This window comes from Bradyrhizobium sp. Ken64 (genome assembly GCF_055807555.1).
Window position 1 is genome coordinate 57,672 of sequence record NZ_JBVVPA010000021.1, and the last position, 53,685, is coordinate 111,356.

At 59.4% G+C, this 53,685-nt stretch carries 43 protein-coding genes and 7 pseudogenes; 43 read left to right on the forward strand and 7 right to left on the reverse strand.

Annotated features, from left to right (window positions below; translation table 11 throughout):
• Nucleotides 1-1,509: 1,509 nt before the first annotated feature.
• From AC0L2F_RS28460 to AC0L2F_RS28515, 12 genes and pseudogenes are all read left to right on the forward strand, one after another.
• Nucleotides 1,510-1,722 (forward strand): helix-turn-helix domain-containing protein, encoded by a 213-nt coding sequence (locus AC0L2F_RS28460; protein ID WP_473250684.1) that lies wholly within the window; start codon nucleotides 1,510-1,512, stop codon nucleotides 1,720-1,722.
• Nucleotides 1,723-1,744: 22 nt separating this feature from the next.
• Nucleotides 1,745-1,957 carry a hypothetical protein gene (locus AC0L2F_RS28465; protein ID WP_143275372.1) on the forward strand — a complete coding sequence of 71 codons (213 nt, stop codon included), beginning with the start codon at nucleotides 1,745-1,747 and terminating at the stop codon, nucleotides 1,955-1,957.
• A 1,452-nt stretch (nucleotides 1,958-3,409) separates the two neighbouring features.
• Nucleotides 3,410-4,912: a nitrogenase molybdenum-iron protein alpha chain gene (gene nifD / locus AC0L2F_RS28470; RefSeq protein ID WP_085394601.1), complete on the forward strand. Its 1,503-nt coding sequence runs from the start codon at nucleotides 3,410-3,412 to the stop codon at nucleotides 4,910-4,912.
• 80 nt (nucleotides 4,913-4,992) lie between these two features.
• On the forward strand, nucleotides 4,993-6,552 hold the full coding sequence (gene nifK / locus AC0L2F_RS28475; protein ID WP_473250708.1) for a nitrogenase molybdenum-iron protein subunit beta: 1,560 nt from the start codon (nucleotides 4,993-4,995) through the stop codon (nucleotides 6,550-6,552).
• A 114-nt stretch (nucleotides 6,553-6,666) separates the two neighbouring features.
• Complete coding sequence (gene nifE, locus AC0L2F_RS28480) at nucleotides 6,667-8,310, forward strand: nitrogenase iron-molybdenum cofactor biosynthesis protein NifE (RefSeq protein ID WP_473250685.1); 1,644 nt, start codon at nucleotides 6,667-6,669, stop codon at nucleotides 8,308-8,310.
• Nucleotides 8,311-8,315: 5 nt separating this feature from the next.
• Complete coding sequence (gene nifN / locus AC0L2F_RS28485) at nucleotides 8,316-9,698, forward strand: nitrogenase iron-molybdenum cofactor biosynthesis protein NifN (RefSeq protein ID WP_473250686.1); 1,383 nt, start codon at nucleotides 8,316-8,318, stop codon at nucleotides 9,696-9,698.
• A gap of 22 nt (nucleotides 9,699-9,720) precedes the next feature.
• A complete protein-coding gene (gene nifX / locus AC0L2F_RS28490; RefSeq protein ID WP_085394603.1) occupies nucleotides 9,721-10,116 on the forward strand; it encodes a nitrogen fixation protein NifX in 396 nt (131 codons plus the stop codon).
• A 10-nt stretch (nucleotides 10,117-10,126) separates the two neighbouring features.
• On the forward strand, nucleotides 10,127-10,597 hold the full coding sequence (locus tag AC0L2F_RS28495; RefSeq protein WP_473250687.1) for a NifX-associated nitrogen fixation protein: 471 nt from the start codon (nucleotides 10,127-10,129) through the stop codon (nucleotides 10,595-10,597).
• Nucleotides 10,598-10,604: 7 nt separating this feature from the next.
• Complete coding sequence (locus tag AC0L2F_RS28500) at nucleotides 10,605-10,805, forward strand: CCE_0567 family metalloprotein (RefSeq protein WP_473250688.1); 201 nt, start codon at nucleotides 10,605-10,607, stop codon at nucleotides 10,803-10,805.
• Nucleotides 10,806-10,818: 13 nt separating this feature from the next.
• Complete coding sequence (gene fdxB / locus AC0L2F_RS28505; protein ID WP_085394605.1) at nucleotides 10,819-11,103, forward strand: ferredoxin III, nif-specific; 285 nt, start codon at nucleotides 10,819-10,821, stop codon at nucleotides 11,101-11,103.
• 987 nt (nucleotides 11,104-12,090) lie between these two features.
• Complete coding sequence (locus AC0L2F_RS28510) at nucleotides 12,091-13,251, forward strand: TlpA disulfide reductase family protein (protein ID WP_473250709.1); 1,161 nt, start codon at nucleotides 12,091-12,093, stop codon at nucleotides 13,249-13,251.
• Nucleotides 13,252-14,003: 752 nt separating this feature from the next.
• Nucleotides 14,004-14,893, forward strand: a pseudogene (locus AC0L2F_RS28515) (aspartate-semialdehyde dehydrogenase).
• A gap of 675 nt (nucleotides 14,894-15,568) precedes the next feature.
• Here the strand turns inward: AC0L2F_RS28515 and AC0L2F_RS28520 are convergent.
• Nucleotides 15,569-16,159 carry a hypothetical protein gene (locus AC0L2F_RS28520; RefSeq protein ID WP_085394607.1) on the reverse strand — a complete coding sequence of 197 codons (591 nt, stop codon included), beginning with the start codon at nucleotides 16,157-16,159 and terminating at the stop codon, nucleotides 15,569-15,571.
• Between the two features lie 324 nt (nucleotides 16,160-16,483).
• On the opposite strand from AC0L2F_RS28520, the gene AC0L2F_RS28525 reads away from it, so the two are divergent.
• The 10 genes from AC0L2F_RS28525 to AC0L2F_RS28570 all read left to right on the forward strand — a co-directional run bounded on the left by AC0L2F_RS28525 (nucleotide 16,484) and on the right by AC0L2F_RS28570 (nucleotide 22,553).
• On the forward strand, nucleotides 16,484-16,804 hold the full coding sequence (locus AC0L2F_RS28525) for an iron-sulfur cluster assembly accessory protein (protein WP_007600027.1): 321 nt from the start codon (nucleotides 16,484-16,486) through the stop codon (nucleotides 16,802-16,804).
• A 39-nt stretch (nucleotides 16,805-16,843) separates the two neighbouring features.
• On the forward strand, nucleotides 16,844-17,137 hold the full coding sequence (locus AC0L2F_RS28530; protein ID WP_473250689.1) for a NifU family protein: 294 nt from the start codon (nucleotides 16,844-16,846) through the stop codon (nucleotides 17,135-17,137).
• On the forward strand, nucleotides 17,138-18,349 hold the full coding sequence (nifS, locus tag AC0L2F_RS28535) for a cysteine desulfurase NifS (protein ID WP_007600029.1): 1,212 nt from the start codon (nucleotides 17,138-17,140) through the stop codon (nucleotides 18,347-18,349).
• A complete protein-coding gene (gene nifT, locus AC0L2F_RS28540) occupies nucleotides 18,346-18,570 on the forward strand; it encodes a putative nitrogen fixation protein NifT (RefSeq protein ID WP_007600030.1) in 225 nt (74 codons plus the stop codon). The genes nifS and nifT overlap by 4 nt, the downstream gene beginning before the upstream one ends.
• Before the next feature lie 858 nt (nucleotides 18,571-19,428).
• Nucleotides 19,429-20,982 (forward strand): nitrogenase cofactor biosynthesis protein NifB, encoded by a 1,554-nt coding sequence (gene nifB / locus AC0L2F_RS28545; protein ID WP_085394610.1) that lies wholly within the window; start codon nucleotides 19,429-19,431, stop codon nucleotides 20,980-20,982.
• A gap of 15 nt (nucleotides 20,983-20,997) precedes the next feature.
• A complete protein-coding gene (locus tag AC0L2F_RS28550; protein WP_473250690.1) occupies nucleotides 20,998-21,222 on the forward strand; it encodes a 4Fe-4S binding protein in 225 nt (74 codons plus the stop codon).
• A 126-nt stretch (nucleotides 21,223-21,348) separates the two neighbouring features.
• On the forward strand, nucleotides 21,349-21,669 hold the full coding sequence (locus AC0L2F_RS28555; protein ID WP_473250691.1) for a nitrogen fixation protein NifZ: 321 nt from the start codon (nucleotides 21,349-21,351) through the stop codon (nucleotides 21,667-21,669).
• Nucleotides 21,666-21,905, forward strand: coding sequence for a nitrogen fixation protein NifZ (locus tag AC0L2F_RS28560; protein WP_007600034.1), 240 nt, complete (start codon nucleotides 21,666-21,668; stop codon nucleotides 21,903-21,905). Before AC0L2F_RS28555 ends, AC0L2F_RS28560 begins: the two co-directional genes overlap by 4 nt.
• A gap of 11 nt (nucleotides 21,906-21,916) precedes the next feature.
• The gene (locus AC0L2F_RS28565) at nucleotides 21,917-22,276 is read left to right on the forward strand and encodes a DUF3024 domain-containing protein (RefSeq protein WP_007600036.1); all 360 of its coding nucleotides are present in this window, start codon (nucleotides 21,917-21,919) and stop codon (nucleotides 22,274-22,276) included.
• 10 nt (nucleotides 22,277-22,286) lie between these two features.
• Nucleotides 22,287-22,553, forward strand: a complete 267-nt coding sequence (locus tag AC0L2F_RS28570; protein WP_085394612.1) for a hypothetical protein — start codon at nucleotides 22,287-22,289, stop codon at nucleotides 22,551-22,553.
• Nucleotides 22,554-24,338: 1,785 nt separating this feature from the next.
• Here the strand turns inward: AC0L2F_RS28570 and AC0L2F_RS28575 are convergent.
• Nucleotides 24,339-24,893 (reverse strand): peroxiredoxin, encoded by a 555-nt coding sequence (locus AC0L2F_RS28575; protein ID WP_473250692.1) that lies wholly within the window; start codon nucleotides 24,891-24,893, stop codon nucleotides 24,339-24,341.
• Between the two features lie 529 nt (nucleotides 24,894-25,422).
• Between AC0L2F_RS28575 and nifH the strand changes: the two genes are divergently transcribed.
• Both nifH and AC0L2F_RS28585 read left to right on the forward strand, forming a co-directional pair.
• A complete protein-coding gene (nifH, locus tag AC0L2F_RS28580; protein ID WP_007600043.1) occupies nucleotides 25,423-26,313 on the forward strand; it encodes a nitrogenase iron protein in 891 nt (296 codons plus the stop codon).
• Between the two features lie 66 nt (nucleotides 26,314-26,379).
• Nucleotides 26,380-27,108 (forward strand): nitrogen fixation protein NifQ, encoded by a 729-nt coding sequence (locus AC0L2F_RS28585; RefSeq protein ID WP_085351808.1) that lies wholly within the window; start codon nucleotides 26,380-26,382, stop codon nucleotides 27,106-27,108.
• 438 nt (nucleotides 27,109-27,546) lie between these two features.
• On the opposite strand, the gene AC0L2F_RS28590 is transcribed toward AC0L2F_RS28585, so the two are convergent.
• The gene (locus AC0L2F_RS28590) at nucleotides 27,547-27,699 is read right to left on the reverse strand and encodes a hypothetical protein (protein WP_473250693.1); all 153 of its coding nucleotides are present in this window, start codon (nucleotides 27,697-27,699) and stop codon (nucleotides 27,547-27,549) included.
• Between the two features lie 104 nt (nucleotides 27,700-27,803).
• On the opposite strand from AC0L2F_RS28590, the gene nifW reads away from it, so the two are divergent.
• The 9 genes and pseudogenes from nifW to AC0L2F_RS28635 all read left to right on the forward strand — a co-directional run bounded on the left by nifW (nucleotide 27,804) and on the right by AC0L2F_RS28635 (nucleotide 39,739).
• Nucleotides 27,804-28,136: a nitrogenase stabilizing/protective protein NifW gene (gene nifW, locus AC0L2F_RS28595; RefSeq protein WP_473250710.1), complete on the forward strand. Its 333-nt coding sequence runs from the start codon at nucleotides 27,804-27,806 to the stop codon at nucleotides 28,134-28,136.
• 1,119 nt (nucleotides 28,137-29,255) lie between these two features.
• Complete coding sequence (locus AC0L2F_RS28600; protein WP_473250694.1) at nucleotides 29,256-30,371, forward strand: electron transfer flavoprotein subunit alpha/FixB family protein; 1,116 nt, start codon at nucleotides 29,256-29,258, stop codon at nucleotides 30,369-30,371.
• An 11-nt stretch (nucleotides 30,372-30,382) separates the two neighbouring features.
• Nucleotides 30,383-31,690, forward strand: a complete 1,308-nt coding sequence (locus tag AC0L2F_RS28605) for an FAD-binding protein (RefSeq protein ID WP_473250695.1) — start codon at nucleotides 30,383-30,385, stop codon at nucleotides 31,688-31,690.
• 40 nt (nucleotides 31,691-31,730) lie between these two features.
• A complete protein-coding gene (locus AC0L2F_RS28610) occupies nucleotides 31,731-32,027 on the forward strand; it encodes a ferredoxin family protein (protein ID WP_007600062.1) in 297 nt (98 codons plus the stop codon).
• Between the two features lie 572 nt (nucleotides 32,028-32,599).
• Nucleotides 32,600-33,130 (forward strand): hypothetical protein, encoded by a 531-nt coding sequence (locus AC0L2F_RS28615; protein ID WP_473250696.1) that lies wholly within the window; start codon nucleotides 32,600-32,602, stop codon nucleotides 33,128-33,130.
• A gap of 715 nt (nucleotides 33,131-33,845) precedes the next feature.
• Nucleotides 33,846-35,045 (forward strand): annotated as a pseudogene (locus tag AC0L2F_RS28620) (IS256 family transposase).
• Between the two features lie 458 nt (nucleotides 35,046-35,503).
• Nucleotides 35,504-36,913 (forward strand): group II intron reverse transcriptase/maturase, encoded by a 1,410-nt coding sequence (gene ltrA / locus AC0L2F_RS28625; RefSeq protein ID WP_473250697.1) that lies wholly within the window; start codon nucleotides 35,504-35,506, stop codon nucleotides 36,911-36,913.
• Between the two features lie 1,113 nt (nucleotides 36,914-38,026).
• Complete coding sequence (locus tag AC0L2F_RS28630; RefSeq protein WP_473250698.1) at nucleotides 38,027-38,914, forward strand: energy-coupling factor ABC transporter permease; 888 nt, start codon at nucleotides 38,027-38,029, stop codon at nucleotides 38,912-38,914.
• Nucleotides 38,915-39,217: 303 nt separating this feature from the next.
• Nucleotides 39,218-39,739 carry a thermonuclease family protein gene (locus AC0L2F_RS28635; protein WP_007605661.1) on the forward strand — a complete coding sequence of 174 codons (522 nt, stop codon included), beginning with the start codon at nucleotides 39,218-39,220 and terminating at the stop codon, nucleotides 39,737-39,739.
• 669 nt (nucleotides 39,740-40,408) lie between these two features.
• Here the strand turns inward: AC0L2F_RS28635 and sugE are convergent.
• Together sugE and AC0L2F_RS28645 are read right to left on the reverse strand one after the other, a co-directional pair.
• A complete protein-coding gene (gene sugE / locus AC0L2F_RS28640; RefSeq protein WP_007600067.1) occupies nucleotides 40,409-40,723 on the reverse strand; it encodes a quaternary ammonium compound efflux SMR transporter SugE in 315 nt (104 codons plus the stop codon).
• 91 nt (nucleotides 40,724-40,814) lie between these two features.
• Entirely contained in the window at nucleotides 40,815-41,705 is an 891-nt protein-coding gene (locus AC0L2F_RS28645; protein ID WP_473250699.1) for a radical SAM/SPASM domain-containing protein, read from the reverse strand.
• 1,039 nt (nucleotides 41,706-42,744) lie between these two features.
• Between AC0L2F_RS28645 and AC0L2F_RS28650 the strand changes: the two genes are divergently transcribed.
• The 7 genes and pseudogenes from AC0L2F_RS28650 (at nucleotide 42,745) to AC0L2F_RS28680 (ending at nucleotide 48,221) form a co-directional block, all read left to right on the forward strand.
• Complete coding sequence (locus AC0L2F_RS28650; protein ID WP_473250700.1) at nucleotides 42,745-43,536, forward strand: hypothetical protein; 792 nt, start codon at nucleotides 42,745-42,747, stop codon at nucleotides 43,534-43,536.
• 103 nt (nucleotides 43,537-43,639) lie between these two features.
• Nucleotides 43,640-44,143: a matrixin family metalloprotease gene (locus AC0L2F_RS28655; protein WP_473250701.1), complete on the forward strand. Its 504-nt coding sequence runs from the start codon at nucleotides 43,640-43,642 to the stop codon at nucleotides 44,141-44,143.
• Nucleotides 44,144-44,236: 93 nt separating this feature from the next.
• The gene (locus tag AC0L2F_RS28660; RefSeq protein ID WP_473250702.1) at nucleotides 44,237-45,391 is read left to right on the forward strand and encodes a S1 family peptidase; all 1,155 of its coding nucleotides are present in this window, start codon (nucleotides 44,237-44,239) and stop codon (nucleotides 45,389-45,391) included.
• Between the two features lie 11 nt (nucleotides 45,392-45,402).
• Nucleotides 45,403-46,842 carry an alpha/beta hydrolase gene (locus AC0L2F_RS28665; RefSeq protein WP_473250703.1) on the forward strand — a complete coding sequence of 480 codons (1,440 nt, stop codon included), beginning with the start codon at nucleotides 45,403-45,405 and terminating at the stop codon, nucleotides 46,840-46,842.
• Nucleotides 46,843-47,113: 271 nt separating this feature from the next.
• A pseudogene (locus AC0L2F_RS28670) lies at nucleotides 47,114-47,161 on the forward strand (hypothetical protein); the annotation flags it as partial.
• A gap of 6 nt (nucleotides 47,162-47,167) precedes the next feature.
• Entirely contained in the window at nucleotides 47,168-47,515 is a 348-nt protein-coding gene (locus AC0L2F_RS28675) for a hypothetical protein (protein WP_473250712.1), read from the forward strand.
• A 409-nt stretch (nucleotides 47,516-47,924) separates the two neighbouring features.
• The gene (locus AC0L2F_RS28680) at nucleotides 47,925-48,221 is read left to right on the forward strand and encodes a hypothetical protein (RefSeq protein WP_473250713.1); all 297 of its coding nucleotides are present in this window, start codon (nucleotides 47,925-47,927) and stop codon (nucleotides 48,219-48,221) included.
• A 4-nt stretch (nucleotides 48,222-48,225) separates the two neighbouring features.
• Here the strand turns inward: AC0L2F_RS28680 and AC0L2F_RS28685 are convergent.
• Nucleotides 48,226-48,285 (reverse strand): annotated as a pseudogene (locus AC0L2F_RS28685) (SEC-C metal-binding domain-containing protein); the annotation flags it as partial.
• 295 nt (nucleotides 48,286-48,580) lie between these two features.
• Nucleotides 48,581-48,832: pseudogene (locus AC0L2F_RS28690) on the reverse strand (YkgJ family cysteine cluster protein); the annotation flags it as partial.
• A gap of 452 nt (nucleotides 48,833-49,284) precedes the next feature.
• Here AC0L2F_RS28690 and AC0L2F_RS28695 point away from each other — a divergent pair.
• The 3 genes and pseudogenes from AC0L2F_RS28695 to AC0L2F_RS28705 all read left to right on the forward strand — a co-directional run.
• Nucleotides 49,285-50,484, forward strand: a pseudogene (locus AC0L2F_RS28695) (IS256 family transposase).
• Nucleotides 50,485-50,942: 458 nt separating this feature from the next.
• Entirely contained in the window at nucleotides 50,943-52,352 is a 1,410-nt protein-coding gene (gene ltrA / locus AC0L2F_RS28700; RefSeq protein ID WP_473250697.1) for a group II intron reverse transcriptase/maturase, read from the forward strand.
• Nucleotides 52,353-52,875: 523 nt separating this feature from the next.
• Nucleotides 52,876-53,685: pseudogene (locus AC0L2F_RS28705) on the forward strand (IS3 family transposase); the annotation flags it as partial.

Sequence of the window (53,685 nt, forward strand, 5' to 3'; positions counted from 1 at the left end):
AGTCCTGAGATCTATCGGCGTGTTAGCGAGGAAGGACGTGATTGAGCACTCGTCCATGGCTGGTTCAAGTTGGATACGGTATCCGTGATGGCTTCGATTGACGAGCGCTTGAATGAGATCAGATCTGTACGGAATGACATTTGGCGTTGTCGCGCAAGGCTTCAAAGCGAGCTAGATGATCTCCAGCGTAAGATGCTCGAAGAGCGTCTGCTTGAGCGGCAGTCTGCCTTTGAACGGCTCGTCTCGGCCACATTTCCTTTTACATTGAGATTGTGAAGCAAAATTTCGGGACCTGTGCCGCGGGAGCATTCCGCGTTAAATGGCGTCCGCTCACAGAGCGCCTGCGCCTGGGTCAGGAATGTAGCGCTCCGGCGCCGCGGGCCGTCGCGCCCCTCATGGCCGCCGCCGACCTGAAAAGCTCGGCCCCTAGCCTTGGTTCACCGACGTGCTGCCCGCTGCGCACCGACAATGAAATCGTTCCGGCCCCATCCAAGGGCACTGCCGGGGGATCCCGCTCGCCTCGCTTCTGCGACACCGCAGTCACCGGAGTAACGTTGATCCGGCAGAGCGATCGAAGGAGCTTGAATCGCCCGTAGCGTCAGATTGTACAGAGCAGGGAACGATATTTCAGATCAGGTGCAGTCGAATGATAAGACCCGCTCTCGCTTTTGTACTATGTTCCGCTCTCGAGTGGATCGGGCTAGGCATGGGGGCGGTTGCGGAAACAAGGCGGTACGCGTGCACGATCACTGCCGCCGATCGAGAGCCGGCCGGAGTTCGGAATGAGCGGATTATTCTCACCGTTCAATATGGCTGCCGGATCGCTGGTGGTCTCTTGACCGACGCGGGGATCACAGCAGTGTCGGTCAGCGAGTGGGCTGCTGACAAAGGGACATACTTGGCCTCCATGGAATTTCACCACGCGCTGGAGGGAGTTGCACTTGGGCAACTCTCCGAGGCGACCGACTTCTCTAGCATGGAAGGCGAGCAAGGCATTGGGGTCGCAACTTCCGGCACGACAGTTTTCACATTCGCATCTGGTTCATTGGCCGACCTTTCAGGGAAGACTCTTAAATTCACGACAAAACCCACCGGCCTACGTAGCTTCGAGTTGGAGTTCACAGACTGGCCAGAATCTCTTCTATGGAAGTGACGCGTGTCTTATGCTGAATTCCGCAGGCGCGCGCACACGAATACTGTCCATACTCTTAAGCACACACATATGTGGTCCCCGGCCGATATATGCCGTCCCCCAAGACGAGCACACCCGCAACAGGTTAAGCCAAAACTCCGAAGGCGCTCGAGCGCGGTAGAGCGTTCAAATTGACCTTCACGCGGTCCGATCAGCAGCTCTTTGGCCGCCGATCCGCATATGGGACGATCTGGCCTCGCATGGCAGCGCCTGCGCGACGCGGAAGCTATCAACACGGAATAAATGCAGCCCAACCGCCTCCCGAACGCGGACGAGTACCAACTCAAGGCAGCCCTCATTGTACACTGAAGCGGTTGATGGCGGAGCGGGAGATCACTCAGACCGAAGCCGCGAAGCTCGTCGGCGTGAAGCAGCCCAACATCTCCAAGCTGCTTCAAGGGCAGTTCAAGTTGGTTTCCGTGGAAGAGCTGCTGCGCATGCTGGCGGCGTTCGATCAGGACGTCGAAACAAAGATAAAGCCACATCGGAAGCGTGGCGAAGGGGGCCGGATCACGTTTATTCGGGCCTAAGAACTGCCGAAACGGAGGGTTCATGACATCTAACCCGACGGCGGCAAAAGGGCCCATGAACTCACCCTGCAGTGCCCGATCTGCAATCGAGATTCGGCTGACTGAATCCTTCGCCCCCGCTGTTCTCGCCGAGGCCCGCCAGCGTTTCCAGGAACAACTGGGCGAAGGACGCGAGGTCGCCCGAGAGACCGAAGCGCTTCAGCAGGAGCGCGAGAAGCTCAAAAGGGAAGATTAACGGGTCTAACGCTAGGTCGTGAACCGACGCGGCGGCTTAGTGCAGCAGCCAACTCGTCCCTACAGAAGCGAAACGCGCGCGAGTACCGCCGGAACAGTGGTGATGCACCAATTTACGAACGTTGCAATGCGTGAAATCCGCACCTGAGCACTTCGGTCCGAGGTCTTGGCCCTTTTTACCATAATTACCTGGGCAAGAAAAATACCGTTCAAGTGGACCATCGGCGCGCTGTTCTGCAAAAAGGCTGGCGGAGCGCGTTAGCAAAACTGGTTTCAATGGCGATTGATACACCACACAACGGAGGTAAGCGTAAGGAATTTCGATCCTGTCCTGGAACGAGAAAGGATAAATCGACCAGTGGTCCGCATCCCACCTGCCTTATCTCGACTGCCGACACTTGCGAAGCTGCCGGCCTTTCCGTGAATTCGCTCAAACTGTCTGACGCGTCAGAATCCGATGTTCCCCTTTGTCGAACTACGCCGAACGCAAAAGCTGCAGATTGTTTGATGCGGAAGCGCCCTGTGTCGTAGCCGGCAAATTCAAATCCGGGCAAGCCCAGGGTGACCGTTTGCGGAGTTTAAGTTACCGCGCTGCTTGGGAATTGATCAGCTTACGTGCTCTCCACGGCGTCAGCTGTTCGCCCCTCCGAGCGCGCCTCTCCGCAGTATCAAATAAAAGAACGCCGGAGCGAGAGACCATGCGGAAATGGAAGAGGACTGCTGCTGGGCAACTGAGTTCTTGTGGAGACATCTGCAGCAGGTGGTGGAGCGCTCGATGCGATTCTTGCTGGGGGTGGGATCGCGAGCACGATGGGCACATCTAACCGCGCTGAAATCCGCTTCGAACGGATGGTGTTTGCGATCGCTGGATCGGCGCGTACGAAGCAAGGCTGCGCATTGGAGTGACGTCGGCGCGGCCAGACTCCAGCCACGCCGCTGGTGGAGAGCGGAACCGATTGTTTTGTTTCAGACAGGGCGTTGCGGCTACGCTTGTTGGTGGCAGACAGGGTCAGGTTTATAACAATCCGCATCCGGCAGCTATCTAGCTCTATAAACGTTGCTTTTTTATTCAACCGGCGCTGGCACACTCGTTGCAGACCCCTGCGCAGGAGGCGGCTGTTAGTCCTTTGCATCCCATGCACAGGGACATGCCCCGTGATCGCACGCGAGTGAATAAAGAAGCCGATATGACCAACCGCTGGAGAGCAGGCATGACTTCACCGAGAAGCGTCTTGGTCATCGATAGGCAGCGTCACACATGGCGCTCCTAACCGCTCAGCCGAGATGAGCTACATGATCGTGAACGACCGCTGCGGCATGAACGTCGCGAAGTTGCGATCGGTAGGACCGCCCACGCAGATTGCACGCTTATCTGAACGCCGGATCGGAAATCCGTCGGTCTACCGCAAAAGCGTCGCTTCTTGTTGAGACCACAATCGAAAAGGAAACCTGTATGAGCCGAACACCTACCCAAGGCGTTGCAGAGATCAAGGCGCGCAACAAGCAGCTAATCGATGAGGTGTTGACGGTCTACCCCGAGAAGACTGCCAAAAGGCGCGCCAAGCATCTCAGTGTTCACGAGGCGGGGAAGTCGGATTGTGGCGTCAAGTCGAATATCAAGTCCATTCCGGGCGTGATGACCATCCGCGGCTGCGCCTATGCGGGCTCCAAGGGCGTGGTCTGGGGACCCATCAAGGACATGATCCACATCAGCCACGGTCCGGTCGGCTGCGGTCAGTACTCCTGGGGCTCGCGGCGCAACTACTACGTCGGGACGACCGGCATCGACACGTTCGTGACACTGCAGTTCACCTCCGATTTTCAGGAGAAGGACATCGTGTTCGGCGGCGATAAAAAGGTCACGAAACTCATCGATGAGCTCCAGGAGCTATTTCCTCTCAGCAGGGGCATCACCATTCAGTCCGAATGTCCGATTGGCTTGATCGGTGACGATATCGAGGCGGTCTCCCGAGAAAAGTCGAAGGAATATGGCGGCAAAACCATCGTGCCCGTGCGGTGCGAGGGCTTCCGTGGCGTGTCGCAATCGCTCGGCCATCACATCGCGAACGACGCCGTTCGGGATTGGATCTTTGACAAGAGCGCCCCAGAGACCAGCCCTAAATTTGAACCGACGCCATATGATGTTGCGATCATCGGCGACTACAACATCGGTGGCGACGCATGGTCGTCACGAATCCTGCTGGAAGAAATGGGCCTACGCGTCATCGCCCAGTGGTCGGGGGATGGATCTCTCGCTGAATTGGAGGCGACGCCGAAGGCGAAGCTCAACATACTGCATTGCTATCGCTCGATGAACTACATCTCACGGCACATGGAGGAAAAATTCGGGATTCCCTGGTGCGAGTACAACTTCTTCGGTCCTTCCAAAATCGCGGAGTCGCTGCGAAAAATTGCAAGCTTCTTCGATGACAAGATCAAGCAAGGCGCCGAACGCGTCATCGCGAAGTATCAACCGCTTGTCGATGCTGTGACCGCGAAATACCGGCCGCGGCTTGAGGGCAAGACGGTAATGCTGTTCGTCGGCGGCTTACGTCCTCGCCACGTCATCGGCGCCTATGAGGACCTCGGCATGGATGTTGTCGGCACGGGCTATGAGTTCGGGCATAACGATGACTACCAACGCACCGCCCAGCACTACGTCAAAGATGGCACGCTGATCTACGACGATGTCACCGGCTACGAATTCGAGCGCTTCGTCGAAAAGATCCGGCCAGACCTGGTCGGCTCCGGTATCAAGGAAAAATACGTCTTCCAAAAAATGGGTGTGCCGTTCCGCCAAATGCATTCCTGGGACTACTCGGGTCCTTACCACGGCTATGACGGCTTCGCGATCTTCGCCCGCGACATGGACATGGCGATTAACTCCCCGATCTGGGGGAAGACCACGGCACCTTGGAAGGACGCTCCGCAGCCGAGCCTCATGGCAGCGGAATAGGAAGCCGACCCCGGGCCGTTTCTTTCCGCAGAGGAGGGGAAGGGCAGGAGAACGAACGCAAGAACCCAAAGAGTGCTATGATGACACAGAACGCCGAACACATACTCGACCACTCCGAGCTTTTCCGGGGAGACGAATACCAGCAGATGCTGGCCAAGAAGAAGGCGCTATTTGAGAATCCGCATGATCCCGCCGAAGTCGATCGCATCAAAGAATGGTCGAAGACATCCGAGTACCGCGAGAAGAACTTCGCCCGCGAGGCGCTAACCGTTAATCCGGCGAAGGCTTGCCAGCCGCTCGGTGCGGTGTTCGCCGCCCTCGGGTTCGAGCGCACACTGCCGTTCGTCCACGGCTCACAGGGCTGCGTCGCGTATTATCGCAGCCATCTGTCACGGCACTTCAAGGAGCCGACCTCGTGCGTCTCCTCGTCCATGACGGAAGACGCGGCCGTGTTCGGGGGGCTTAACAATCTTACGGACGGGCTTGCCAACAGCTATAGCATGTACAAGCCGAAGATGATCGCGGTCGCCACGACCTGCATGGCGGAAGTTATCGGCGACGACCTCAATGCCTTCATCAAAACATCAAAGGAAAAAGGTTCAGTCCCAGCGGACTACGACGTACCATTCGCTCACACTCCTGCGTTCGTCGGCAGCCACGTTACTGGCTACGACAATACGCTCAAGGGCATCCTCGAGCATTTCTGGGATGGCAAAGCCGGCACGGCCCCAAAACTCGAGCGTAAAGCGAACAACACGATCAACTTCATCGGTGGCTTCGACGGCTACACTGTCGGAAACATCCGTGAGATAAGGCGTATCTTCGAGCTGATGGGGATCGGCTACACCATCCTCGCGGATAACAGTGACGTGTTCGATACCCCCACGGACGGCGAGTTCCGCATGTATGATGGGGGCACTACACTAAAGGATGCCGCGAACGCTGTCCACGCCAAGGCAACCATTTCCATGCAGCAATATTGCACGGAGAAGACGTTGTCCTTCATCAAAGGGCACGATCAGGAGGTCGTCGCTTTCAATCACCCGCTGGGCATCAGCGCCACGGACGATTTCCTGATGACACTGTCGCGTATCACCAACAAGGCAATTCCAAATGCGCTGGAGCAGGAGCGCGGGCGCCTGGTAGACGCAATGGCTGATTCTAGCGCGCATGTTCACGGCAAGAAGTTCGCGATCTACGGCGATCCAGACCTCTGCTATGGTTTCGCCGCATTCCTGCTGGAGCTCGGTGCTGAGCCGACCCACGTGCTGTCGACGAACGCGAGTAAGGCCTGGGAGCAGAGGATGCAGGCGCTGTTCGCGAGCTCGCCCTTCGGTAAAAACTGCCGCGCCTTCCCGGGCAAGGATCTCTGGCACATGCGCTCGCTCCTGTTCACAGAGCCGGTCGATTTCCTGATCGGTAACACCTACGGAAAGTATCTCGAGCGTGACACCGGAACGCCGCTAATCCGCATCGGCTTTCCCATCTTCGATCGCCATCATCACCATCGTTATCCAGTGTGGGGCTATCAGGGGAGCATGAATGTGCTGGTCAAGATTCTCGACAAGATCTTTGATGAGATCGATCGAAAGACCAGCTCGGTTGGCAAGACAGACTACAGCTTCGACATCATACGCTAAGGCGAGCTCCCCGCCTCATCGTCCGCAGAAACAGCGGCGCTGCGGCGGGGATCACAGGTTCTCCGCCGGTCATCCTTGTGGTCTGCGGTGTGTTAACATCCCGAGAGAGACACCATGACTTCGCTTCCCACGACCATACAGGACGTCTTTAACGAACCGGGCTGCGCCAGGAACGCGAGCAAGTCGAAGGTCGAGCGTAAGAATGGTTGCACCAAGCAGCTCAAGCCGGGCGGCGCCGCCGGCGGATGTGCCTTCGATGGCGCCAAAGTCGCGCTGCAGCCCTTCACCGATGTCGCCCATCTTGTGCATGGTCCAATCGCCTGTGAGGGCAATTCCTGGGACAATCGTGGTTCGGTCTCGTCCGGCTCCGATCTGTGGCGCAGAAGCTTCACCACAGATATGAGCGAGACCGATATCGTCTTCGGCGGCGAGAAGCGGCTGTACAGGGCAGTCAAGGAGATCACAGAGAAATACGACCCGCAGGCCATCTTCGTCTACCAGACATGCGTGCCCGCAATGATCGGTGACGACATCGATATGGTCTGCAAGGCGGCCTCCGCCAAATTCGGCAAGCCGGTCATTCCCATCAATTCACCGGGATTTGTCGGGTCGAAGAACCTTGGTAACAAGCTTGCTGGCGAAGCACTGCTGGAGCACGTCATCGGTACCGGAGAGCCGGATTACACGACATCGTATGATATCAACATCATCGGTGAATACAATCTGTCCGGCGAGCTTTGGCAGATCAAGCCCCTGCTCGATGAGCTCGGAATCCGGATCCTGTCCTGCATCTCGGGGGACGGCAAGTATCGCGAGGTCGCTTATTCGCACCGGGCCAAAGCCGCGATGATGGTTTGCTCAAGGGCAATGATCAACGTCGCACGCAAGATGAGGCAGCGCTACGGCATCCCGTTTTTTGAAGGCTCCTTCTACGGTATCGAGGATACCAGCGATTCACTCCGCCAGATCGCGCGCATGCTGATCGAAAGTGGCGCGCCGGCTGAGCTGATGGAACGCACGCAAGCCCTGATCGCACGCGAAGAGACCAAGGCCTGGGCTGCGATTGAACGTTTCAAGCCGCGCTTTGCCGGCAAGAGGGTTGTTCTCATCACCGGCGGTGTGAAATCCTGGTCGATGGTGGCCGCCTTGCAGGAGGCCGGGCTCGAGATCGTCGGCACGTCCGTGAAGAAATCGACCAAGAAGGACAAGGAACGTATCAAGGAATTAATGGGCCAGGACGCCCATATGATCGAGGACATGTCGCCTCGCGAGATCTACAAGATGCTCAAGGACGCAAAAGCCGATATCATGCTCTCGGGCGGCAAGTCGCAATTCGTCGCACTAAAGGCGGCGATGCCGTGGCTCGATATCAACCAGGAGCGCTGCCACGCCTATATGGGCTATGTCGGGATTCTCAAGCTCATGGAGGAGATCGAGAAGGCGCTCTACAATCCGATATGGGATCAGCTCCGCCAAGCCGCGCCATGGGATGAGTTCGACCGGAATCTTCAGGCAAGGACGGCTGCCCAGATGCATGCGCAAGCCGCGGATCCAGTTCGGGACCCGAGCAGGAACGGCGTCAGGACGATAAGTTTTTCCAATCAAGCTGAGGCCAGCGAGGGTGAGAGCGCGATTGCGGCGCATGGCCCGAAGCTCGCCGAGCTCAACAAGCCGTGCACCAGTTCCAGCGGGCGGTGCATTGCTTGTAAGGACATTCCGTCCGATCTCCAGCCGCCGGCATTGCAGGCGGCGGAGTAGGGGACATGGCGATCGTCACTACCTCGAAGAAAGCCTGTTCGGTCAATCCGCTCAAGATGAGTCAGCCGATCGGCGGCGCGTTTGCCTTCATGGGGTTGCGCGGCGCGATGCCGCTTTTGCACGGCCCGCAAGGTTGCGCCTCCTTTGGGCTGACGCTGTTCGTGCGCCATTTCAATGAAGCCGTGCCGATGCAGACAACTGCTATGAGCGAGGTTGCGACCGTGCTCGGCGGCCACGAGAATCTCGAACAGGCAATCCTCAACATCCACAATCGCATCGAGCCCGAGATCATTGGCATCAATTCAACTGGGGTCACCGAAACCAACGGCGATGACGTCGAAGCCTTCATCCGGTTGATCCGACAGAAGCACCCGCAGCTCGAAAAGCTCCCCCTTGTCTACGTCTCGACTCCGGATTTCAAGGATGCCTTGCAGGATGGCTGGGGCAAGACGGTGGCGCGGATGATCGAGGTGCTTGTGACTCCGTTCGACCCAGCGAGACCGCGCGATGCGTCCCGCGTTAACGTGCTACCTGGGTGCCACCTCACGCCCGGCGACCTCGACGAGCTTCGCACGATCTTTGAGGATTTCGGTCTCAAGCCCTCCTTCCTGCCGGACCTTGCAGGTTCGCTGGACGGCCACATCCCCGACGAATTCACGCCGACTACGATCGGGGGGATTGGAGTGGACGAAATTGCGACCATGGGGCAGGTGGCCTGGACGATCGCGATCGGCGCGCAAATGCGCCGTGCGGCCGAGACCATGCAGGTGCGGACAGGCGCGCCGTTCCGTCTATTCGAGCGGCTCTGTGGCCTTATCCCAAACGACGAATTTATGGCGTTCTTGAGCCAGATCACCGGCCGGTCAGTACCCTCGAAGTATCGCCGGCAGCGTGGACAGCTGGCAGACGCCATGCTGGATGCTCATTTCCATATCGGCGGCCGCAAGCTCGCGATCGGCGCCGAGCCGGACTTGCTATTTGATCTCTCCAGCTCGCTCCATGAGATGGGGGCGCAGGTCACTGCTGCGGTGACGACGACGAACTCACCAGTGCTGCAGCGAGTCAGGACCGAGGACGTCCTGATCGGCGATCTGGAGGATCTTGAAGAGCTTGCCAGGACGCGTGACTGCGACCTCTTGATGTCCCATTCACATGGTCGCCAGGCGGCTTCGCGACTCAATGTTCCATTCTTCCGGGTGGGCTTTCCCATGTTCGATCGCCTTGGCGCTGCGCACCTCACAATGGTTGGTTATCGCGGCACGCGCGACCTGATCTTTGACATCGCCAATCTCATTATCACCGACCGAGAGATCAACCATCGGCCGACGCCTGACAGCTGGCGATTCACCAACTCTGGCCTGCAGGTCGTTTCGCCTCGGTTGCATTGAGCAGGGAGAGAAAACAACACGGATGAAAGTTGCATTTGCCACTCAGGACTTGAAGCATGTCGATGCGCACTTCGGCTGGGCCAAGAACATCGCGATCTACGAGGTCGGCCCGGAGGGGCATCGGTTTATTGAGGCGATCCAGTTCGGTGGTGACCTCACGGAAGACGGCAATGAGGATAAGCTAGCGCCCAAGATCGAGGCGATCAGGGACTGCGCAATCCTCTATGTTGCGGCGATCGGCGGCTCGGGTGCTGCACGAGTCGTCGCGAGCAAGATCCATCCGATGAAGGTGCTGCAACCAGAGCCCATCGATGAACTTTGCGTCAAACTCGAAACCGTGCTGAAGGGCTCGCCGCCGCCCTGGCTCCGGAAGCTGCTCGCCAAAGACCCGGAACGTACAGTGGATTTCGAAACCTGAAGGAACGAGGATGGGAGATACGTCCGAAGTCACTCCAGCCCCCGCGGCGGCGGAGCCGCAATTTCTGAAAGAGCTCGTCAAGATCTGGCGCGCCCAGGACTCCCACGGTGCCTGGGAGGGCAAGGAGGATCTCGATTTGCTCGAACCCTACGTTCTCGACAAGCACAAGCGCCGTGCGCTGCCTATTGTCGGCAATCCCGATCCCGAGACGACATGGCGACTGGAGCTGTTCTTTCACGCGGTTGCGCTCTCGATCGAGAAGGCGACCGGAGTGATGATCTCCCCAATGCTGAAGATGCACAACGAAGGGTTCGGTCGGATCGTCTTGATCGGCGGCCGGCTCGTTGTCGTGAGCAAGCAGCTGCGCGACGTACATCGCTTTGGTTTCGACCATTTCTCTGATCTCGCTGATCAAGGCGACAAATTCGTCAATAGTGGCGTTGAGATGATCCGTAAGTTCCCGGAAGTGGCGAATTATTGAGGCAAGCATGAGCGATGTTGAAGCGCTGAAAGCGGAAATAAAGAAGCTGTCGGCGAAGGCGACCCAAGCCAAGATGCACCTCCACGACCTCTCCGAGGAGCTGCCGGTCAACTGGTGCTCGATCCTGAGTGTGGCGCAGAAGGCCCACGCTGCCTTCAGCGAGCTCGAAAGCAAGCGCCAAAATCTCCAAGCGCTAGACAAAGCATAGCGGATCTCAAGCCATGTCATTTAGGACCCGAGACGGCCGCAGTTGGGAGCCGGATTACCTGGTTTCTATCGATCTCAAGAAGTGCATCGGCTGCGGCCGCTGCTATAAGGTTTGCGGCCGCGAGGTCATGACGCTGAAGGGGCTAAGCGAGGCTGGCCAAATCATCGATCTCGATGAGGAGGACGATGAGCTCGAAAAAAAAATCATGGTGCTGAATGACGAAGGCGCTTGCATCGGCTGCAGCGCCTGCGCGCGGGTGTGTCCAACAAACTGTCAGACGCACGCGCCACGGGGTTGAAGCGACTTTCTTCGCTATCAATAGGGCTGCTTTGCCAGAGATGAAGGCAAGTCGGGAGATCCGGTATCGAGCGGACGACATCTACGGTGCGATGTTAAATATCGAAGCCCAGTCGGAGATTCATTTGCTATTCGCCAACGTGCGACATCCAACCTGCTCTGTTGGCGCCAACCCAGCTTTCCTGAGCTGACCGTGCCCGAACATGGACGTATTGGCTGTCCTTCGGGGGGATCGGTCAAATGATCAAATGACACGACCGCGCCGTCTCGTGCTCGCGGACCACAGTAACCACGGCGCAAGGAGTTGATGGGCTAGGTGACTTTGGTTGCGAATTCTGCATGGTTTCACGTCGTTCTCACTGTATTGAGTACGCGCGGCTAACTCTGCTCCACCATGCCCCCAGCCAGGTTGGAGCAGCCAGTACGCGGCCACCCTATTTGAGATTGTCCGGAACCGCACGTCCAAGGCAACCCGCATAACACGGGAGCGCTGGGTCGAACTGATCAATGCACGTGCCAATCAATGGACAGGTCACCGCCCATCAGTGCGGCAGAAATGCTCGTGAGTAGCCTGTCGGCTGGCTAGCATCGCCTTGTTCAGGGCTGCGCGCGCAGTCTCCGCCTTTGCGCCAGATCAACAGACACTCGGCAGGCGATGTGAGCGGCCTTGGGCACCCCGGCTAGATCGCGCGGCAGTTAAGGGGTGATCCTTCTCGCTCAGCGCCCTGAGCCCGCCGCCGAGCGTTACGGCGAAGCCTACGTCGCGGCTCGGGGATGCGCATTCGCGTTTTGGTGACCGGAAGGGCGCGATGCGTGCCCGAAATCTAACGCTCACGCAAAGCATGTCAGTCTACAGTGGACCTATTGGGCGTGTGGATGTTTCTCAAAGCTTTTTCATGTGCTTAGTGCGCGCGGAGCGCCTGGCACGGTGATTGCTAACTCAGTGTAAAGACAAGCTCTCGCAACAACTGACTTTGGAGAAGAAATGATGGTGCTGTGCATGGCGACCCCGGCTCCTTCGCTCAAAGTCGAGAACTGGCTGCGTGGCGCCCCCCTTACGAAGTTCCAGCCAGGGGGACTGTACATCGTCGAATTTTGGGCAAGTTGGTGCGGTCCATGTGAGGAGGCGATGCCCCATCTCATTGAGCTGCAAGCAAAATACAAAGACGAGGGGCTTGAGGTCGTCGGAGTCGCAGCTAGCGAACAAGCACCAACGGCGGATGAGGCTCGTACCAAGCTGGACGTATGGTTGACTGAGAAGTTCTCAAATTTGAACTATCGAATCGGGTTCGACAGTACGGGCGAAATGAACAAGCTTTGGATGGATGCCAGCTCATCTGTTGGGATTCCGACATCGTTCGTCGTCGATCGCGACGGCCACATTGCCTATATCGGTCATCCGATCACACTCGACGACGTCTTGCCGAAAATAATAAACGGCACTTGGCGCAGCAGCTATCAAGCTAAATTCGCTGATGCGAAACGGATTGCGGAAGGCCAGCGCCTAGCGCGCGAACGCTCAATGCACCGGAGAATTGGAGCGGCGATGGAAGCAAAGGACTGGCCGACAGCGCTATTAGCCGTCGAAGAGGGCATTGCCGCGACGCCGGACAATCTCCACTTCCGGGAGATTCATGCGCATCTGTTGCTTCACAAAATGCGCGACACGGCGACTGGTTTCCAGGTCTTACGCCAACTGGTTCGAAATGCGATTGAGACACAGTCAGAGGCTTTGAGTGCGCTGGTTGGCGCGATGAGGCAACTCTTTGATGCGGAGAACGACAACACGCACCTCCCGCGTGCGGAACGCTTTGCGATCGGCAGGGATGTTTCGGAACATATCCTCAATCCTGGGCAGGCCTTCGGCGGCCTCAACTGCTCTTCCTATATGGTGGTCGCTCAGTACTACCACGAGAGTGGTGACAAGCAACATGCGATCGAGCTGATCGAGCGGGCGATGACGTGGCTAGACGATCCGAAAGCTATGCCGGAATTGCCAGCGGAGCGTGCGAAGAAGTATTATATGCCACGGCTGCTCCAAGCCTTGGCCAACTACAGGGACGAGAGGGTTTCTTGCGGCGGATCTTGTTCGGTTCCGCGAGAGAAGTCTCCTGGGGCTCCCCACGTCCAGCCGCAGGAGGAGACATGAAGAGAAATGTTAATCAGAAGACGCACCATCGGGCCCAATTAGCGCCTTCGAATCGCTCGCCACCAGCAGAATCATTCAGGGCGATTGCGACACGCAGGCCACAAGGAAAACCTAGCCGACAACGAGCGATGCCACGCCCTGCGGCTCTTCGTTGCTGGGTGTCTCGTTAGTGCTTGTATTCAAGGGATGCCGGCTCCGCCGTTTTTACATACTCAGGTTTGTAGCTCGACACTATCGATCTGCTACTCACATCGAGCATTACTCACGCAGTTATGTTTGCCGTTTCCGGCACAAACCGCCCCTTCGAAGAACTTAAATGCAGCATCGAGGTTCGATCTGGCAGTCTCCTACCGGTTGCGCCGCCCCAGACGTCGATCCCATGTTCTATTGGGCTAGCATAATGAACAGAACGTGTTGTTCTTAAAAAAAGGAGGTGGTCGGTTCAGAAAATGCTGAAGGCGACTTGAGAGTGTCGGATCTCGAATGCTTCAAACCATCGATCAGTAACTCTTCAACATCAATTCTTGCGAAGCATACCGCACAAGTAGCGGTCATGCTCACGATCACCAAACGCGCGACCAAGACCACCACGGCCTTCGGGGCCCGGAGAGGCATGCGCGCCTACTCGTCCACTGAACGCACCAGCTCTACCGAAGCCCCGCCGCCATTGGTCCCGCACTTTTTTGTTGTCTGCACAGGCTGATCCGGAAGAGTGGAATCCGAGTTTCCGACCAGATCATGCTCAAACGGAAATGGAGGAAAATGTGAGTAACGATCCCGTGCTCGCGATTGTCGGCGGTCACCGGCGGCGGGGGGGGGCGCCGAATTCTCGCCTCCACGGACAGCCGCGGCTTTCGCTTTGGCAGGCTGAAGCGCTGGCCAGCTCCCGCTCGCCCGGCAAGACGATGTCGTTCTGGAGCAAGGGCGTCGTGATCGAGGAGCTGACGACATCGCCCTGTTCTCGGACGGCAACGGCATCTCCAAAACGGACGCGCCGATCGCGGTCAGGGCAGGCGCTGTCGTGGTCGACAACTCCTCCGCTTTCCGAATGGATCCGAACCTGCCGCTGGTGATCCTCGAGATCAATGCGGGCCGCGTCCGCGACCGCAAGGGCATCATCGCACCAGAAGAATCGCATCAAGCGCGTGATAAGCGCAACTTAGCGGGTCACCAGCGGGGCTGGCGCCGCTGCGAAGGAAAAGGTTCCTGAAATTCACGCGTGTCAATCTGAATTGCCAACTTTCAAGATCTTCTCGGACGGGATAATCGTGACTGGTGTGACCTGCATCCGCGTACCCGTGCTGCGCGCCCATCAACTTCGAATGCGAGAAGCCGATCAGCGAGGAGCATGTGCGCCCAATCATGGCGCAAGCGCCCGGCGTGAAGGTCGTCCGACCGCACCAAAAACGAGGTCCGATACCAATCGCCGCCGCTGGCCAGGGTGATGTTCTGGTCGGCCGCATCCACAAGGACCTCAGCGATCCCTCAGGGCATCCGACCTCGATGTTCGTTGCGGCGGATCAACTGCTCAAAGGCCGCGGCGTTGCACGCCATGCAGATCGCAAGGGCTGTTGCTGGGCCTGTAATCAGGCGCACGCCCGAGACGATAGGTCTAAGCCTGCGTGGCCGAAGCCGAGGCTGACGGGAAGTCCACCCGCCTGCTCGACCTGCGGGTGCTGCTGATTACCGCGACGGGTACTCGGGCACTCCTACACAGTTGCCAGCACCTCCACCCCTTTGGCGACCACTCCGTCCTCCACACTCCCTGCGGCGGATTCTGTCAGGCGATTTCGCACGTACGCTACCGCGCATCCGGGTCGGCGCGAGTTCTGCATCCACCCGTGGTCGCTGCAGTGCGCGGATGCCCCCGGCTTCCGCAGCACGGACATCGCGCACCCCCGGAATGTCCGGATCACCGCCGGCGCTTCCGTGAACCATCAGCATAGTGATCGCTCCTCGCGCGACATCTCAGCGCCGCTCAGGCTGGCAAAGGCCTGGAGCACAACGCCAAAGCCAATCCACACACCGTCGATCGGCCTTTGAAGTGTGACCGCGACCATGAACCGGTCAGACTTAGAATGTCCTGATCACGATAGACCCGCTCAGTCGGACCGTCGCGGTGAGCCGGCCACAGCGTGATGACGACAGTGCTCTTGGCCAACACACGACCAGCAGAGTGGGCATGTCATCTGCCCGAAAAGCTGGGCCGGAAGTGCATCGCCAAGGTTTGAAAGAGCCCGCCGCAGGCGAAGCGTTTGCAGTGAATCTCTTTGCGGCGGACTGTCGAGCTGGCGAGAAAGGGATCTGAGGCGATGCCTCAGACTGGGCGGTTTTCGCTTCTGTTCTTCACCGGCTCCATTTTGGCTAGGCCGTCCTCGTATGAGATCTCCGTGTATGATCCATCGAGTTCCTTGGCTGCATCGAGCAAGTAGTCGAGCCTTGCGGCGGTACCGAGCTTCTTGAGGTCGTTCTTGTCGATGCCGGCGAGGTCCATCATCTCCTTCCATACGGTTGATTCGTTGCAAGGCAGAATGCGGAAGGTGATGTCGCCTATTTTTGTGCGGTACTTCGCGAGCAGATCAATGTTGTTGCAGAAGATGAAATAGCTGCCGTTGGGGCTCAGCCTGCCATCCAGCACCTTCGCGGCCTCGGGTAGATAAGCGAAGGAATGCAGATATCCGGCAAGGACTGGGATGGCTGGTTCGCCTTCTTGTGCAATTGCAAGAACTTGTTCGATGGAATAATCCGGCGGTCGTTTTTCGTCGGCGAGCTGGGCTTGGAACTTCAGCGCGATGTCGCCTCGAAACCCAAATCGCCCGGACTTCGTTGTTTCACTCTTAAGCACCGCATTCAGCAATCGCCCCTCCTTGTCCAGCGGGCCAAGAGCGGTGTTGTCGATTGAGGTCATGGAAGTCTCCTCATCAATTTGTGGTGTGCACGGGTCGCCCAATGCGACGTGCCCCTACCTTCCTGCAAGTTGTTTGCCGTCCGCGATGTCTGCAGCGACGTAGAGCGTAAACGGCGGCTTGGCGCGATTTGCGGGGATACCTGCTGTCACCATCACGAGGCCTCGCACGCATGACATCCTGCTGCCGGAAAACCGCCTGTCGCGAACCCGACAGGTCGCAAATCGAATGGTGGGCCTCTGCAATAGAAGCTGGTTTCATCTGCATCTCGACTGGCATGGGATTTGCCATTTGTGCTTTGCGAGAGAACTGAGAACGAGCCAGAGATGATCAACCTAACGAATAGCGCCATCAACGCACTGAAGGCCGCAATCTCCTCGACAGCGCAGCCGGCAACCGGTTTGCGGATCATGATCGAAGGCGGCGGCTGCCAGGGATTCACATATAAAATGGGTCTTGCTCATGAGCCAAGCTCCGATGAGACCGTGTTCGAGCAAGGCGGGATTAAAGTCTTTGTCGACAACGCGAGCCGGGCGCATCTCAACGGCACCACGATCGATTTCGTGGTGTCGCTCGAAGGATCAGGATTCCGCTTCGATAACCCAAATGCCAAATCGAGCTGTTCATGCGGCAAATCGTTCAGCTGAGTCGCCTTGGTACGCTTGGCAATGGAATGAGCATCGAACATGGGCCTGAAGGCTGAACCTACGAAGCAGTCTCGGACTATCGAGCCTTCCGATCGCGAGCGGATTGTCCGCGCCGTGCTCGATGAGAGTCGGCCAAGCCTCAGGCGCGATCGGGGACATTGTGAGCTCGTCGCAATAGACGGCGACAAGATCATGGTCGGGCTAACCGGCGCTTGCAGGGTATGCAAGCTTGCGGGCACGACGCTCGCGGCTATTCAGGCGCGCCTGATCGAGCGGCTCGGAAAGTTTGCCCGCCTGATCCCGTTCCCCGGAGCTGCCAAAGTGAGGGTTTAAATGCAGAGCGAACTCTCCGTGCGTCCGATTTACCTGGACAATAACGCCACGACCCCTGCACATCCTTTGGTGGTCGCCGCGATGCTGCCGTTCTTCTCTGGGCAATTCGGCAATGCGTCGTCCGGGCATGCATTCGGCATTGAGGTTGCACCCGCATTGACGCAGGCGCGCCGAAATGTGCAGGCTCTCATTGGCGCGGCATTCGATCACGAAATCGTTTTCACCTCCGGCGCGACGGAATCTGACAACACTGCGATCCTTTCCGCGCTCGCCGTGCAGGAAGGACGCGACGAGATCGTCACAACCGCCGTTGAGCATTCGGCCGTGCTGTCTCTTGCCGAGGAGCTGGGCCGACGAGGAATCAAGATCCATGTCATTCCGGTCGATGCAAGCGGTCGATTGGACATCGAGAGTTATGGCAATGCCTTGTCGGAGCGTACGTCAGTCGCCTCGATCATGTGGGCGAATAATGAGACCGGTACGATCTTTCCGGTGAAGTCCCTCGCCAAGATGGCGCGCTCAGTCGGCGCGCTCTTTCACACGGATGCAGTCCAGGCCGTCGGGCGGATTCCCATTGACCTGAAGACGACGGACATCGATATGCTGTCGCTCTCCGGCCACAAGCTCCATGGTCCGAAGGGCATCGGCGCGCTGTATGTCCGCAAGGACATTAAGTTCCGGCCGCTGATCTTCGGCGGCGTGCAAGAGCGGCGTCGCCGCGCTGGCACCGAAAACGTCCCAGGCATTGTTGGGCTCGGCAAGGCGGCGGAACTCGCGGCGGCACACCTCATACAAGATCAGATCCAGATTTGCGCCCTTCGCGACCGGCTGGAGCGCGGCATTCTCGCGCTCGGCGGTTGCATCGTGCTTGGTGATATCAAAAACCGCCTGCCAAATACCTCTAACATTGCCTTCGAGCGTCTCGAAGCGGAGGCCATCGTCCACCACCTGAATCGTGACGGAATTGCCACCTCACTCGGTTCAGCCTGCGCGTGCGGCTCGATGGAGCCGTCCCATGTCCTGCGCGCGATGAGAGTAGCGCCGGCGTTTTTGCGCGGTGCGGTTCGCTTCTCGCTCTCGCGAGAGACGGCGCTGGATGAGATCGATCGTGTGCTGCAAGTCCTGGCGCACATTACTTCCGAACAGAGAGCCCTGTTGCGTGCGTGTCAGGAGCGTGCGGGCGAGAGTTCGCAACCTGCAGAGCCCCTATGAAGGTCATGATTCGTCGTTCGCCTGAGACAGGCCTTTCGATTTATGTACCCAAGAAAGATCTTGAGGAGCCGATCGTCGGCTGGGAGCACGAGACGCTGTGGGGTGGTTGGATTAAAATCGCAAACGGCTGGGTGCTCGACCTACCGGCGATGGCGAGCGACACCACCCTACCAATCACCATAAACGCCAAGAAGCGCGGCGGCGAAGCAACCGAAAAATGAAACTCCGTGTCTATGGACGTCGTCAAACTGGGATGTCCAGGGAAGTCTTGGCGGGCGCGGTGAGCGCGTACCGGTCAACGCGACAGCCCATGCAGCCTTGTTCGGAACCAAGATCGTGCTGCCGCGCGCTGCCAAAGGCAGTATCTTGGCCGGGGCGCAGCATCGAGGCATCCGGCCAGCGGGATGGCGTTGGTGGGGAGGCCTTCGCGACCTCCCCTTTTCGGCGGCCGCCAGGCCGCTCGTTGCATTCCGCGCGTCTTAACAGCGTCAGGCCAATGGCTGGACTCCATAAGGTTCAGCTTTGAGTGGTTGAGTCGCGCGCCGGCCCAGATCGCAGGCTCAGAAGTATCAACCTTCGTGATGATCCCTGACCCTGGCGAGCGGGCGTTTTTCTTCACCTGGTTGACAATGCCCTTCCGGAGCATCACGCAGGGGTCCGCGTGATCTTCCATGGCATAGGTCAGTCACAGGACTGCTTTCTCTGCTTCTAGGCTCGCCTTATCAACCTGTCCTTCAAAGCGCCCCGGACGTCTTTTGCGGATTGTGCTTTGCCTAGGCGTCACGTTCTGACGGAAGATCAACTTTCAAACCACGCCACCCGCCTGCCGTTTGCCGAAGCCATAGCTGACGCTGCCTCCGGGCCTCAAAACAATGGTGTCAGCGCTGTTGTGATCGCAACCCTTGTCAGCTTTCCAACATGAATTGATAAAGCTAACAATCGACCAGGGCTTAGCTAAGTACTTGAAAGCGAAATGTTAAATTCATCCTGCAGGAATGGCACGCCAGTTGCTCTTGGCTTTCCAGAAAGACTCTGGGGATGCTTGCCGAAGGGTTCGGCTTGCGAAGAGAATTGGAACAATGAGTACTTCAGCGCAACACCAGGTATCCTGCGGCGGCGAGATCAGCGAGACCATGCAAGTCATGGCGACGCACAAGGGCTGCGGTACGATCGGTGGCAGCGGTAAGGCAAGCTGCGGATCTCAGGCTGGCATCGCCAATCTGCCAATTGAGATCTGGGAAAAGGTGAAGAACCATCCGTGTTACAGCGAGGAGGCGCACCACCATTATGCCCGCATGCATGTCGCCGTCGCACCCGCCTGCAATATCCAATGCAATTACTGCAATCGTAAGTACGATTGCGCTAACGAATCGCGTCCTGGCATTGTCAGTGAAAAGTTGACGCCGGTGCAGGCCGCCAAGAAGGTGCTGGCGGTCGCTTCCGCGATCCCTCAGATGAGCGTGGTCGGCGTTGCCGGTCCTGGCGATCCGCTCGCGAACCCGGACAAGACATTCAGGACATTCGAGCTCGTCAATAGGCTCGCGCCAGATCTCAAGCTGTGCCTCTCGACGAACGGCCTTGCGCTACCCGATCATGTCGACACAATCGCGAGACTCAAGGTCGACCACGTGACGATCACGATCAACATGATCGACCCCGAAATTGGTGCAAAGATCCATCCGTGGATCTTTTACGGCCACAAGCGCTGCACCGGCATTGAAGCCGCAAGAATACTCAGCAACCGACAGCTCCAAGGGCTGGAGATGCTCACCGCGCGCGGCGTCCTGTGCAAGGTCAACTCGGTGATGATCCCGGGGATTAACGATCAGCATCTGGTCGAGGTTAACAAGGCCGTGAAGTCGCGCGGCGCCTTCCTGCATAACGTGATGCCGCTGATATCGTCGCCGGAGCATGGGACCGTCTTCGGCCTCAGGGGGCAACGCGGCCCGACTGCACAGGAAGTGGTAGCATTGCAGGATAGCTGCGAAAGCGAGATGAACATGATGCGTCACTGTCGCCAGTGCCGGGCCGACGCCGTCGGACTGCTCGGGGAGGACCGCGGCGCGGAGTTCACCATGGAAAAAATCATGGCGATGGACATCAAATACGACGAGCAGGCCCGGAAGGAGTATCAGGCTAAGGTTGAGAAGGCGCGCACCGCGAACCTTGTGGCCAAGCAGGAGGCGCTTGCGCGGCTCGCCAGCGCGTCCAGCGAAATCAAGGTGCTGGTGGCGGTTGCAACCAAGGGCTCGGGATTGATCAACCAGCACTTCGGTCATGCCAAGGAGTTCCAGGTCTACGAGCTCTCGACTTCAGGCGCAAAATACGTTGGTCATCGAGCAATCCATTCCTATTGCCAAGGTGGTCATGGCGAGGACAGCAAGCTCGAAATGGCCATCGGCGCCATCAAGGATTGCCACGCCATATTCGTGTCAAAGATCGGCGGCTGCCCGAAGGCCGAATTGATCAAGGCCGGCATAGAGCCGGTCGATCGGTACGCCTGCGAGTTCATCGATGGCTCGGTCACCGCCTGGTTCAAACTCTATCTCGATAAAGTCAATGAGGGGAAGATCCATCACGTTGAAAGGGTCGATGCAGCGGCCCGCTCCAACGCGCTGACTTCCGCCGCCTGAGGATGGGTTCAAGTAATGCCGTTCAAGATCATCGCGTCGCAATGCACGGGCTGTTCGGCGTGCGAAACGCAATGCCCGAACGTCGCTATTTCCGAGCGAGCCGGCGTTTTCCTGATTGATCCTGAGAAATGCACCGAGTGCGCCGGCTACTTTGACGAGCCACAATGCGTGGCGGTTTGCCCCGTTGACAATACATGCGTGCTCGACGCGGCGCTGCCGCGTCACCAGGAGCCTGCTTGAGGGCCACGATGGATGTCATGACAACACTAGCGGTTCAGAAACTCGGGCGGTTGATGCTCCGCATTGACGGGCGGCGGCCGCGGCTGTGCGAGACGTTGTATCGAACTGTGGAACGGGGACGACAGCATGAGCAACATCGCCCGCGATAGTGAGATCGTCGAGCTGACGGACGCCCCCTTGTTTGACTATGGCGACAAGGTGCGGGCCAACCGCACCATCCGCAACGACGGCACTTATGTGGGCAAGGAGATTGGTGAGGTTCTGGTCAAGAAAGGTGAGCTTGGCTATGTCGTCTCGATCGGCACGTTCCTACAACAATTTTATATCTATGGGGTCGAATTCCTCGGCTCCGGCTATCGCGTCGGCATGAAAGGCAAGGAGCTCGATCTAGTCAGGCGAAGCCGCGAAGGCGAGGAGCCTTCCTCGCCAGGAGCGGCATCCCGATGATCGAACCAAGACTGCCAAGATACCAGTCAGGCCAACGTGTCAAGGCGGCGATAGATCTGCTCAACGACGGTTCCTTTCCCGACGCGTCGCCGGAAGAGTGTCTGGTCAGCGTCGGGCACGTTGGTGAGATCGTCCAGATCGGTCGCCATACGGAAGCGAACCTATTCATTTATATGGTCGATTTCGGCAAGCAGTTGGTGGTTGGCTGCATCGAGGCAGAAATCTCTGCACTCTAGGAGATTGCGCAATGAACGCGGCAATCATCAGAAGACATCATGCCGGCTTGCCTGCCCATCCCAACGAGCTCGACCGGTGGCGAATCGTGCGCGCACTCACGAAGCGCGAGCGCTACCGATATGTCTCGCCAGAGGTGACTGCGGTTCCTGGCGGCTATCTAGTCGAGAGCCCGTGTTGCTCAGGCAATATCAATGCGGAGGGCGGCCTCGTCGAGATCGCGCTGCTGCGCCACGACAGGACGGGGGCGGCATGGCAGCTGTTCCGCAAAGATCACGGTAAGGACGTCTGGGAGTGGCATTCGACCCATCAACGGCTTGGCTTGGCGACAACGGTTCTGAATGCCGATCCTGAACGTTTATTCTGGCGATGAGGATTTGTGGATGGTGCGCCAAGGCGAATTGACCATGATCGAGCAGACGCTCGCCGCTATTGACACAGGCTCTGAGCCCTGCCTGACGCTCCGGCAGAAATTTCCACATCTTGCCTGGATTTGTTGCGACGCCTCCGACATGACGCACACTCCGTTCCGCCGGTTTGGCCAGTTCGACCTGCATTTACTCGACTGCGGAGATCAATGTGCACAGATCACGAATGATCCGCGGCGCGCCAGCGGCATTGTGCTGGCCAAGCGCTCTGCCATGTCATGATCAAGCAATCGCCTGCCGCTGCCAGGCTCACAGGGCGCTAGGGCCGCGGGTTGTTTGCCATGCCGTCGTGCCCGGCCTGGCGAAACATCACGATCAGGTCGCTCGCTCGTTCATCGGGTCCATGACATGGGGCAGGCGATGGTTTCGCATCTTGTTCGCTGGGGATGGAATTTCCTGGCTATCTCTACGTGGCCCCTTCGATCAAGAATACTGCGGCGGTCAAATGAGGAAGAGCAAGCCGTGCTCGATCTGCTGACGAAGAAAACCTCAGCCGTCGCAGGATTCGCATTTGTGACTACTCGACCTAGTTCCGCAGAACCTCAGCAGGCATGAGAGGACGTTCGTTCTTCGCGCGGTAACGCCATACACTCGTGAAGGCCGGTTTATCATGCGCGGGAGCACAACGATCGTCCTGGCCGATTCAGCGCTACTCCACGCCTGAATATTGCTCTGCGAAACGTCTTCTTGAGTGAAGTTGATGTATTTAAGCAAGAAGCGCTTTCGAGTTGTTTTTTGAAGGACCGAAACGATCATCCCTGTCTCGATAGCGTGCTTCCATGTTGAACCGCCTGGCGTGCGTCGGGAATCGGGTTTGTCACGCGGACAAAGATACAGAAGGACAGAGAACAAATTCGCGTGTAGTTCATGTTCTTATCTGGAAGATAAAAGCCAGCTTGAATAGTTGCCGATGGTCATTGATATGGTAATGGGAAGCAGTTGCGGCGTTTTTGCGCTGCAGATAGATGTGCAAAGCGAAATCGGAGAACATGACGTGGCGAAAAGCACCAAGCGCAAAGAATATAGTAAGGAGGAGGTCAAGCTGCTCAAGGCGCACTCAAGGGCCCGCACCCCTGTAGCTAGGGTTTCAAAGCTTATGAAGCGATCCGAAGGCTCCCTAAGGCAGAAAGCGTCTACCTTGGGGATTGGCTTGGGCCACCAGCGCTGAGATGGGATTCAGCTTCGGAAATCGACCGGCGTGATGATCGAGATCGTCAGGCGGCGTGCGATTGCCGGCCAGTTGGTCGTCTCAGGCTCGGCGCCGACGGTTAGGTCGTGCGGCGAACGAGCTGACCGGTTTCTCCGTCGATCCGGTTACTTGACCTAAACCCGACCGATTGTCGTGTTCAATCAGCGACTCAAGCGAATCGCTCGTCGCAACGTGCTGCTTAGGCGCTGAATATAGATTTGCCGGGCCCGGAAAATACGGTGTGCGAGCGCGTCGATCGACGGCAGGCACACCTCGTTCGCCGCTAAGCCATCTGCCGCTGCGTCCACCCTGCTCAAGGCGCGGCGACTGAAACCTAGAATGCCCCAAGAGGAGAGATTGGTACCCTCTTTCCGACCCGTGGGCGCTGGATCGACCCCTTGAAGTTGCATGCCGGTAAGCCGCAGATAAAAGAGAACCGCGGTCCGGCCTACGACGAAGTATAAGGAACTCCGGCGGGAGATGTGCGTCCGGCAGGCGCAGAAGCGTACAAGCGTTTGTATGTTCATGGGCAGCCGCGCTGGCATCCGCTTGTGTTCGAGATGATGTGAGGTGAACGAAGCGGCCGTGAACGCTGTTCATCGTCGTGATCGAGACCGTGGATATCGCCGCCGCGACTGCCGCGCGAATATCGCGGCGGCGGCGTCAGAGTTCATGACCGGTAAAGAGACCTGAATTGCGGGTCGCACGCGCTAGCAGTGTTTGCGGCAGCATCGTCTCACCTGACATCATCGAAGAACGATTGCGTCTGACGTCCCGCGGCCGGAACGCTCGTCCAACTGCACGATCGATATGTTGCCTCAGGCAATTTTAAGCGTGTCGCCGCCGATTTCGCGGTTGCAAGGGCAGAGCTCATCAGTCTGTATCGCATCCAGAACGCGTAACGTGTCGGTGGGGCTGCGGCCGACATTGAGGCTAGTCGCATAGACATGCTGGATCGTGTTCTCAGGATCGACGATGAAGGTATAGCGATGTGCGATGCCATCACGCGAGCGCACTCCAAGGCCATCGACCAGTGCGCCCTTGGTGTCGGCAAACTGCCAAATGGATAGACGGTGCAGGTCCTTATGGTCACGCCGCCAGGCGAGCTTGCAAAACTCGTTATCGGTCGACCCACCAAGCACGATTGCGTCGCGATCGGCGAAATTCTTCGTCAGGCGGGCAAACTCGGCGATTTCGGTCGGGCAGACGAATGTGAAATCCTTCGGGTAAAAGAAGATGACTTTCCATTTGCCGGGGAAACTTTTCTCAGTCAGCGTCTCGAAAGCGCTTTGCCCGTCCTCCTCCTGCAGGTGAAAGCCGGGCTTCACGCCTATGATGTCGAACGGCGGCAACTTACTTCCAATTCCAAGCATATTGTCCTCACAACATCGGGTCTCACGGAACAGCCTTCAGCGACTGAGCAAGCAATATGCCACCCGATCTGGCGGCAAGTGCCCGCCATGCCCTCGTGGAACATTCGCCTTTGATGTTGGCGACGTCCTCGAGCCCGATCTGCAACATGTCGTCTCCTCAATTGTCTCGGGCGTAAGGCGCGGGATTTCCCGTTTGTGCTCCTTGGCCGGCGCTCGCAGTGGAATCCGAGCGCCGAGGCTTTGTCGGGTTTCTGTCAGAGCCCTTGCAGCTGTCCGGTCCGCCACAGCACGCTGGCGTCCGAGGCCACGCTGTTAGTCGAGGGTGATCAGAGGCTTAATGCAGGTGCGAAGGAAATGGCACGCCAGTTGCTAACTGGATGGAGCAACAACGAGCGAGGGCTGAGGGCACGCCGACGCTGATGGCGAGCGATGGCCTCCTTCCCGAAACTCGTGTGCCCATGGTTTCTACGAGAGAAACAGGCTCGCGCATTCGGCGCGAAAAATTAGCAATCGGTTGATGGAGAGCAACATGTCTTCGCTGAGACAAATCGCGTTTTATGGCAAGGGTGGCATCGGCAAATCGACGACGTCGCAAAATACGCTGGCGGCCCTTGCTGAGCTGGGCCAAAGGATTCTGATCGTCGGCTGCGATCCCAAAGCGGACTCGACTCGCCTCATCCTGCACGCCAAAGCGCAAGACACCATTCTGAGCCTGGCGGCGAATGCCGGCAGCGTCGAGGACCTCGAAATCGAGGACGTCATCAAGCTCGGCTACAGGGACATTCGATGCGTCGAGTCCGGTGGTCCGGAGCCGGGGGTCGGCTGCGCCGGACGGGGCGTGATCACGTCCATCAACTTTCTGGAAGAGAATGGCGCTTATGAGGACATTGACTACGTCTCTTACGACGTGCTCGGCGACGTCGTCTGCGGCGGCTTCGCGATGCCTATCCGTGAGAATAAGGCACAGGAAATCTACATCGTGATGTCCGGCGAGATGATGGCGATGTATGCCGCCAACAACATCTCGAAGGGTATTCTGAAGTATGCGAATTCCGGCGGCGTGCGTCTCGGCGGCCTGATCTGCAACGAGCGGCAGACCGACAAGGAGCTGGAGCTTGCCGATGCTCTTGCCAAGAAGCTCGGCAGCCGGCTGATCTACTTCGTGCCGCGCGACAATGTCGTGCAGCACGCGGAGCTGCGCCGAATGACCGTGCTAGAATACGCGCCGGACTCCAAGCAGGCGGATCACTATCGCAATCTCGCGACCAAGATCCACAATAATGCCGGACAAGGCGCTATCCCGACGCCAATCAGCATGGACGAGCTCGAAGATATGCTCATGGAGCACGGCATCATCAAGCCCGTCGACGAGAGCCAGGTCGGCAAGACCGCTGCCGAGCTTGCCGCTATTTCGGCATAGTTCATGTTGTCGGCCTTCTCGATCCGGGAAGGCCGACATCGTCCACTCAGAAGCTGTGCGAAAGTTATGATCGGCACACAAGGAAAAACGGCCGACACGATCTCATCTCGCGTATCGGTAGCTCACGCCGCCGAGCAGCGCGACGCGAGTGAGCTCTACCAGCTTCTGACCGGGCGCCATCCGGCAGAAGTCGACATCAGCGACAATGATGACTTCGATCACCATGTGCTCGCTTGCATTCTGGCCACATCAGCCATGGATGGCGGCCAACTTCCCGAGCGGGCTGGCTTGACCAACCAGGAGCTCAATGCGCTGTTGGTGCAATACTTCCCATCCACCCCGGTCAGGAGCTATACCTGGCGCGATCAGTCCGCCTTACCGGCGCCTGACGAGACAGTTATGGTACGCGACCTCCTGCTTGCGCAACGTTCCACTCGTGGCGAGGTTGGCGGCTGGCTCGCGACGATGATCGCGCGGCGCGCCATGGAGCCTAATCACTTGTGGGAAGATCTCGGCCTGCGGAAGCGGGATGAATTGTCCCGTGTCCTCATGCGCCATTTCGGGCCGCTGGCGGCTCGCAATACGAAGAACATGCGCTGGAAGCGCTTCTTCTATCGCATGCTATGCGAAGATGACGGCCTGGTGATGTGTACCACGCCGGTCTGCACGGAATGCAATGATTTTGATCTTTGCTTCGGCGAAGAGAGCGGGGAGAGCCGGATGGCCGGACGTCGGCGGGATCATCTGCGCCGCCTTGATGACGCCGTCCAAGCCGTCCCAAGCTTGAAAGGCTGAGTTCATTATTGATACCCCTCTTTGGCGCCATTGCGGGTATATCCTACGAGCTTTCGGCCACCTGTCGCATGGGAGGTGAAAACAGGTCGGGGCAAACGATTGCGCGCACCCGACCTAGGGTCGAGGCGGCGTCTGATGATCGTGGGTTGATAGCTCGAGGAGCCGACAATGCGCCGCTGAAGGAAGTTGCCGTCGCACTCAGACAGCTCCGTTGCGGTGATACCGGCGTGCTGCTATCCGAACTGGAAAAAACCGCGGTCGTCGGTACAGCCCCTGCGTCCCGTACCGTGCCGCTTAACAAGGCGATTGTCGACGCGCATGTCTTTACCAATGAATCCGGCATCCACGTCCACGGGCTGTTAAAGGACCCGGCGCAGCTACGAAGGGCTCGACTCGGGGCCGCCCGAGCGCTCCCTCCGGATTGTAATCGGCAAGCATTCACGGTTCGGCGATCACCTTGCTGCTGTCGTGCAACTTTCTTTCGGCGTCGAGCAAAGCGAAACCATCTCCGCGCCCGTCCGCAAGCATGCCATCGTGCACCAAGGCCTGGTTGCGCAGGAAACGGTGGTGGCGATCTGGCGCGACATTCACGAGAGCTCGCTCGTCACCAGCGAATCAGCCACGCGCGTCGCGCGATCGGGTTGAAACATTCCAGCCTGGTCGTTTCTGGGCGCGGATCGAGATGGAGGTTGAGAATGACGACGGATGGGATCCTTGCGCGATTGAACAAGGCCTCTGCGGCAGAGGATTTTTTTGCACTGCTCAGCGTCGAGTACGATGCAAAAATCGTCGATGTGGCGCGGCTTCATATCCTGCGCCGCATGGGCCAATATCTCGCAGGCGAGGAGTTGACCGGTGCATCTGATCCTGAGATCGCCGCGCGTTGCAGGGCCACGCTTGAGCGCGCCTATGCCGACTTCGTCACGTCCTCGCCGATCGAACAGCGCGTATTCAAGGTGCTAAAGGATGCGACCGCACCACAAGCGAACAAGCATCCCGCATTGGTCCAGCTCGATTTGTTGGAGTGAATTGAGCTTATATGTCGTGCTCTGGACCGTGAAGGTCCCAAGAGCCTCACAGCAAGCCATGGCTTCGAATTCAAGCGGAAAGTTGCAGTTGCGCCTCGCGGATCCGCAGTTCATCACCACGGCTCCTTAGGGGCCAATCACGACTCACCGCCGATATTTCCATCCTTTCGAGCTGGTACGCAGGTGTACCTATCTCCTGCAATCATGTGCCGGCAGCGGGACCGCACATGTTGCGCGGAAAACTCAGCAATGTTTAGATGAGTGTCTTCTGTCGCATTCCGGACAGGGGTCAGTACGATCTCGAATGTTTCGACCTCGTGAGAGGCCGCCAATCCGACTTCGTTCTTCAGTAAGATTGTGAAATAGCGGTCAATTTTCATCGCCTGCGCAATTGGTACGACAATTGCTGACATATGCTCAGCTAGTCTGGAGCAGCGCATGCACGTCTTGGTCCGCATCGATTGTATTTTTGACGCCGCGCAGGTTCGCGCGCGCTGCCTGCCGGCACCATAATGCGTCGCGACGCCAAAGCGATGGTCGCATACTTGGCTGAGCTGAAAGGTGCGTTTGATTCGTGCGCCCCCGTTGGCCGATCCTTGGCCGAGGTTTCGCGGGGGGAGGCGCTGTTGGCTGGGCGCCTTGAGCGCCGCCCCTCCTGTCCTCGCCAGGAGTTGCGGGCCTGTCGCTATGATCGGGAAGAAACAAGCGCACTCGGAGCAATGGGATCGCGCTTCCACCGGCAACGACGCGGCCGACAATCGTACCAGCCGAGCCTCTCGCAAGTCCTCAATCTGTTGCACCTCGGTTGCATCTCTAAGATGAGGAGGACCAATCGACCGGCACGCCTGACCGGCCCGGTCGGTGCCTTAGCATTGCCCGGAACCAAACCGTCCTCCCAGAATGCCGCATCCGGAACGAACCCGAAGCGCATGCTTCCGGGCTCGTCGTCAAGATCCAGCAACGGCTGTGTCGGCCCCGCGCTGCTGCCAGGCGGTGCTGTCGCGATGCCGGCCGGCATCCGGCCCGACGCTTAACTGAAAAAACTTCAACGCGAATTCCAACCTGGAGGCGGAGCATGCTGCGCTGGCGAGCCGCAACTGAAGGCAAATGGGAGTACAGATGATGAGCACCACACCGAAAAGTGCAGCTCCGGCCGCGGGTGGTGGTCGCGCGGCGACCAAGAGGGAGCTGCCCGAGCGATTTAAGCCGTATAAGCACGTCTGGGTTTTCATCGAGCAGGAACGCGGGGTCGTGCACCCCGTCTCATGGGAGCTGATGGGTGCCGGCCGCCGGCTCGCCGACAAGCTCAATGTTGACCTCGCCGCGGTTGTCATCGGCCCGGTCGGGGAGACAACGCAGCAGGCGGTCGCCGAATCGTTCTGCTACGGCGCCGACCTGGCCTATATCGTCGCGGACAATCTCTTGGCCGATTATCGCAACCAGTCCTATACCAAGGCCCTGTCAGAGCTGGTCAACACTTACAAGCCGGAAATCCTACTCCTAGGGGCAACAACACTCGGCCGTGATCTCGCCGGCTCAGTGGCGACCACACTGCTCACCGGCCTAACTGCCGACTGCACCGAGCTCGATGTCGATGCCGACGGCTCGCTTGCAGCGACCCGGCCGACGTTTGGCGGCTCACTATTGTGCACGATCTACACACTCAACTATCGTCCACAGATGGCAACCGTCCGTCCGCGCGTGATGCCGATGCCCGGGCGCGTGACAGGCGCCGTCTCGCGCGTCATCTCGCATCCGCTCGGACTTGTAGAAGAAGATATCGTCACAAAGGTCCTGTCATTCCTGCCAGACCGCGATTCTACAAAGTCCAACCTTGCCTATGCCGACGTGGTCGTCGCTGGAGGGCTCGGTCTGGGATCGCCTGAAAATTTCCAACTGGTACACCAGCTCGCGGACGTGCTTGGCGCCGAATATGGCTGCTCGCGGCCGCTGGTCCAGAAGGGCTGGGCCACCTCGGACCGACAAATCGGCCAGACCGGGAAAACCATCCGGCCAAAGCTCTATATCGCGGCCGGCATTTCCGGCGCTATCCAGCATCGCGTCGGCGTGGAGGGCGGCGACCTCATCGTTGCCATCAACACTGACAAGAATGCTCCGATCTTCGACTTCGCCCATATCGGCATCGTCACCGACGCCATTCGACTGTTGCCGGCGTTGACCTCTGCATTCCGCGCGCAGCTATCGCCGCACTCGCACGACCGCATCGCTGGCTAGGGGAGCTTGTTATGATTCAGGAAAGATTCGACGCCATCGTCGTCGGTGCTGGCATGGGCGGGAACGCGGCGGCGCTTACAATGGCCGAGCGGGGCCTGAAAGTGCTGCAGCTGGAACGCGGCGAGTATTCCGGGTCCAAGAACGTGCAAGGGGCCATCCTTTATGCCGACATGCTGGAGAAGCTGATCCCGAATTTCCGAGAAGATGCGCCGCTTGAGCGGCATCTAGTCGAGCAACGCTTCTGGATCCTGGACGAGCGTTCGCACACCGGGATTCACTATCGATCCGATGATTTCAACGAGGAGAAGCCGAACCGCTACACCATCATCCGCGCCCAGTTCGATAAATGGTTGTCGCAGAAGGTCCGCGACGCCGGCGCTACAGTGCTGTGCGAGACCACGGTGACCGAGCTCCTCCAGGATTCCTATGGCAGGGTCGTCGGGGTGCGCACAGACCGCGATGGGGGTGAAATCCATGCAGATGTTGTCGTGCTGGCCGAGGGGGTGAACGGAGTGCTCGGGACGGGCGCGGGCTTAAGAGGGCGGCCGAAACCGGACAAGGTCGCACTCGCGGTTAAGGAGATGCATTTTTTGTCACGCGAGACAATCGACGCTCGCTTCAATCTCAAAGGCGACGAGGGGCTCGTCATCGAAGCGGTCGGAACCATCTCCCGCGGCATGACCGGTATGGGCTTCATCTATTCCAATAAGGAATGCATCTCGCTCGGTATTGGCTGTCTTGTTGCCGACTTCCAGCGTACCGGCGAGACGCCTTACGGCCTGCTCGAGGGTTTCAAGCGTCATCCATCCGTCGCGCCGCTCATCGAAGGTTCGGAGGTCAAGGAATATTCCGCGCACTTGATCCCCGAAGGTGGGTACAGGGCAATCCCGCAGCTTTGCGGGGAGGGCTGGGTGGTCGTCGGAGACGCCGCCCAACTTAACAACGCCATCCATCGCGAGGGGTCCAATTTGGCGATGACGTCGGGCCGTATCGCGGCGGAAGCGATCTGCCTTATCAGATCGCGAAAAGATCCGATGACGGCCAAAAATCTTTCACTTTACAAGAAAATGCTAACTGATTCTTTCGTGATCAAGGACCTGAAGAAGTACAAGGATATGCCGGCACTCATGCATACCCACTCGCAGAACTTCTTTCTCACATATCCGCAGCTCTTCTCCAGGGCGATGCAGGATTACGTGCGCGTCGACGGCACACCAAAGCTCGAGAAAGAGAAGCTGATGCTGAGCTCGTTCATCAAGGCGCGGTCTTGGAGTGGGCTGTTTAGCGATGCCCTGCGCATTGCCCGGGCCTGGCGGTGATCCAAACCTAAGACAACGACGAACGACGGAGCCAGAAACAATGCCGAGCGAGCCATCCCAACGTGTCGAGGATAAACTATTCTACAACCGTTATCTTGTCGATTCCGGCCGTGCCCATATCAAGGTGCGTCCGCACACCACGCCATCCTCGCGGCTCTTGTCGATGTTGAAGGCCTGCCCTGCACGGTGCTACGAGCTCAGCGATAAAGGTCATGTTGAGGTGACAGTCGACGGGTGTATCGAATGCGGCACCTGCAGGGTGATCTGCGAAGAAAGTGGTGATATCGAGTGGAGTTACCCACGCGGCGGTTACGGTGTCCTATTTAAGTTCGGTTAAAACTTCGGGTGAGGGCCCTGCCACGGCGGCTGCGTCGTTCTCGCGATCCAACGAGATCACGCGTGAAATCGGCGTTAACCCGGTCACGTTCAACCGGTGTCCCAATCTTTCCATCTACCCGGCGGGCCCTTGCATGTGGACAAACGCAGTTTTCGGTTTCCGCTATAATATTTCCGAAGATAGCCAAAGCGAGCGGATCCGAAGCAAGGGTGCAAACGCAACGTCGTCCGTCTCGGATCTGGTCCACGGTCTGGTTGTCTTCCGGAATATCTGGCCGGTTTCGTCCTCCCTGGAAGGTTGGCGGTGATCCGCCCGCCGCCACCGGCTCGCTGCCTATCACCTACTGACAGAATGTTGGAAGCAGGCCTTCGCTCGCCGTAGCCACGACCCGACAACATGCCATCCCGCGCCTTGTAGACTAGAAAAGCACGAGCCCATCACGAAAATAGCGCATTCTGAGTCCTTCGCGCGACCGCCGGTTCCGCGTTCGTCAGGCGGACTGCGCGCATGCACCACACAACTTTGGACTTCCATTCCGCTGTATCGCCGGGATATATCGTCCGCCGGAGAGCATGACGATGGTTCGGGTACAAAAGAGCAGGGCAGGAGCTAACGCGTGGCGAGCAGATGCAGGGCGTGAGAGTTCGATTGGCGACATCCAGGCTCGCATAGTCGAACTGAGAAGCTTGCCGCGCGAGAAGCTCGCGGATGCGGCGTTCATGCTCTCGATGAATGCACGAAGCCAGCGCGAGTTGATACGAGAGGCAATCGAGAAGCGCGCCGCGGTCGAGTTGGACTTTGATCCGCCGGCGAAAGGGGATTTCGCGACCTATCTCGCCAATGATGTGGTCTCGACCTTACGCGACCACGTTGCTGAACTTCCGACCTTGATGGACCTCTTGGTTCAGCGAGCGCCTGACGTCGGCTTCACCGTCCATCGGGAGGAGGCCGTTTCGCTGCTCGCCGCAATCGTTCGCGAACAGCGGCTCGAAGGAGTCCTTGAAGGCCTCAGGCTCGCCGGCCTTCTGAACGAGCCAGCTAAGCATCGCCATGGCGGGTTCTGTTCAGAAGTGGATTTGGGGGAAGTTGCCGCCCGCACGTGAGTGGCGAGGGCGCTTTGAGGACAATCCCTGCAGATGGAATGTCTACAGGCAACAGCGACGTCGGATATCTCGGCGCCTGCTTGCGAGGTCAAAACCGCTTGAAATTCGCGGCGCAGTTCCTTGTCGTCCGTTTATCGCTGACGCGGAGCTGCCATGCACGCTCCATGGCAGTCCCGAGCGCGTATAGCTCGGCGACCGTCGCGTTAGTCAACCCGAGGACCGCGGTTCGGAGCTTTCATGTTCAGTTGTAGCACGCGCGGTGCGCTGCGCTCCTCGATCCTGGAGCCTTTCGCTAACAGCCAAGCAAGGGAAATCACCGAAGGAGACGTCGACCGAGCCGCGGCGATGTGTCAAAGCGGCGAAAGGCGATCGCTCATAGCGAGGCGCTCTGGTGAAATCGGCCGTCCTTGTTCCGGTCGTCACTGGCCGCGCGCTGGCGGACGACGGGGAAGGCCAGGCAAGTATTCCGCGAGCTACTCGGCAACACTGGATAAGCTCAGTTGCGGTCCGCCGCAACCTGACAAAGGGTCTTCTCGGGTCACGCTGGATCGCGGGGTGGGTCGTGTCCTCGGTGGTGGTGTAGCTCGGTAGAGCAAAGCCGCCCGGACGCGCGCCTTCAAATTGCGCCGTAGCGGGCGGGCGGCTTTGCGGTGGTCACCGGCAGTTCTCCGGTAGGATCGGGTTGCGACACGCCAACGCAACCGAGGAACCACCGATGACCGACGACATGATGAACCTGCGCACGCTCGTGGAGAAGACCCCTGATGCCGATCTGCTGCGCGAGATGATCGGCTTTGCCGCCCAGCGCCTGATGGAGCTGGAAGTGGAGGGCCAGACCGGGGCGGCCTAGGGCGAGAAGAGCCCCGAACGCCCGGCCCAGCGCAACGGCTACCGCGACCGGATCTGGGAGACCCGTGCCGGCGCGGTCGAGCTGCGCATTCCCAAGCTGCGCAAGGGCTCCTACTTCCCGGGCTTTTTGGAGCCGCGCCGGATGGCCGAGAAGGCGCTCACCGCCGTGGTTCAGGAAGCCTATGTGCAGGGCGTCTCGACCCGTTCGGTGGACGATCTGGTGCAGGCGATGGGCATGACCGGCATTTCCAAGAGCCATGTGAGCCGGCTGTGTGGCGAGATCGACGACAAGGTGAAGGCCTTCCTCGCCCGTCCGATCGAGGGCGACTGGCCGTATCTGTGGATCGATGCCACCTACGTGAAGGTGCGCCAGAATGGCCGCATCGTCTCTGTCGCGGTGATCGTCGCAGTCGGCGTCAACAGCGACGGCCGCCGCGAAGTGCTCGGCATGGACATCGGTCCTTCCGAGGCCGAGACGTTCTGGACGGCGTTCCTGCGCAAGCTCGCCCGCCGCGGCCTGCGCGGCGTCAAGCTGGTCATGTCCGACGCCCACGAAGGCATCAAGGCCACCGTGGCCAAGGTGCTCAATGCCAGCTGGCAGCGGTGCCGCGTCCACTTCATGCGCAACGCCCTGGCGCATGCCGGCAAGAGCGGCCGGCGTGTCGTCTCCGCCTTCATCGCCACCGCGTTTGCCCAGGACGATGCCGAGGCCGCGCGAGCGCAGTGGCGCAAGGTCGCCGATCAGCTCCGGCCCAAGCTGCCCAAACTTGCCGGCTTTCTCGACGAGGCCGAAACCGACGTGCTCGCTTACATGACGTTCCCGCCGCAGCATCGCACCAAGCTGCACTCGACCAACCCGATCGAGCGTCTCAACGGCGAGATCAAACGGCGGACCGAGGTGGTCGGCATCTTCCCCAACGAGGACGCCATCACTCGCCTCATCGGCGCGATCCTGCTCGAACAGAATGATGAATGGGCCGTCCAGCGTGCCCGCTACATGACACTGGAAACCATCGCGCCGTTGAGCGATGATCCGAGCGTCAGCATCATGGCTATCGCCAGCTGACCAGCCCGGCTCCAGCCGGCGAACGCGGTGACCCGCCGCCAGCTACACCACGCCACGGGAGTACGTCATGCCAAGCTGATGAATGCTTGTGGGTGCAAGTCCCATCCGGCCAAAGCCGAAGCAGGCAGGCCGGGACCGAGTCTTGCGGGCGTCGCGGCAACGCGGGGTTCGAAGTGTAGACAGGAGCCATGCGGGGTGCGGGAATGAGCCTCGAAAGGTGGATGTTCGCGGAGGCCGAGTGTGTTCCCTAAACACGAAGGCAGCATGAGCATCGTCGTTATGCGAGACGATGCCGCTCCGTCGGGGTCGATGGCCGGATCACGCATGGAAGGTAATCATCGGAACATGAGAGGCCCGACCGGGTCCGTTGGATTGGTCTCCAACGGGGGGCAGCGGCAAGGCAGTGCCAGAGCCGCGGTCCGAGCTGAGGTCGGGAGTCGGACTGGTCCATAGTACCTGTGAAGTCGTCGAAGGAAACGAGACGCATGGAGGGAAGGGGCCAGCCCGAGGGGAGCCCGCGCGAGAAGGCCAGGGTCCGGACACAGAGCCGGGTTGCCTTGCCGCCGAACCTCGAACGGGTGAACACGGCAGCCAAGCAGGCTGCCCAAACCCGGTTCACGGCCTTGCTGCACCACGTCGACGAGGACGCTCTGCGTCGGGCGTTTCGACGACAAAAGCGGCAGGCCAGCGCGGGGGTCGACGGGATAACGGTGGCGAAGTACGAAGAGAGGCTCACGGATAACCTCCGGGAGCTCTGCGGACGCGTCCACACGGGTCGCTACCGGCCACAGCCGGTGCGACGAGTCTACATCCCCAAAGCCGACGGTGGTAAGCGGCCTCTCGGTGTGCCGGCGCTAGAGGACAAGATTGTCCAAAGCGCGGTAGCCGAGGTGCTGAGCTCCGTCTACGAGGTCGACTTCCTCGGGTTCTCCTACGGCTTCCGGCCGGGGCGGAATCCTCATATGGCGCTTGACGCCTTGCACACGGCGATCATGAGCCAGCGCGTCAACTGGGTGCTCGATGCCGACATACGCAACTTCTTCGACTCGGTCGACCACGAGTGGCTGCTGCGGATGGTGGCGCACAGGATCGCCGATCCTCGCATATTGCGGCTCATAGAGCTGTGGCTGCGGGCCGGCGTTCTTGAGAGCGGCGAGAAGCAAGAAACGGACAGGGGTACCCCGCAGGGGGCGGGCATCAGTCCGCTCCTCGCCAACATCTTTCTGCACTACATCCTCGATCTCTGGACCCATCAATGGCGCCGTCGCCGCGCACGCGGTCGCGTTGTGGCCGTTCGCTATGCGGACGACTTCGTCATGGGCTTCGAGAGCAAGGTGGATGCGCAGGAGATGCTCTTGGCCCTCAAGGCGCGGCTGGCCAGCTTTGGCCTGATGCTTCATGAGGGCAAGACGCGGTTGATCGAGTTCGGTCGATTTGCGGCCCTCTCGCGTCAGCGGCGCGGCGAGCGGCGACCCGAGACCTTCGCCTTCCTCGGCTTCACCCACTACTGCCGGCGGACCCGGGACGGCCGGTTTATCGTGACGCACAAGACGGAAGGGAAACGCCTGACGCGCAAGCTGACGGCGTTGCGCCAGGACGCCTGGCGGCTCATGCACGAGTCACTGGCCACCCAGCACAAGTGGTTCGCCGCAGTGCTGCGTGGACACTACGGCTACTACGGCAGGCCGCACAATTATCCAGCGCTTAACGGCTTCTACCGCGAAGTGCGTCGGATCTGGCTGCACTGTCTGAGACGGCGCAGTCAGAAAAGCCGGCGCATGGGCTGGTCGGAGTTCGAGGCCCTGACGGCACGCTTCCGTCTGCCCGTTCCACGCATCACTCGCACTTGGGCGCAGGCGCGGATATGACGCGGGTTACCCTCGGGAAGAGCCGGGTGCGGGAAAGCCGCCTGCCCGGATCTGTGAGGGCGAAAGCCAAATGGCTGAGCTACTCGACCACGATCTCGGGGTGAACGCTCTGCCGCGCGTCTGCCATACACGCATGATCGTTGATCGATCTCCGGAGAACTGCGCCGGAAGTCGCCTCGCCTATTTGCTCGGTCGCGAGCCGCACACGGATTTCGTCGAACCTCGCGTGCACGAGCACGGCGAAGGCTTGGCCAAAACACGCCGCCGCGCGCGCCGAACAGCGGGTTTCCGCGCAACTACCGGGCCTGATACGTTAGTAAGCCCGCTCAGAGGCCAGAAAGCGCCTCGCGTGCTGTGACTCAGCCGCACTTCACTGAGCTGCTGCAATAATCTGACCGCATCCAATCGCAACTTCTATCGCGATCAGCACGACTATAACCCTCCAGACGCAGCGAGCGCCGTGTCTCGATGATGTCCGTCGGCGCGTTGGCCGTTCCGGAGATGGCCCGCAGTTTGCGCTGGAGCATCTCAAGACCCTCCTTCAATTCGTATTCGTCTTTCAGACACGAATAGAGCCGCTCCAGCTCCGGCTTACCCCAGAGTGCGCGGGCTTCTCGGCAATGGCTGCGCTCCCCCCGACACGCTGCTGGACCAGGAGCGCATCGCCGATCAGCTGGAGAATGCCCTTGGGCCCCCCGCGCGGTCGGCCGCGCTCGGCTAGTTCGCGTGCAAAGGGTCTCTTCGCTCTGACGGCCGCAGGATTTCCGATCCAAGAGGGGAGATAGAACGATTGTTCGAAACGGCACAGGTTGAGCAAAGACGGGGCCCCCAATGTGTGTTCGATTTCACCCAGAGTATGTCAGCTAGCTCACACGGCGAGCCTTGCGGGGGCGGAACGTTTCAACGCGCAATCAGAGGCTTAAGCGCGGTGACGGGGCTGGCATAGCTGTTGCTATCGAAATCTCGCAGACCGAGCGGAGGCTGAGTGCACACCCCGTCCGAGATGGGGAAAGCAGGACGTTTAGCGGTGGACCGAGGTGCGGAAACTGAAATGCGGTTTCGAGCGGTCTACCACACAAGGCCCGAGTACAAAGGCAAGAGGGACCTGAGACCATGCATATCGAACCGGGAATAGTAACAGGCGCCAAGCTTGTGTTAAGATACGCGATAGGCCTTGCGACGTGCTGCGTCGCCGCCAAGCTTCTGGTCGAGACTATGCGCGAGCGGGGCGCTCCGTCATTTGCTCTGCAAGCCATCGCTGCGACGCTTGTGTTCATGTTCTTCGAGATCCTGCCGCACTTTGCGGTTGGGGTCTCCGAGGTGCGCTTCGTCCCCGGCTCGATGCTGTTTCTGTTGTTCGGCGCGGCGGCGGCTGCGTTTGGTCTCGCGCTCGGCCTGTTGCTGCAAAACATACTCTTTGTTCCGGCCGACCTGCCGCGATTTGGTATGAATGCCACGACGCTTCTAGTGCCGCTGTTTGCGATCCAGGCGCTCGCCAATCGGCTCATCCCGTCCAACACCGCGCATCGCGATCTGCAGTACAGCAAGGCGCTTGCCCTCTCGACTGCGTATCAGTGTGGCATCGTTGTCTGCGTCACGTTTTGGGCCCTCTACGGCGCGGGCTTCGGCGCCGCCAATCTCTATAACATCGCATGGTTCGCGGTTTCCTACGCACTTGTGGCCCTGGTCCAACTAGAGGTTGACCTGGCTGTGTTGGCGCTCGCGAAACAAGTTGGGCAGCGTGACTGCGGGAGGAGTTGTCGCCAACCGCCTGTAGAAGGCATGTTGCCGTTGGTAACAACGATGGCCGTCGGAGCGCCCGTTTTGCTAAGCGATGCATACGCTTTCCCTTATAGTTGCCGTGAGCAGCGACCGCGGACGGCGCGTGCTAGCTATCGGTGCCAGCAAGTCGGCCGAGCTTATGCTCATTCCCGACAAGGCCACCAGGAATTCATATCACGCCAACTTGCGGCCGGCCGTCTGCGCCTGCTGGATGGCTAATCAGCGGACGCGCACGACGGATTTCGTCCTGCCGGCGCGCGATGCAGTCGAGGCGGACTGCCGCAACGACGTGGAACAATGGCCTCATTCGGTCAGCGCAGCAGGCGGGTCACACAGCATCGTGGGCGAGGTTGGACGCGAGGGAGGTGTTGCGCTGCTCATTCAGGGACATTCATCTGTCGAGCGAGCTTACCTATTCAACATTAGCACCCTTCTGGGCACTGCGATCGAGCGCCTTTGGCCACTTGGCAGCGCTCTGCTGCGCTCGTTGGGAATGGTTGCGGTCCGACAAAGAAAATCGCCATGCCAGGCTTGATCGTGGTGTTGACCATGCTCGCACTGTTCAGCATCGTCCTGGCCGGCGGGCTGACGGGGCCGGCAAAGGTCATCAGTACCGACACCCTTGAAATCAACAGAACGCGCGTTCGACTCTGGGGCATTGACGCGCCGGATGAGACCCAAATGTGCCGAGATATCAAGGGCAATCCATATCAATGTGGCCTCAGGGCCGCGCGCGATCTTGAAAGCTTCGTTGAAGATCGCGAAGTCAGTTGCGTGCCAGTCCTGGAGGATGAGTGTGGACGGACGATAGCGACCTGTTCAGCTGGTGGCACCGATATTGGAGAATGGTTGGTGCGCAACGGTCTCGTGCTCGATTGGAAGCAATACTCCAGGGGACGATACTATGCTGCGCAACGCGCGGCCGATCGTGCCGGGCTGGGCTTATGGGCGGGCAGCTTTGCCGTACCTTGGTTATATCGAGCGTGCATTCGGTTGGGTGGTCGACCAGCCAGCTGTTCTGACGACGCGAACGCACATCCTTGATGGCTACCCCTACACCAGAATACGCGGTTGCTCCGCGTGAGGTGACAGTCACGGGCGAGCTGGCTCGGTCGGGAGTGAGTCAAGCTCACCACTGCCGCCCAACCATGCTCAACGAGTAGGATGGTCTCGTACTCTTGGGCGGGATGGTCGGAAGCAGTTCGGAGCAAACGAAGACGCTCTGCCGATCATATCGTTCTGTGATGCATCTTCTCCCCTGCAGCTCCGTAGGGCAGACATCGTATGACTCGGGCAAGCGAACTTTCTTAGCCGGCGCCCCGGAGCACCAGCGGCATACCTGGGATCCAACTGTTCTATTCGTATTCGCGAGTTCGGTGGCGAATTGTTCGTGCCGCTCCGCGTGGTACATCGTGCCAGACGCCATGGCCGTGGGCACGCCGGTTGCCGGCCGGCGTATCGTCCTCACCATGGGCGTTCGCGTTGCGACACTGAGGCTAGCGGTCAACGGGTCTCGGCCCAGAGGGCCTGCATCGGCATCTGGTTCACGGCGACTTTCTTCGGCCACAGTATCACGGGGCCGTTGTCGGCGCAGCGCCCTCGGCGGTGCGCTGGAACGCGCCCAGCTCAATTGTCCATGCCGGACAATCACGGCGGCAAGTCTCCGATCCTTGCGGCGTTGACCTGGTGGGGTCAATGCTTTCGACGTTTTCGTCAGGACACGAGCTTCAGCCCGACAATGCCGGCCACGATCAGTCCGATGCTGGCAAAGCGAAACGCGGCGGCCGGCTCCCCGAACAGGATGATGCCGAGCGCCGCGGTGCCGACCGCACCGATGCCGGTCCAGACCGCATAGGCAGTTCCAATGGGCAGCGTCTTCAGAGCTAGGCCGAGCAGGATCACGCTGCCAGCCATGGCCACGAGCGTGAGCACGGACGGAACGAGCTTGGTAAAGCCCTCGGTGTATTTGAGGCCAATTGCCCAGGCGACTTCCAGGAGGCCGGCGACCAACAAAATGCTCCAGGCCATGGCGACCTCCGTTCATGGCGGGGTCGTCCCCGCGGCTGATGTGATGATGAGCGGCAAGGCCGTCCTCGCCTGGGCTCCCGATTCGTTTCGATCAGTCAGGGTCAACTGCTCTCAAGGATGAGCATTCCGACCTCAGTGGCTCGGCGAATTCACATGTTCGACAAAGCAGAAAACCGTCCGCGCCGTTCATGCGACTGGCAATCTTGCCAAATGTCGCCCCTTCGAAGAGATCCTTGTGTCTGTCGCGGAGAAGGTTGCCCAGAACGTGCCGTCGCTCAAAATCCATGCAGCAGAAAGTAACGTCGCCGTTTGGGAGAAGAACATTCCGATATTGCCGTTCGTCAGGACATTTCAGCGCTCCAACGATTGGCTGTCGTGCTTGAACCACCCTAAGATTGCCGCTCCCAGGCCTGCTGCGCGGGGGACGCGCGCGAACGAGCGCTTCGTCAGGTATTATGTCGACTAGTTCGGGATGCACCTCGCCCATGACTATGAAGAGCAGTGACGGAATGCCGGCATCAACAAGTTGGCGCATCAAATCGACATAGTTGCGCCTGACGAGAGCACTGTCCATATGCGTGCCGTTATCAAAAACATGCACCAGGAAAACGCGGAACTGCAACGCACGCAAGCGTCTTAGATCCCGCCCATTCATTCCTACCAGGGTTGTAAAAATCCGGATTCCATGGCCACACGCGTAGGCATGCTCAACCATTTCGGTGCAAGCCGGATTAAGCCAAGGCTCCGAATACCCGGAAAAGCTGATGTCCACAGTTGCTGGTACGCGCGCCAGGCACCGCTTGAAATCTTGCAAAGAAAGATGCTTCACGTCGGATATAGCTCTTTGCCGTTCGGCGAACTTGTCCTGCTGGCAATAAGAACATCCGACGACACAGCCGGTTGTCGTGGTTACCTCCAAGACCCTGCCGCCACTAATTGCAGAGCGCAGCTCCTGTGCAGTCATCGATTGTATATTATCCACGTCCGCGCTCCGCCATTGGGAACAAAGAGATCTTGAGGGGGCACCCTCGCGTTGCATCCCTCATGTCGGTTCGCTCATGCAATCCTCGGTTCGTCGCCCATCACCGCGACACTTCACGGTCGCAAGCCGCGGCCGCGATAGATGAAGACAGCGCCGACGGCTCACTCACCCTAGCGCCCCCAGTCCAGCAGGATCCGGTGGCTGCCGAGTGCACATGCATCGACGGCGTCGATCTAACCTCTCGCTTGTTCCAACAAGCATCACTCATGCCATTGGCGGTATTGTCCATAAGCCGACATATCCGCGATAACTGTCTTCGCAATGGCACAACGGAGGCGCAACTGCGATCGAAAGCGTACAATATGACGCTATGTACGATTCAAGCTCTCTCGAAATGAGTTGAATGGCAGCCATCCTATGAAATGTGAGGCCGTTGCCGCCGCCCCGAGGGCCATGTCATCATCATCGACGTGCATCGGGACCGGCCGCGCGAAGTGCCGACTGGGAGTGCACTTTGCCGCAGTCAAGAGTGCGAATTCTTTAACACGACTTCATGCAGCAAGTCGTGAATTGCAATAGTTGGAAACGCTATACAAGGGAGCGGCGTCGTCATGCTCTCCCATGCTCGGGAGGCGGCTGGATAAATATCCGGGCGCCAGCGCTACGGCCGGACTTGCGAGGCGTCTTCTCGATGATGGTCCAGAACAGGAGTGGGGCCGCGCTGGCCTTGCGTACGAATGCTCCGCCCTACTGGCTTCCGACTTTTTCTAAACCGCTGGAGCAAGTCGGCGGCGCTAGTAGGGCACGGCCGACTTCACCTATATCTACGATATCGCGATGGGCAGTTTCACGGTTGGCTCGGGCGCGGTTCGCTCATCGTCTTTCACGGGGATCAGTTCACCGACAACCCCATTGCTCGAACGCGAGAGGCGAAAGGAATACCTGAAGATCTACAAGAGGCGGCCTGAAGAGGCGTTCGATAGGTACGCTCATTTCGACATCGACCCCTTCCTGTACGGCACATTCTTTGGAGTTGAAGGTGACCGATACCGGCGGGCTCGGATCCGGTACAGCATTCGACTACAAAAGGATTCTGAGCGTGAGCAGTAATGACGTGACCCATCTGGGCCCCACTGCTTCAGCCCAGGATACTTATGACCTGATCTGGTCATTTCTGATGAAGCAGAACGCCCAGCTAGCGTCCGATACGGCGCCGGCGCCGGCGGATCCAGCAAGGTATGAGCGTGGCTGCTATCGAGGAGCGCCTGCGGACCTGATCGAGCTCGAGGCCCTCGCCGAGCATAAGTATCCGGACCGCGCCGCCTACAAGCGCATCTTTGTCGATGCATCCAAGCCGCTCGCAGCTTGGTTACGGGACAACGCGATCCTCATAGCCGCCAACAATCTCACGCCGGCCATGCCTTCGGAGAGCGCGGAGCCGGCGCAAATGACTTACACGTTTTCAGTCCAGGTTACTGGCGGCGTCGAGGCAAAATACTCTCTCACTTCGTCGCGCTGGACGCCTGCTGCAGTCCAGGCGTCGGCCTCCGCTCAGCAGTTCAGTAATCTCGGAATCTACATCAACGGTCCGAATGCCGTCCCTGCTAACGGAGCCAAATCCGGGTCCGCCGGCTATGCGGACAAAACGCCGCCGCTTGGATCAAAGGACAATCCAATTTACACGGCACCCTCGCCGGGAGGAGAAAAGTCGCAGGAATTCCCGGGAGGAGCCGGGTCCACCGGGCGCCGTACGGGCGCTGGGCCTCGGACAAATGGTTTCATTGTGGCGCCAGTGCCTGTGTTCCCGCCGACCCCTACACCGACGCAGTAGGAAAATGTTTCGTCTGTGGCTGCCCAGACTCGTCCTGTTGCTCGTCCTCTTGTTCTGCTGGGGGGCGAACGCTCAGCCTGCGCTTCCTTCGGGAGTCTCCGAAATGGAGCTGTACGGCACGGTCATTCGCGGGTCCAAATGGGACATCAAAGAGATACCGGTCTGCTGGGAAAACCTGCAGGCGAAGGATCAAAAGTATGCCGGTCTTGTTCGAAAAGCGGTTGCGGAAACGTGGGAGACTGCGGCGCAAGGTGGCGTGTGGTTTGCGAAGACTTGGCCGTCCTGTACGGGCGGCGCGCCAGGTGTGCACGTGCGGGTCGCTGATGAAGGCGCCCACACCGACGTCATCGGCAAGTATCTCGACGGGAAGCCATCGGGCATGACTCTCAATTTCAGTTTCGATCATTGGAGCAAAGGCTGTCGGCATAGACGCGAGTTCTGCATCCGTGCGGTTGCAGTCCACGAGTTCGGACATGCTCTTGGTTTTACGCATGAACAGAACCGCGACGATGCGCCGGAGCAGTGCCGCAACGAGAAAGCTTCTGGCTCGGTCGGCGATTATAAAGTCAACCAAGTACGACCCGAATTCCATAATGAACTATTGTAATCCAGCATGGAATGGAAACGGACAGCTCAGCCCTCTCGATATCGCCGCTGTCAGGACATTCTATCCGTCCTGACACTCGGTCTTTTGGTATCCATGAGCGCTCCCGCGCAGGCTGATCGTGCGCCAGTGCAAATTGCTGCGCGTTACAACGTCAGGACGGTTCACGTCCAGTTCGTTGGCGTGATGTACAACGACAAGCAGGAAGTCGGCGGCGGCTCCGGGCTGCTCATCGGCGACAGCCTCGTGCTGACCAACAGCCATGTGATCGGACGCGAGGAGAACTATAAGAGCTTCGAAGTCAATGCCCGTCTCGGGTCGCGCAATGCGAACCCGATCAAAGTCACTGCGGTTCATCGCGACGATGCCAGAGACTTGGCTCTTCTCGAGCTGTCGCTGTCCGCCGGAAACAGCGGAGGCGCCTCTCGTTGTCCGATGCCCGTGATCGATGACAACCAGCAAGCCCCGATGGGGACTCAGCTTTATCTGCTCGGTTATCCGCTCGATCTGGATCTGAGCATATCGAGCGGTCTGATAAGCAACCAGACTAGCCCGAACGGTCGCTGGCAAACGAACACGGTCATGAACGTCGGCAACAGCGGCGGCCCCGCATTCAACGAGTTCGGCGCCCTGCTGGGGATCGCAGTTGGCGGCATCGTCAAGTGGAACGAGGCTGATGTTTTTGGCGTCAACTTCATCATTCCCGCCACCGTGATTACTGCAAGCCCCCTGTACAGCATGATCGCGGCCATTCCGCAGCCGTCTGTTTGCTGGACCAAGTGGGTCGAGACAACGATCTCGTTTGAGAACTGGACGAAACTGAATTCCACGCATGTGCAGACGCAAGCCAATGCCGGCGTGAAGATCCCCGAAATCCTCTCCGGAGCGATCCATACGCTTCTGCCCGAAGACCGCCGCCTCATCGTGAACGTCCCGGTGTCGCAGCTGGTCGACCCGAAGCTGATCGAGCGGGCGTATACGGTGGACAAAACCAAGGACGATCACCCGGTCGTATTTGCGGAGCATTCGGCGGACTATGCCGAGACTTTCACTGCTGAGCCCGGCTACCGCATCACAGGGTGCACGTGGCACGTTGAGACCGCCAATGGTGCCAGCAATATCGGTTGCGCGATCAACGGCGGCGGGGCGGAGGTTCGCTTCACCTTCAAGCTTACCAGCGGACCTGCTGTCGACAGGTATCGCGGATGGCTGGGCACTACGGTCAACGTTTCCCAAACCCTTGCAAAGTAGGTAGCTGATCGATGGTCATGCTCGTCTTGCCAATTCGAGGTTCGAACCGGTTGCATCGGCTCGGCCACGCCTTCCAGCAGCTTCGAACAGTGCTCATTGTCTTGTTTTGCGCGCTCGCGACCGGTTGCGCCCACCAGGGTCCGGCCTCGCAGCAGGCCAACCGGCATATACAGAAGGCGCCCCAGAAACATGAGAGCGCGTTCAAGAAATACGGCTATCGCTATGGCCCCGGGTACTACCACCATGTCCGGCACTATCATGCCTATCGGCGACGGACAACCGGTGAGGCGAGCGAGGAGGCGCCTCCCGACAAACGCAGCACCGGAGCCGCGGTGGTGGTCAATAGATCTGTGATTAAGGGGTTGGTACCCGTCTACTTCGCCACCAATCGCGTGGTGACCGGTGGGTCCGGTCTGGAATTGACCCAGATCTCCTATAGTCGTGCGGCCACCAACACATTTGGCTGCGTGACGGTTAGCATTCCCATCGTTCACAAGATGGGAGAAGTCGAAACGCCGAAGACAAGCTGTTTCGGGATACGCAAGGAGGCGGAGGCCGATGGAAAGCATTTCCGAATCCAGAAGCTCGATCGTCTTTCCCGTGAGGAGTTTGCTTCCGCTATCGCAAATCCGGCCGACAGCCTGATGCTCTTTGTGCACGGCTACAACGTTGCCTTTTCCGACGCAGCCTTCAAGGCTGCTCAAATTGCTTTCGACGCGAACTACAAAGGCCGTGTCATGATGTACTCCTGGCCGTCCAAGGGCGGAGTGAAGGACTATGACTACGATCGGGAGAGTGCTTTGTACGCTCCGGATGGCTTGTTCGATCTCCTCCAGCTCATTAAATCGGCGGGCAAAGTCTCACGGATTATCGTGATTGCGCATAGTCTGGGCAGCGAGGTGGTTTTGGGCGCCTTGCAGCAAGCCGCGCTGAGCCAGACGGCGCTCGGGATTACTGAATTGATTTTTGCGGCCCCGGACGTGGATCGCGACATTTATCTTCAGCGCGCGAGCCAAATCAAGGCAGCGGCGGGCGCGGTGACGCTGTACGCGTCCTCGACGGATCTCGCGTTGCTCGCCTCCATGGAGAAAGCGCAATCCACGTCGCGAATGGGGTTCGTAACCAAGAGCGGGCCAACTCTCGTGCCCGGTATCGAAACGGTCGATGTTTCTGCTGTGGGAAGCGAAATGTTTGCTCTAAATCACAGTACGTATTCAACCAGCCGCGCGGTTCTCGATGACATAGGCCGGATCATCTCGTCTTCGACGCATCTTAAACCCCCGCAGCGGACCCGACCCTGCGATCGATGCCCGACGATTCGAATGCGACTTATTGGATGTATCCATATTAAGAATCGCTCTTCGGCTGTTTGCAGAGTTGGGCCACAAACCTGGCAGATGTGTGCGCGTTCAACGCGAAAATTAAAACACACGGAGGCGAAAACTGATTGATTGTAGGGCGGATGTGGTTTCTCAATCAGCGGGTCCCAGGTTCGAGTCTGGTGCGCCCATCAAAATAACGGGCGGCAGTTACTGGCGCGCCATTGGCTCGAGTCACGTCTGAGTTCGGCGTGTCGAATAATTTGCCTTGCGGAAAGCGGCAACCAAATTCGTAGGTCTCTTTTCCGATATGTGCCAAAACTGGATCGGCTGCTCCAGCTAGAGATCTTCGCCAAGACCGCCGAGCTCGGCAGCCTGTCCAAGGGCTGCGCACATTCGGCGGATGTCGAACGCGGCCGCGAGCCGACACCTGAGCGGACTGGAGGAGCGGCTCGCGGTGCGGCTGATCGAGCGCAACATGCGCCGGCAATGGCTGACCGAGGCAGGGCAGGATCTGGTGCAGCGTTGCAGCCCGCTCCTGAACGACGCCAAAGCCGAGGATGGCGTCAGGAACCGCACGCTGTCGCCCAAGCGCATGCTGCGCGTTACGAGTTCGCTGTCGTTTGCGATGATCTACATGGCGCCGATGCTGCCAGCATTTCGCAAGCTCTACCCTAAGCTCGACGTCCAGATCATCGCGGCCAACCGTTATCCCGATTTCATCGAGGCCGAGTCTCCCTCCGGCGAGGGCCGCCTTGTTGGATTAGTCCAATTGGCGCGTAGCAGTCTTTATGGACAGCCATAAGCCAGTACTCAGCTTGGGAAGCTCGATGTTCTCAAGGATATTCAAAGTGTTAGCTGCAAAACCAGCGCCAATTCGCCCCAATCCCATCAATACCTTACGCAGTGCTCGCAAAACCGAGCGCTGATCGTCCAGCGCGACGACGGAATGTTCCAGATCGGGGTGCGCGATGGCGGCCTCGGTCCGTTCGACACACGTAGCTTCGCTCAAGCTGCAATGGAGGCGCCGCATGCCGCCTCCTGAAATGCGAAGGCCGCCTCGGCAAAGGCAGCCCCCAATCGCAAATTCAACTTCAGCACCGACACAAATAGCACCCCCCGCAGGCCCTACAAGCGTTGCAGGCGAGTCGCCTGAGGGCGGACTCGACTGCGGCAGCCGTTGCGGAATTCGCCTTTGGCCGGGCGGTGCCGCAATGATGGTTGCGGAGGAGATCGCGCCCGGCGCGACGCTGCAGACCGCGGCGCCGGTGAAGGCGTATGCCGACATTGCTCGCTGCGAATCGCCGGACCATCTCGACGCGATCTGCAAGCTGGTATGGGCTGTTCATTTCGCCAACGAACTTCCGGAACACGAGGCTACGTTCCTCTCGGCCTGCATCCCGCTTTGCCGAGCGCTTGTTGAGCCTGCCTATCCCGCATCTCTGCCTCGCGCCGGCGGCGGAGGACTTCATTTCGCTCGTCTGCCCCCTGGCGCCCGTGACAATGCTTAAATTTCTTGCCAGAGCCGCATGTGCAAGGCGCATTTCTCTTCGTCAAATTTGAAGACCATCTCATAAAGCATGGTGTGGCCGGCGATTCTTCGAAAGGGACGGCGTTCTCTTGAGTGAGTGCTGCCGCAAAGATGTCCTCCCCCTATAGCCAAGCTCTCTCTGCGTCTGGCGTATTTAACGCGATGTGGAGTGCGCTGTTGAGCTCGTAGCAAATGTGCGAAAGGCCTGCTCCCTTTAATGCGACAGAAAGTGCAGTTGAGTAAGCATCGCGCCCGACGATGTACATCATCGGGGTGGGAATGTTCTCGTCGGTGACGTTGGCGTACGAGCGCAGACAAATCTTCGTCGGCAGACGAAGCCAGCCTGCAAAACAGGGGGCGGCCCTGGTAGACGGAGCACTCATCAGCTTCGAGGAGAGGACACGGGTGAGGATTGTAGGGTCGTTGCTCGTGCGAGAACGACTTGGTGATTTCATGCGCCTCCCGCACGCGAGCGCCGGCCTGCGACGATAGACGCTTTGCAAGAAAAAGGACTTCAGGTGCTGTGGCGCTCACCCAAATGTTGCAGCAGTGGGAGCATCCGCGACCGCAAGCGATAGGAATGTCGGCCATACCCTTCACCGTCAAATGGATCTTCGAGAACAAATACTCCAGCGTTTCATCGACGCTGAAGCTCTGCTTGGCGCGACCGAGACAACGCGACCGCCGTTGTCCGCTGCCCTGGCAGCGTCACAGTAATGATGGCCGCACTCATAGTGGTCGTTTGCTGTCAGCCTTCACAGAGCGCGTTGACGCCAGGGCCCCCAGCGGCTGACATTCATGAAACCTGAAAGCGCTGCAACAGATGCTGCTCTGCAATAGAAACACCCATTGGTTGTCGCACGATCATCGTTTTAGGATAGGGGTGGGTCGTGTCCTCGGTGGTGGTGTAGCTCGGTAGAGCAAAGCCGCCCGGACGCGCGCCTTCAAATTGCGCCGTAGCGGGCGGGCGGCTTTGCGGTGGTCACCGGCAGTTCTCCGGTAGGATCGGGTTGCGACACGCCAACGCAACCGAGGAACCACCGATGACCGACGACATGATGAACCTGCGCACGCTCGTGGAGAAGACCCCTGATGCCGATCTGCTGCGCGAGATGATCGGCTTTGCCGCCCAGCGCCTGATGGAGCTGGAAGTGGAGGGCCAGACCGGGGCGGCCTAGGGCGAGAAGAGCCCCGAACGCCCGGCCCAGCGCAACGGCTACCGCGACCGGATCTGGGAGACCCGTGCCGGCGCGGTCGAGCTGCGCATTCCCAAGCTGCGCAAGGGCTCCTACTTCCCGGGCTTTTTGGAGCCGCGCCGGATGGCCGAGAAGGCGCTCACCGCCGTGGTTCAGGAAGCCTATGTGCAGGGCGTCTCGACCCGTTCGGTGGACGATCTGGTGCAGGCGATGGGCATGACCGGCATTTCCAAGAGCCATGTGAGCCGGCTGTGTGGCGAGATCGACGACAAGGTGAAGGCCTTCCTCGCCCGTCCGATCGAGGGCGACTGGCCGTATCTGTGGATCGATGCCACCTACGTGAAGGTGCGCCAGAATGGCCGCATCGTCTCTGTCGCGGTGATCGTCGCAGTCGGCGTCAACAGCGACGGCCGCCGCGAAGTGCTCGGCATGGACATCGGTCCTTCCGAGGCCGAGACGTTCTGGACGGCGTTCCTGCGCAAGCTCGCCCGCCGCGGCCTGCGCGGCGTCAAGCTGGTCATGTCCGACGCCCACGAAGGCATCAAGGCCACCGTGGCCAAGGTGCTCAATGCCAGCTGGCAGCGGTGCCGCGTCCACTTCATGCGCAACGCCCTGGCGCATGCCGGCAAGAGCGGCCGGCGTGTCGTCTCCGCCTTCATCGCCACCGCGTTTGCCCAGGACGATGCCGAGGCCGCGCGAGCGCAGTGGCGCAAGGTCGCCGATCAGCTCCGGCCCAAGCTGCCCAAACTTGCCGGCTTTCTCGACGAGGCCGAAACCGACGTGCTCGCTTACATGACGTTCCCGCCGCAGCATCGCACCAAGCTGCACTCGACCAACCCGATCGAGCGTCTCAACGGCGAGATCAAACGGCGGACCGAGGTGGTCGGCATCTTCCCCAACGAGGACGCCATCACTCGCCTCATCGGCGCGATCCTGCTCGAACAGAATGATGAATGGGCCGTCCAGCGTGCCCGCTACATGACACTGGAAACCATCGCGCCGTTGAGCGATGATCCGAGCGTCAGCATCATGGCTATCGCCAGCTGACCAGCCCGGCTCCAGCCGGCGAACGCGGTGACCCGCCGCCAGCTACACCACGCCACGGGAGTACGTCATGCCAAGCTGATGAATGCTTGTGGGTGCAAGTCCCATCCGGCCAAAGCCGAAGCAGGCAGGCCGGGACCGAGTCTTGCGGGCGTCGCGGCAACGCGGGGTTCGAAGTGTAGACAGGAGCCATGCGGGGTGCGGGAATGAGCCTCGAAAGGTGGATGTTCGCGGAGGCCGAGTGTGTTCCCTAAACACGAAGGCAGCATGAGCATCGTCGTTATGCGAGACGATGCCGCTCCGTCGGGGTCGATGGCCGGATCACGCATGGAAGGTAATCATCGGAACATGAGAGGCCCGACCGGGTCCGTTGGATTGGTCTCCAACGGGGGGCAGCGGCAAGGCAGTGCCAGAGCCGCGGTCCGAGCTGAGGTCGGGAGTCGGACTGGTCCATAGTACCTGTGAAGTCGTCGAAGGAAACGAGACGCATGGAGGGAAGGGGCCAGCCCGAGGGGAGCCCGCGCGAGAAGGCCAGGGTCCGGACACAGAGCCGGGTTGCCTTGCCGCCGAACCTCGAACGGGTGAACACGGCAGCCAAGCAGGCTGCCCAAACCCGGTTCACGGCCTTGCTGCACCACGTCGACGAGGACGCTCTGCGTCGGGCGTTTCGACGACAAAAGCGGCAGGCCAGCGCGGGGGTCGACGGGATAACGGTGGCGAAGTACGAAGAGAGGCTCACGGATAACCTCCGGGAGCTCTGCGGACGCGTCCACACGGGTCGCTACCGGCCACAGCCGGTGCGACGAGTCTACATCCCCAAAGCCGACGGTGGTAAGCGGCCTCTCGGTGTGCCGGCGCTAGAGGACAAGATTGTCCAAAGCGCGGTAGCCGAGGTGCTGAGCTCCGTCTACGAGGTCGACTTCCTCGGGTTCTCCTACGGCTTCCGGCCGGGGCGGAATCCTCATATGGCGCTTGACGCCTTGCACACGGCGATCATGAGCCAGCGCGTCAACTGGGTGCTCGATGCCGACATACGCAACTTCTTCGACTCGGTCGACCACGAGTGGCTGCTGCGGATGGTGGCGCACAGGATCGCCGATCCTCGCATATTGCGGCTCATAGAGCTGTGGCTGCGGGCCGGCGTTCTTGAGAGCGGCGAGAAGCAAGAAACGGACAGGGGTACCCCGCAGGGGGCGGGCATCAGTCCGCTCCTCGCCAACATCTTTCTGCACTACATCCTCGATCTCTGGACCCATCAATGGCGCCGTCGCCGCGCACGCGGTCGCGTTGTGGCCGTTCGCTATGCGGACGACTTCGTCATGGGCTTCGAGAGCAAGGTGGATGCGCAGGAGATGCTCTTGGCCCTCAAGGCGCGGCTGGCCAGCTTTGGCCTGATGCTTCATGAGGGCAAGACGCGGTTGATCGAGTTCGGTCGATTTGCGGCCCTCTCGCGTCAGCGGCGCGGCGAGCGGCGACCCGAGACCTTCGCCTTCCTCGGCTTCACCCACTACTGCCGGCGGACCCGGGACGGCCGGTTTATCGTGACGCACAAGACGGAAGGGAAACGCCTGACGCGCAAGCTGACGGCGTTGCGCCAGGACGCCTGGCGGCTCATGCACGAGTCACTGGCCACCCAGCACAAGTGGTTCGCCGCAGTGCTGCGTGGACACTACGGCTACTACGGCAGGCCGCACAATTATCCAGCGCTTAACGGCTTCTACCGCGAAGTGCGTCGGATCTGGCTGCACTGTCTGAGACGGCGCAGTCAGAAAAGCCGGCGCATGGGCTGGTCGGAGTTCGAGGCCCTGACGGCACGCTTCCGTCTGCCCGTTCCACGCATCACTCGCACTTGGGCGCAGGCGCGGATATGACGCGGGTTACCCTCGGGAAGAGCCGGGTGCGGGAAAGCCGCCTGCCCGGATCTGTGAGGGCGAAAGCCAAATGGCTGAGCTACTCGACCACGATCTAGGCGTGGCTTTTGGGCCGTGGATTTTCCTAGCTTCAGTTGTTGTCGATCCAATTTGTCGAGAAGGATCAAAAAATGCTTCGAGGGCATGCTGTCGTTAAGCCGTTTTCCATAGCAATCTTACTCTCGCTAGTCGCACTTGGCTGCTGGCCGGTTCTCGCCGAGCAACCTCGCCGGTCGGCGGACGCGCCCAAATTGCTTGAACGGCAAAGATATTTTTCGGAATTACCCTCTTAAGGCACGAGCCGAAAAATGTGTCTGTGGAGCAAATGAGCCATGATGGGACACGGATTCCTTGGGCGGGCACCGCAAAGACCAATCGAGTAGTTCTGCGAGTAGGCGGCGATCCAGATCCTTCGCCCAATTGACCTGCCCCTGCCGATTTCCTCCAGTTGAAGTTAGAGTCCGGCCTTCTGAAGGACGGACAAATGAAGCGAGCCAGGTTTACGGAAGAGCAGATTATAGGCGTGCTGCGCGAGCATGAGGCCGGTGCGAAGACGGCCGATTTGGCACGCAAGCACGGCGTCTCGGAAGCGACGCTTTACAACTGGAAGTCCAAATTCGGCGGTATGGACGTCTCGGATGCCAAGCGGCTACGGCAGCTTGAGGACGAGAACGCCAAGCTGAAGAAGCTATTGGCCGAGCAGATGCTGGATGCGGCGGCGCTGCGTGAGCTTCTTTCAAAAAAATGGTAGGGCCCGCCGCCAAGCGCGAAGCTGTCGCGCATCTGCAGGCCGAATTGGGACTGTCAGAACGGCGGGCCTGCATCATCGTCAGCGCCGACCGCAAGATGATCCGTTATCGGTCGAGCCGGCCGCCCGATGCCGAACTGCGGGTCCAACTGCGCGAACTGGCCAACGCCCGCCGGCGCTTCGGCTATCGGCGGTTATTCGTGCTGCTGCGTCAGCATGGCGAGCCGTCCGGGCTGAACCGTATCTACCGGCTTTATCGGGAGGAAGGCCTCAGCGTGCGTAAGCGCCGGGCTCGCCGCCGCGCGGTCGGCACCCGGGCGCCGATCCTGCTCGAGGCCCGGCCGAATGCCCGTTGGTCGCTGGATTTTGTCCATGACCAGTTTGCCAATGGGCGCCGGTTCCGGATCCTCAACATCGTCGATGACGTGACCCGGGAATGCCTGACGGCGATCCCCGATACTTCGATCCCGGGACGGCGGGTGGCGCGCGAGCTGACGGCGTTGATTGGTCGCCGCGGCAAGCCTGGCATGATCGTCTCGGACAACG

What these genes read in the sequence shown, in the direction of transcription:
- AC0L2F_RS28570 (WP_085394612.1), top strand. Translation starts at nt 22,287, where the DNA reads ATGGTGCGCCAAGGCGAATTGACCATGATCGAGCAGACGCTCGCCGCT.
- nifK (WP_473250708.1), top strand. Translation starts at nt 4,993, where the DNA reads ATGACACAGAACGCCGAACACATACTCGACCACTCCGAGCTTTTCCGG.
- AC0L2F_RS28550 (WP_473250690.1), top strand. Translation starts at nt 20,998, where the DNA reads ATGCCGTTCAAGATCATCGCGTCGCAATGCACGGGCTGTTCGGCGTGC.
- AC0L2F_RS28655 (WP_473250701.1), top strand. Translation starts at nt 43,640, where the DNA reads ATGGAGCTGTACGGCACGGTCATTCGCGGGTCCAAATGGGACATCAAA.
- AC0L2F_RS28630 (WP_473250698.1), top strand. Translation starts at nt 38,027, where the DNA reads ATGCATATCGAACCGGGAATAGTAACAGGCGCCAAGCTTGTGTTAAGA.
- AC0L2F_RS28680 (WP_473250713.1), top strand. Translation starts at nt 47,925, where the DNA reads ATGATGGTTGCGGAGGAGATCGCGCCCGGCGCGACGCTGCAGACCGCG.
- nifS (WP_007600029.1), top strand. Translation starts at nt 17,138, where the DNA reads ATGCAGAGCGAACTCTCCGTGCGTCCGATTTACCTGGACAATAACGCC.
- AC0L2F_RS28575 (WP_473250692.1), bottom strand. Translation starts at nt 24,893, where the DNA reads ATGCTTGGAATTGGAAGTAAGTTGCCGCCGTTCGACATCATAGGCGTG.
- AC0L2F_RS28465 (WP_143275372.1), top strand. Translation starts at nt 1,745, where the DNA reads ATGACATCTAACCCGACGGCGGCAAAAGGGCCCATGAACTCACCCTGC.
- AC0L2F_RS28635 (WP_007605661.1), top strand. Translation starts at nt 39,218, where the DNA reads ATGCCAGGCTTGATCGTGGTGTTGACCATGCTCGCACTGTTCAGCATC.
- AC0L2F_RS28600 (WP_473250694.1), top strand. Translation starts at nt 29,256, where the DNA reads ATGATGAGCACCACACCGAAAAGTGCAGCTCCGGCCGCGGGTGGTGGT.
- AC0L2F_RS28555 (WP_473250691.1), top strand. Translation starts at nt 21,349, where the DNA reads ATGAGCAACATCGCCCGCGATAGTGAGATCGTCGAGCTGACGGACGCC.
- AC0L2F_RS28565 (WP_007600036.1), top strand. Translation starts at nt 21,917, where the DNA reads ATGAACGCGGCAATCATCAGAAGACATCATGCCGGCTTGCCTGCCCAT.
- nifH (WP_007600043.1), top strand. Translation starts at nt 25,423, where the DNA reads ATGTCTTCGCTGAGACAAATCGCGTTTTATGGCAAGGGTGGCATCGGC.
- AC0L2F_RS28585 (WP_085351808.1), top strand. Translation starts at nt 26,380, where the DNA reads ATGATCGGCACACAAGGAAAAACGGCCGACACGATCTCATCTCGCGTA.
- nifT (WP_007600030.1), top strand. Translation starts at nt 18,346, where the DNA reads ATGAAGGTCATGATTCGTCGTTCGCCTGAGACAGGCCTTTCGATTTAT.
- AC0L2F_RS28495 (WP_473250687.1), top strand. Translation starts at nt 10,127, where the DNA reads ATGGGAGATACGTCCGAAGTCACTCCAGCCCCCGCGGCGGCGGAGCCG.
- AC0L2F_RS28665 (WP_473250703.1), top strand. Translation starts at nt 45,403, where the DNA reads ATGGTCATGCTCGTCTTGCCAATTCGAGGTTCGAACCGGTTGCATCGG.
- nifN (WP_473250686.1), top strand. Translation starts at nt 8,316, where the DNA reads ATGGCGATCGTCACTACCTCGAAGAAAGCCTGTTCGGTCAATCCGCTC.
- sugE (WP_007600067.1), bottom strand. Translation starts at nt 40,723, where the DNA reads ATGGCCTGGAGCATTTTGTTGGTCGCCGGCCTCCTGGAAGTCGCCTGG.
- AC0L2F_RS28520 (WP_085394607.1), bottom strand. Translation starts at nt 16,159, where the DNA reads ATGACCTCAATCGACAACACCGCTCTTGGCCCGCTGGACAAGGAGGGG.
- AC0L2F_RS28660 (WP_473250702.1), top strand. Translation starts at nt 44,237, where the DNA reads ATGAGCGCTCCCGCGCAGGCTGATCGTGCGCCAGTGCAAATTGCTGCG.
- AC0L2F_RS28460 (WP_473250684.1), top strand. Translation starts at nt 1,510, where the DNA reads ATGGCGGAGCGGGAGATCACTCAGACCGAAGCCGCGAAGCTCGTCGGC.
- AC0L2F_RS28530 (WP_473250689.1), top strand. Translation starts at nt 16,844, where the DNA reads ATGGGCCTGAAGGCTGAACCTACGAAGCAGTCTCGGACTATCGAGCCT.
- AC0L2F_RS28610 (WP_007600062.1), top strand. Translation starts at nt 31,731, where the DNA reads ATGCCGAGCGAGCCATCCCAACGTGTCGAGGATAAACTATTCTACAAC.
- AC0L2F_RS28500 (WP_473250688.1), top strand. Translation starts at nt 10,605, where the DNA reads ATGAGCGATGTTGAAGCGCTGAAAGCGGAAATAAAGAAGCTGTCGGCG.
- AC0L2F_RS28560 (WP_007600034.1), top strand. Translation starts at nt 21,666, where the DNA reads ATGATCGAACCAAGACTGCCAAGATACCAGTCAGGCCAACGTGTCAAG.
- nifW (WP_473250710.1), top strand. Translation starts at nt 27,804, where the DNA reads ATGACGACGGATGGGATCCTTGCGCGATTGAACAAGGCCTCTGCGGCA.
- fdxB (WP_085394605.1), top strand. Translation starts at nt 10,819, where the DNA reads ATGTCATTTAGGACCCGAGACGGCCGCAGTTGGGAGCCGGATTACCTG.
- AC0L2F_RS28605 (WP_473250695.1), top strand. Translation starts at nt 30,383, where the DNA reads ATGATTCAGGAAAGATTCGACGCCATCGTCGTCGGTGCTGGCATGGGC.
- nifE (WP_473250685.1), top strand. Translation starts at nt 6,667, where the DNA reads ATGACTTCGCTTCCCACGACCATACAGGACGTCTTTAACGAACCGGGC.
- AC0L2F_RS28510 (WP_473250709.1), top strand. Translation starts at nt 12,091, where the DNA reads ATGGTGCTGTGCATGGCGACCCCGGCTCCTTCGCTCAAAGTCGAGAAC.
- nifD (WP_085394601.1), top strand. Translation starts at nt 3,410, where the DNA reads ATGAGCCGAACACCTACCCAAGGCGTTGCAGAGATCAAGGCGCGCAAC.
- nifX (WP_085394603.1), top strand. Translation starts at nt 9,721, where the DNA reads ATGAAAGTTGCATTTGCCACTCAGGACTTGAAGCATGTCGATGCGCAC.
- nifB (WP_085394610.1), top strand. Translation starts at nt 19,429, where the DNA reads ATGAGTACTTCAGCGCAACACCAGGTATCCTGCGGCGGCGAGATCAGC.
- AC0L2F_RS28615 (WP_473250696.1), top strand. Translation starts at nt 32,600, where the DNA reads ATGACGATGGTTCGGGTACAAAAGAGCAGGGCAGGAGCTAACGCGTGG.
- AC0L2F_RS28525 (WP_007600027.1), top strand. Translation starts at nt 16,484, where the DNA reads ATGATCAACCTAACGAATAGCGCCATCAACGCACTGAAGGCCGCAATC.